Annotated in this window: 27 protein-coding genes (1 of these 27 only partly in view); 19 read left to right on the top strand and 8 right to left on the bottom strand. The window is 72.5% G+C overall.

What is annotated here, in order from left to right:
- The 7 genes in view from ACIQ6R_RS22470 to ACIQ6R_RS22500 are tightly spaced (at most 58 nt apart) and all read left to right on the top strand, a layout consistent with a single transcriptional unit that may run on beyond the window.
- A protein-coding gene (locus ACIQ6R_RS22470) for an amino acid adenylation domain-containing protein (protein WP_404222995.1) crosses the window boundary here: on the top strand, window positions 1-17,126 show its 3' portion. It extends 3,013 nt beyond the left edge of the window; only the last 17,126 of its 20,139 coding nucleotides appear in the window; its start codon lies beyond the left edge, outside the window; it ends in the stop codon at window positions 17,124-17,126.
- A gap of 58 nt (window positions 17,127-17,184) precedes the next feature.
- Window positions 17,185-18,138, top strand: coding sequence for an ornithine carbamoyltransferase (locus ACIQ6R_RS22475; protein WP_404173640.1), 954 nt, complete (start codon window positions 17,185-17,187; stop codon window positions 18,136-18,138).
- Window positions 18,135-19,418: an MFS transporter gene (locus tag ACIQ6R_RS22480; protein WP_404173643.1), complete on the top strand. Its 1,284-nt coding sequence runs from the start codon at window positions 18,135-18,137 to the stop codon at window positions 19,416-19,418. Before ACIQ6R_RS22475 ends, ACIQ6R_RS22480 begins: the two co-directional genes overlap by 4 nt.
- On the top strand, window positions 19,415-20,206 hold the full coding sequence (locus tag ACIQ6R_RS22485) for a thioesterase II family protein (protein ID WP_404222996.1): 792 nt from the start codon (window positions 19,415-19,417) through the stop codon (window positions 20,204-20,206). The genes ACIQ6R_RS22480 and ACIQ6R_RS22485 overlap by 4 nt, the downstream gene beginning before the upstream one ends.
- 30 nt (window positions 20,207-20,236) lie before the next feature.
- Window positions 20,237-21,172 (top strand): TauD/TfdA family dioxygenase, encoded by a 936-nt coding sequence (locus tag ACIQ6R_RS22490; RefSeq protein WP_404173649.1) that lies wholly within the window; start codon window positions 20,237-20,239, stop codon window positions 21,170-21,172.
- Window positions 21,173-21,179: 7 nt separating this feature from the next.
- A complete protein-coding gene (locus tag ACIQ6R_RS22495; protein ID WP_404222998.1) occupies window positions 21,180-22,064 on the top strand; it encodes a 4'-phosphopantetheinyl transferase family protein in 885 nt (294 codons plus the stop codon).
- Entirely contained in the window at window positions 22,061-22,993 is a 933-nt protein-coding gene (locus tag ACIQ6R_RS22500) for a TauD/TfdA family dioxygenase (RefSeq protein ID WP_404173655.1), read from the top strand. The genes ACIQ6R_RS22495 and ACIQ6R_RS22500 overlap by 4 nt, the downstream gene beginning before the upstream one ends.
- A 101-nt stretch (window positions 22,994-23,094) precedes the next feature.
- On the opposite strand, the gene ACIQ6R_RS22505 is transcribed toward ACIQ6R_RS22500, so the two are convergent.
- Together ACIQ6R_RS22505 and ACIQ6R_RS22510 are read right to left on the bottom strand one after the other, a co-directional pair.
- The gene (locus ACIQ6R_RS22505; RefSeq protein ID WP_404173658.1) at window positions 23,095-23,808 is read right to left on the bottom strand and encodes a DUF4097 family beta strand repeat-containing protein; all 714 of its coding nucleotides are present in this window, start codon (window positions 23,806-23,808) and stop codon (window positions 23,095-23,097) included.
- 65 nt (window positions 23,809-23,873) lie between these two features.
- The gene (locus ACIQ6R_RS22510; protein ID WP_404173661.1) at window positions 23,874-24,128 is read right to left on the bottom strand and encodes a hypothetical protein; all 255 of its coding nucleotides are present in this window, start codon (window positions 24,126-24,128) and stop codon (window positions 23,874-23,876) included.
- Window positions 24,129-24,309: 181 nt separating this feature from the next.
- On the opposite strand from ACIQ6R_RS22510, the gene ACIQ6R_RS22515 reads away from it, so the two are divergent.
- Window positions 24,310-24,948, top strand: a complete 639-nt coding sequence (locus tag ACIQ6R_RS22515; protein WP_404222999.1) for a sensor domain-containing protein — start codon at window positions 24,310-24,312, stop codon at window positions 24,946-24,948.
- Window positions 24,949-25,089: 141 nt separating this feature from the next.
- On the opposite strand, the gene ACIQ6R_RS22520 is transcribed toward ACIQ6R_RS22515, so the two are convergent.
- Both ACIQ6R_RS22520 and ACIQ6R_RS22525 read right to left on the bottom strand, forming a co-directional pair.
- On the bottom strand, window positions 25,090-26,961 hold the full coding sequence (locus tag ACIQ6R_RS22520) for a BTAD domain-containing putative transcriptional regulator (RefSeq protein ID WP_404223000.1): 1,872 nt from the start codon (window positions 26,959-26,961) through the stop codon (window positions 25,090-25,092).
- A gap of 157 nt (window positions 26,962-27,118) precedes the next feature.
- Window positions 27,119-27,634, bottom strand: coding sequence for a DedA family protein (locus tag ACIQ6R_RS22525; RefSeq protein ID WP_404173669.1), 516 nt, complete (start codon window positions 27,632-27,634; stop codon window positions 27,119-27,121).
- A 151-nt stretch (window positions 27,635-27,785) separates the two neighbouring features.
- On the opposite strand from ACIQ6R_RS22525, the gene ACIQ6R_RS22530 reads away from it, so the two are divergent.
- From ACIQ6R_RS22530 to ACIQ6R_RS22540, 3 genes are all read left to right on the top strand, one after another.
- Window positions 27,786-29,075 carry a sensor histidine kinase gene (locus tag ACIQ6R_RS22530; RefSeq protein ID WP_404223001.1) on the top strand — a complete coding sequence of 430 codons (1,290 nt, stop codon included), beginning with the start codon at window positions 27,786-27,788 and terminating at the stop codon, window positions 29,073-29,075.
- Entirely contained in the window at window positions 29,048-29,707 is a 660-nt protein-coding gene (locus tag ACIQ6R_RS22535; RefSeq protein ID WP_404173675.1) for a response regulator, read from the top strand. Before ACIQ6R_RS22530 ends, ACIQ6R_RS22535 begins: the two co-directional genes overlap by 28 nt.
- Before the next feature lie 105 nt (window positions 29,708-29,812).
- The gene (locus ACIQ6R_RS22540; RefSeq protein WP_404223002.1) at window positions 29,813-30,268 is read left to right on the top strand and encodes a phospholipase; all 456 of its coding nucleotides are present in this window, start codon (window positions 29,813-29,815) and stop codon (window positions 30,266-30,268) included.
- 189 nt (window positions 30,269-30,457) lie between these two features.
- On the opposite strand, the gene ACIQ6R_RS22545 is transcribed toward ACIQ6R_RS22540, so the two are convergent.
- Window positions 30,458-30,754 carry a hypothetical protein gene (locus tag ACIQ6R_RS22545; protein WP_404223003.1) on the bottom strand — a complete coding sequence of 99 codons (297 nt, stop codon included), beginning with the start codon at window positions 30,752-30,754 and terminating at the stop codon, window positions 30,458-30,460.
- 297 nt (window positions 30,755-31,051) lie between these two features.
- Here ACIQ6R_RS22545 and ACIQ6R_RS22550 point away from each other — a divergent pair, with 297 nt between their 5' ends.
- Entirely contained in the window at window positions 31,052-32,659 is a 1,608-nt protein-coding gene (locus tag ACIQ6R_RS22550) for an acyl-CoA carboxylase subunit beta (RefSeq protein ID WP_404223004.1), read from the top strand.
- 8 nt (window positions 32,660-32,667) lie between these two features.
- The gene (locus tag ACIQ6R_RS22555) at window positions 32,668-32,853 is read left to right on the top strand and encodes an acyl-CoA carboxylase subunit epsilon (protein WP_404223005.1); all 186 of its coding nucleotides are present in this window, start codon (window positions 32,668-32,670) and stop codon (window positions 32,851-32,853) included.
- A gap of 125 nt (window positions 32,854-32,978) precedes the next feature.
- Here the strand turns inward: ACIQ6R_RS22555 and ACIQ6R_RS22560 are convergent, their stop codons facing one another.
- On the bottom strand, window positions 32,979-33,866 hold the full coding sequence (locus ACIQ6R_RS22560) for a hypothetical protein (protein ID WP_404223006.1): 888 nt from the start codon (window positions 33,864-33,866) through the stop codon (window positions 32,979-32,981).
- A gap of 528 nt (window positions 33,867-34,394) precedes the next feature.
- On the opposite strand from ACIQ6R_RS22560, the gene ACIQ6R_RS22565 reads away from it, so the two are divergent.
- Together ACIQ6R_RS22565 and ACIQ6R_RS22570 are read left to right on the top strand one after the other, a co-directional pair.
- On the top strand, window positions 34,395-35,696 hold the full coding sequence (locus ACIQ6R_RS22565; protein ID WP_404223007.1) for a TrkH family potassium uptake protein: 1,302 nt from the start codon (window positions 34,395-34,397) through the stop codon (window positions 35,694-35,696).
- Window positions 35,689-36,378, top strand: coding sequence for a potassium channel family protein (locus ACIQ6R_RS22570; protein ID WP_404223008.1), 690 nt, complete (start codon window positions 35,689-35,691; stop codon window positions 36,376-36,378). The genes ACIQ6R_RS22565 and ACIQ6R_RS22570 overlap by 8 nt, the downstream gene beginning before the upstream one ends.
- A 207-nt stretch (window positions 36,379-36,585) precedes the next feature.
- Here the strand turns inward: ACIQ6R_RS22570 and ACIQ6R_RS22575 are convergent, their stop codons facing one another.
- Complete coding sequence (locus ACIQ6R_RS22575; protein ID WP_404223033.1) at window positions 36,586-37,599, bottom strand: PucR family transcriptional regulator; 1,014 nt, start codon at window positions 37,597-37,599, stop codon at window positions 36,586-36,588.
- A gap of 376 nt (window positions 37,600-37,975) precedes the next feature.
- On the opposite strand from ACIQ6R_RS22575, the gene ACIQ6R_RS22580 reads away from it, so the two are divergent.
- The 4 genes from ACIQ6R_RS22580 to ACIQ6R_RS22595 all read left to right on the top strand — a co-directional run bounded on the left by ACIQ6R_RS22580 (window position 37,976) and on the right by ACIQ6R_RS22595 (window position 46,700).
- Window positions 37,976-38,197 (top strand): hypothetical protein, encoded by a 222-nt coding sequence (locus ACIQ6R_RS22580; protein ID WP_404223009.1) that lies wholly within the window; start codon window positions 37,976-37,978, stop codon window positions 38,195-38,197.
- Window positions 38,198-38,282: 85 nt separating this feature from the next.
- On the top strand, window positions 38,283-40,322 hold the full coding sequence (locus ACIQ6R_RS22585; protein WP_404173702.1) for a flotillin family protein: 2,040 nt from the start codon (window positions 38,283-38,285) through the stop codon (window positions 40,320-40,322).
- A 78-nt stretch (window positions 40,323-40,400) separates the two neighbouring features.
- Complete coding sequence (locus ACIQ6R_RS22590; protein WP_404223010.1) at window positions 40,401-45,278, top strand: DNA repair ATPase; 4,878 nt, start codon at window positions 40,401-40,403, stop codon at window positions 45,276-45,278.
- Between the two features lie 174 nt (window positions 45,279-45,452).
- The gene (locus ACIQ6R_RS22595) at window positions 45,453-46,700 is read left to right on the top strand and encodes a cation:proton antiporter (protein WP_404223011.1); all 1,248 of its coding nucleotides are present in this window, start codon (window positions 45,453-45,455) and stop codon (window positions 46,698-46,700) included.
- Window positions 46,701-46,929: 229 nt separating this feature from the next.
- Here the strand turns inward: ACIQ6R_RS22595 and ACIQ6R_RS22600 are convergent.
- The coding region (locus ACIQ6R_RS22600; protein WP_404223012.1) for an alanine:cation symporter family protein at window positions 46,930-47,208 on the bottom strand (279 nt) is incomplete at its 5' end.

Genomic DNA, 47,208 nt, shown 5'->3' on the forward strand with positions numbered 1-47,208 from the left:
TCGGCGCCACGGCGTACGTCGCCCCGCGCACCGTCGTGGAGGAGCGGATCGCCGAGGTCTGGCAGGACGTGCTCGGCCTCGACCGGGTGAGCGTCGAGGACGGCTTCTTCGAACTCGGCGGACACTCCATCCGGGCGGTCACCCTCGTCGGACGGCTGCGCGCCGCCGGGTACGACCTGGCCGTGCGCGACGTCTTCGAGTACCGCACCGTCGCGCGCATCGCCGAACTCGTCACCGGCCGCCCGGCGCCGGCCGCCCGGCCCGCCACCGTCGCCCCGTTCTCCCTGGTGGCGGACGAGGACCGGGAGCGGCTCCCGGAGGGCCTCGCGGACGCCTACCCGCTGTCACAGGTCCAGCTCGGCATGGTCGTCGAGATGCTGACCGACGACGGGAAGCACCCGTACCACAACGTCACCTCGTTCCGAATACGCGACGAACAGCCCTTCTCCGAGGCGGCGTTGCGCGAGGCGGCGGCCCTCGTCACCGCCCGGCACGACGTCCTGCGCACCTCCGTGGACCTCTCCGCCTACTCCGTACCGCTGCAACTCGTCCACGCCCACGCCGAGATGACCCTCGGCGTGCGCGACCTGAGCGCCCTCGACGAGGAGGCCCTCCTCCGGTCCCTGCGGGAGTTCACGGCCGCCGAGCGCGCCGACCTCTTCGACCTGGCCACCGCGCCGCTGCTGCGGCTGCACGCGCACCTCGCGGGCGACGGCGGCTGGTGGCTCACCAACACCGAGTGCCACGCGATCCTGGACGGCTGGAGCCACCACTCCTTCCTGATGGAGGTCCTGGAGGAGTACCGGCGGATCCGGGACGGCGAGCCCGTCGCCGCCGCGCCGGACGGGCCCACGGCCCGCTTCGCGGACTTCGTCGCCGCCGAACTGTCGACGCTCGCCGCACCGGACTCGCGCGGCTACTGGCAGGACATCGTCACCGACCACGCCCGGCTGTCCGTCCCGGCCCTCTGGACCGGCGACGACCAGGACGCCGGGCAGCCCTGCCGCGTCCCCGTCCCCTTCCACGACCTGGAGGACCGGCTCCGGGCCCTGGCGACGAAGGCGGGCGCGTCGCTCAAGAGCGTGCTGCACGCGGCGTACCTGAAGACCATGAGCCTGATCACCGAGGAGGAGCGCTTCTTCACCGGCCTGGTCTGCAACGCCAGGCCGGAGGTGCTCGGCGCGGACCGGGTGTACGGCATGCACCTCAACACCCTGCCCTTCGCCCACGACCGCTCGGCCCGCACCTGGCGCGAGCTGGTCGCCCAGGTCTTCGCCCGCGAGATCGAACTCTGGCCGCACCGGGCCTTCCCCATGCCCGTCATCCAGCGGGAGCTCGCCGACGGCGAGCGCCTGATCGACATGCGCTTCAGCTACCACGACTTCGACCAGGTCGACCGCGACCGCGTCGACTACCTGGCGAGCATCGACGACAGCCCGACCGAGTTCCCGCTCGGCGTCTCCGCCCGCATCGGCCACCTGGTCCTCACCGCCTCGCCCCGCGCCCTGAGCAGGGAGGGCACCGACCGCCTGGCCGGGATGCTCCGCTCGGTGCTGGAGGCGATGGCGGCGGATCCGGAGGGTTCGGCGCGGGAGGCGCATCTGCCGGTGGAGGAGTACCGGCGGCAGGTGGTGGAGTGGAACGAGACGGGTCACGAGGCCGAGACGCGGTCGGTCCTGGAGCTGTTCGAGGCGCAGGCGGTCTTGACGCCGCGGGCGGTGGCGGTCCGCGCCGGCGATCTCGTGGTGTCGTACGCGGAGCTGGACGCGCAGGCCAATCGGATCGCGCACTTCCTGCGGGAGCGCGGGGTCGGTGACGAGTCGCGGGTGGCGGTGGTTCTGGACCGTGGTCCGGAGCTGATCGCGTCGCTGCTGGGGGTGTGGAAGGCGGGCGCGGCGTATGTGCCGGTCGATCCGGCGTCTCCGGCCGAGCGGGTCGCGGCGATCGTCGGGACGTCGGGTGCCCGGGTGGTTCTGGACGCGTCGCGGCCGTCGGTGGAGGGGCTGCCGGTGTCGGCGCCGGAGCGGGCCGACGATCTGGACCGGCTGGCGTACGTCATCTTCACGTCGGGTTCGACGGGGACGCCGAAGGGGGTCGAGCTGCCGCACCGCGGCCTGGTCAACCACGTCGCCTGGGCCGCGCGGGAGCTGGCGTCGCAGGGCACGGGCGGGGCGCCGCTGTTCTCCTCGGTCGCCTTCGACCTGGTCGTGCCGAACCTGTGGGCGCCGCTCGTCGTGGGGCAGGCCGTGCACACGGTGCCGGCGGCCGTCGACATGGCCGATCTCGGCGCGCACCTGGTGGCGCAGGGCCCGTACAGCTTCATCAAGCTCACGCCGGGACACCTGGAGGTCCTCGGCCACCAGCTGGACGCCGGGACGGTGGCGTCCCTGGCCGGGACGGTCGTGGTCGCCGGTGAGGCGCTGCCCGGCGAGGTCGCGGGCCGCTGGCTCGCCGCCCTCGGACCCGGCCGGCTCATCAACGAGTACGGGCCGACCGAGGCCTCCGTCGGCACCTGCATCCACCCGGTGGCCCGGGCAAGGTCCTCGGAGGTCGTGCCGATCGGCCGTCCGCTGCCCAACATGACGATGTACGTGCTGGACGCGCTGCTCCAGCCGGTCCCGGTGGGCGTGGCGGGGGAGCTGTACGTCGGCGGGACCGGGGTGGCGCGTGGGTACGCGGGACGTCCGGACCTGACGGCGGAGCGGTTCCTGCCCGACCCGTACGGCGTCCCGGGCACCCGCCTGTACCGCACCGGTGACCTGGTGCGGCAACGCGAGGACGGGAACGTGGAGTTCCTGGGCCGCCTCGACGACCAGGTCAAGATCCGCGGCTACCGCGTCGAGCTGGGCGAGGTCCAGGCGGTACTGGCCGAACACCCCGACATACGGGAGGTGTTCGTCACCGTCCACGAGACGGAGACCGGCGACCGCGGCCTCGCGGCCTACTACACGACCGACGACGGGCAGCCCGTCGACGACCCTGCCGCCTTCTGCGGCCTGCGCCTGCCCGACTACATGATCCCGGCCTCCTTCACCGCCCTGGCCGCCCTGCCCCTCAACGCCAACGGCAAGGTCGACCGCCGCGCCCTGCCCGCCCCCGACGCGGACGCGGGACAGGACGGGCAGGACGCTCACGTCGCCCCGCGCACCGACGCCGAGGGGCAGATCGCCGCCGTCTGGCGGCGAGTCCTGGAGCGCGAACAAGTGTCGGTGGACGACGACTTCTTCGACGTCGGCGGCCACTCCATCCGTGCCGTCGCCCTGGTCGGCGCGCTGCGCGCCACGGGCTTCGACATCGGGGTGCGCGACGTCTTCGAGTACCGCACCGTCGCCCGGCTCGCCGAACTCCTCACCGGCCGGCCGGCGCCCGAGAAGGCCGCGTCGGTCGGTGTGGCACCGTTCGCCCTCCTCCCGGAGGCGGACCGGGACGCGCTGCCCGACGGGGTCCAGGACGCGTACCCGCTCTCCCTCGTGCAGACCGGCATGGTCGTCGAGATGCTCGCCGAGGAGGGCGGCAACAAGTACCACAACGTCAGCCTCTTCCGGATCCAGGACCCGGACGGCGCCCCCTTCGACGTGGCGGCGCTGCGCGCGGCCGCCCGAACGGTCACCGGCCGTCACGACATCCTGCGCACGTCGATCGAGCTGGCCGCCTACTCGGTGCCCGTGCAGCTCGTGCACGCCCACGCCGAAGTGCCGGTGACCGTGCGGGACCTGCGGGGCCTCGCGACCGACGAGGAGCGCGCCGAGGCGCTGGCCGGCTTCCGGCGCGACGAGGGCGCCCGGCTCTTCGACCTGACGGCCGCCCCGCTGCTGCGGATCGCCGCGCTCGTCGACGCCGACGACTCCTGGTACCTGGGCCTGACCCAGCCGCACGTCGTCACCGAGGGCTGGAGCCACCACTCCCTCCTGATGGAGATCCTCGACTGCTACCGGCAGCTGAGGGACAACGGCGTCGCCGACGCGCACGAGCCGATCGCCGTCCGGTACGCCGACTTCATCGCCGGCGAGCTGGAGTCCCTGGACTCCGCCGACGACCGCGCCTACTGGCAGCACACCCTCGACACGTACGCGCCCTTCGAACTCCCCGCCTCCTGGGCCGACACGGACGGCCCGCGCCGCTCCTCCAGGGCCCGCGTCGACCTGCGCCGGCTGGAGCGTCCGCTGCGGGCGTTCGCGGCCGCGGCCCGGGTCTCGTACAAGAGCGTCCTGCACGCCGCCCACCTGAAGGTGATGAGCATGCTGACGGACGAGCCGGCGTTCTTCACCGGCATCGTCTCGCACGGCCGCCCCGAGGCCCTGGGCGCCGAGCGGGTGTACGGCATGCACCTCAACACGCTGCCGCACCCCTTCGACCGGAACTCCGCCACCACCTGGCGCGAACTGGCCCAGCAGGTCTTCGCCCGCGAGGCCGGCACCTGGCCGCACCGCCGCTACCCGCTGCCCGCGATCCAGCGGCTGGCCGGCGGCCACCGGCTGATCAACGTGGTCTTCAACTACCTCGACTTCCACCAGGTCGACACCGGCCAGGTGGACATGGCGGGCGCGGTGCACGACGCCGCCACCGAGTTCGCCCTGCACGTCTCCGTGCTCGGCGGACACCTCGGGCTCAGCAGCCACACCCACGCCCTCAGCACCCGGAACGTGGAGCGGCTCGCCGCCCTGTACCAGGCGGTCCTGGAGGCGATGGCCGCCGACCCGAACGGTGACGCGCGCGCCGACCGGCTGCCGCGGGGCGAGCACGAGCTGCTCGCCGCGCTCACCGGCCCCGCGACCGCGGCCGAACCCCGGACCGTCCCCGCGCAGTTCGCCGTGCACGTCGCCCGCACCCCGGACGCCGTCGCGCTCGCCCACGAGGGCACCACCCTCACGTACGCCGAACTCGACGCCCGCGCCAACCGGCTCGCCCACCACCTGACCGACCTCGGCGTCGGCCCCGAGACCGTCGTCGGCATCAGCGCCGAACGCGGCCCGGACCTGGTCGTCGGCCTGCTCGGCATCATGAAGGCGGGCGGCGCCTACGTGCCGCTCGACCCGGCCTACCCCGCCGACCGGCTGGCGTACATGCTGGCGGACTCCGCGCTGCCCGTCCTGGTCACCCAGGAACACCTCCTCGGCAAGCTGCCCGCCCACGACGCGGCCGTCGTCCTCCTCGACGGGGACGCCGACCGGATCGCCGCCCGGCCCGCCACCGCCCCCGACGTCGCACTGGACGTCGACCACGCCGCCTACGTCATCTACACCTCGGGCTCCACGGGCCGCCCCAAGGGCGTCGTCGTCACCCACCGCGGCACCCGCAACCTCGCCGACGCGCAGGCCGGCGCCTTCGGGATCGCTCCCGGCGACCGCGTCCTGCAGTTCGCCTCGATCAGCTTCGACGCGGCGTTCGCCGACCTCGCCCAGACGATCCTGTCCGGCGCCACGCTGGTCCTCGCCCCCGCCGACCGGCTGATGCCCGGCCCCGGACTGACCTCGCTCACCGCCGAGCACGGGGTCACCCACCTCACCCTGCCGCCCACCGCGCTCACCGTGCTCTCCCCGGACGGCGGGCTGCCGGCCGCCGCGACCCTGGTCGTCGCGGGCGAGGCCTGCACCCCCGACCTGGTGGCCGCCTGGTCGCCCGGGCGGCGCATGCTCAACGCGTACGGGCCCACCGAGACGACCGTCTGCGCCTCCGTCAGCGAACCGCTGGCCGGGGCGGTGACCCCGCCGATCGGCCGCCCCATGCCCGGCTTCGTGCTGCGGGTGCTCGACGCCGCGATGCGGCCGGTGCCCGCGGGCGTCCCCGGCGAGCTGTACATCGCCGGAGTGGGCCTCGCCCGCGGTTACCACCACCGCCCCGACCTGACCGCCGAGCGTTTCGTGCCCGACCCGTACGGGGACGAGCCCGGCGCCCGCCTGTACCGCACCGGCGACTCGGTGCGGCTGCTCGAAGACGGCGAGCTCGAGTTCATCGGCCGCATCGACAACCAGGTCAAGCTGCGCGGCTTCCGCATCGAACTCGGCGAGATCGAGACCGCCCTGGCCCGCCTCGACCAGGTCAGGGACGCCGTCGTCGTCGTACGCGAGGACGCCCCCGGCGACAAGCAGCTCACGGCCTACGTCAGCGCGGCGGACGGCCACACCCTGGCCCCCGCCGCCCTGCGCGACGCCCTCGCGGGTGCCCTGCCCGACTACATGCTGCCCGCCGCCTACGTCGTCCTCGACACCCTGCCGCTCACCGCCAACGGCAAGGTCGACAAGCGGGCGCTGCCCGCCCCCGACCGCGCGGCACGCGCCGCCGACGCGGCCTACGTCGCGCCCCGCACCCGCGCCGAGGAGCGCATCACCGAGGTCTGGCAGGACGTCCTCGGCGTCGACCGGATCGGCGTCCACGACAGCTTCTTCGACCTGGGCGGCGACTCGATCCGCGCGGTCTCGCTGATCGGCGCCCTGCGCGAGGCCGGCTTCGACCTCGGGGTCCGCGAGATCTTCGAGGGCCGCACCGTCGCGGCCGCCGCCGAACTCGCCACCGGCCGCCCGGCACCCGCCGAGCCCGAGCCGGGCATCGCCCCGTTCGCCCTCGTCACCGACGCGGACCGCGACCGGCTGCCGGCCGGTCTCGACGACGCCTACCCGCTGTCCCAGGTGCAGATCGGCATGGCCGTCGAGATGCTCACCGACACGGCGGCCGCCAAGTACCACAACGTCAGCGTCAACCGCATCCGTGACGGGGTGCCCTTCGACGCCGAGGCGCTGGCCGGCGCGGTCCGGCTGGTGACGGCGCGCCACGACGTGCTCCGCACGTCGTTCCGGCTCGACGGCTTCTCCGTACCGATGCAGCTGGTGCACACCGAGGCCGCCACCCCGGTCGCCGTCCACGACCTGCGCGGGCAGGACCCCGCCGCGCAGAACGCGGCGCTCGGCGCGTTCGTCGCCGCCGAGAAGGCCGACGTCTTCGACCTGTCGGCCGCCCCGCTGCTGCGGGTCGCCGCGCTGGTCGAGAGCGACCAGGCCTGGCACCTCGCCCTCACCGAGTCGCACGCCGTCACCGAGGGCTGGAGCTACCACGCCCTGATGATGGAACTCCTCGACACCTACGAGCAGTTGCGGTCCGGTACCGCGCCCGGCGAGGTCACCGCGCCCGCCGCGCCCGGCGTGCGCTTCGCCGACTTCATCGCCGCCGAACTGGCCTCCCTGGAGTCCGAGGAGGACCGCGCGTACTGGCAGCGGATCACCGACACCTACGAGAGGTTCGAACTGCCCGCCCCCACCGCCGATTCCGGCCCGGCGGAGAGCTACCGGGTCCGGGTGCCGCTGCACGACCTGGAGCCGCGGCTGCGCAGCTTCGCGTCGACGGCCCAGGTCTCCCTGAAGGCGGTCCTGCACGCCGCCCACCTGAAGGTGATGAGCCAGCTCACCGTCGAGGAGTCCTTCTTCACCGGGCTCGTCACCGACACCCGCCCCGAGGCGGCGGGCGCCGACCGCGTCTACGGCATGTACGTCAACACCGTGCCCTTCCCGGTCGACCGCACCGCCCGCACCTGGCACGAACTGGTGCGCCAGGTCTTCGACCGGGAAGTCGCGCTCTGGCCCCACCGCCAGTACCCGATGCCCGAGATGCAGCGGACCCACGGCACGGGAGCCGGCCGCCGGCTCGTCGACGTGGTCTTCAACTACCAGGACTTCCGGATGGTCGACACCGACCTCGTGGACGTCGAGTCGGGGGTCGGCTCCGGCGGCATCGAGTTCGGCCTCGCCGTCACCACCCTGGCCGGCCACCTGAACCTGAAGACCAGCACCGCCAGCCTCTCCCGCACCGACACCGAACGCCTCGCGGGCATGTACCGGGCCGTCCTGGAGTCCATGGCCGCCGACCCGCGGGGCGACGCGCGGGCCGCCTACCTGCCGCCGGGCGAGCGGGAGGTGCTGCTCGCCGACTGGACCACCCGGCCCACGGCGCCCGCGGACCCCCGTACCGTCCACGGCGTCTTCGAGGAGCAGGCGGCCCGCACCCCGGACGCGGTCGCCGTCTCCTTCGAGGACACCCGGCTCACCTACGCCGAACTCAACGCCCGCGCCAACCGCATCGCCCACCTGCTGCGCGCCCGCGGGGTCGGACCGCGGACCCTGGTCGGCGTCTGCCTGGAGCGCTCCGCCGCCCTGGTGCCCGCGCTCCTCGGCGTCCTCAAGGCGGGCGGCGCCTACGTGCCGCTCGACCCGGCCTACCCCGCCGACCGGCTCGCCTACATCGCGGCCGACGCGCAGGCCCCCGTCGTCCTCACCGAGCGGTCCGCGGCAGGCACCCTGGAGGGCCGCTACGACGGTGAGCTGATCGTCCTCGACGACGACGCGGCGGCGCTCGCGGCGCAACCCGCGGACGACCCGGCCCCGCTCGCCACCGCCGACGACCTGATCTACGTCATCCACACCTCGGGCTCCACCGGAAAGCCCAAGGGCGTCTGCCTCAGCCACGCCAACGTGCTGCGGCTGTTCACCGTCACCGAGGAGCGGTTCCACTTCGGACCGGCGGACGTGTGGACCCTCTTCCACTCCTACGCCTTCGACTTCTCGGTCTGGGAACTGTGGGGCGCGCTGCTGTACGGCGGCCGGCTCGTCGTCGTACCGCGGAGTGTGGCCCGCTCGCCCGAGGACTTCCTCGGCCTGCTCGCCGACGAGCGCGTCACCGTGCTCAACCAGACGCCGTCCGCGTTCCGCTCCCTGGTCGGCGCCGCCCGCGACGGCGACCCGCGCATCGGCCGGCTCGCCCTGCGCTCGGTGGTCTTCGGCGGCGAGAAGCTGGAGGTCGGCGAACTCGCCCCGTGGGCCGAGCGGCTGGGCCTGGACAGCCCGCAGCTCGTCAACATGTACGGGATCACCGAGACCACCGTCCACGTCACCCACCACCGGCTGACCCCGGCGGACCTGGCGGCGCCGCTCACCAGCCCGGTCGGCGGCCCCCTCGGCGACCTGCGCACCGTCCTCCTCGACCGCGAGGGCCACCTGGTCCCGCTCGGCGTGCCGGGCGAGATCCACGTCGGCGGCCCGGGCGTCGCCCGCGGCTACCTGAACCGGCCCGGACTCACCGCCGAACGCTTCGTGCCCGACCCGAACGGGAACGAGCCCGGCGCCCGCCTCTACCGGGCCGGCGACCTGGCCCGCAGGCTCCCCGACGGCAGCCTCGACTTCCTCGGCCGGATCGACGACCAGGTGAAGATCCGCGGCTTCCGCATCGAACTCGGCGAGATCTCCGCCGCGCTCGGCACCCACCCCGGGGTGCGCGACGCCGTCGTCGTGGTCCGCGAGGACACCCCCGGCGAGAAGCGCCTGGTCGGCTACTTCGTGCCGGCCGACGGCGAGGGCCCCGACCCGGCCGCACTGCGAGACCACCTCGCGCGGACCCTGCCCGACTACATGGTCCCTGCGGCCTACGTGCCCCTCGACGGCATCCCGCTGAACGCCAACGGCAAGCTCAACAGACGCGCGCTGCCCGCCCCGGCGCAGACCGGGACCGCCCCGGACGGCACCTACCTCGCTCCGCGCACCGACGCCGAACGGCACATCGCCGCCGTCTGGCAGGACGTACTCGGCATCGAACGGGTCGGCGTCCACGACAGCTTCTTCGACCTGGGCGGCGACTCCATCCGGGCCGTGCCGCTGGCCGGCGCCCTGCGCGCGGCCGGTTTCGACATCGGCGTGCGCGAGGTCTTCGAGCACCGCACGGTCGCTCGCCTCGCCGAGCTAGCCACCTGGCAGGACACGACTCAGGAGGAGGCAGCGGTGCCGCCGTTCGCACTCATCACGGACGAGGACCGGGCGAAGCTGCCCGCGGGCGCCTTCGACGCCTACCCCCTCTCGCAGATCCAGGCCGGCATGGTCGTGGAGCTGCTCGCCGACGACGGGCGCAGCAACTACCACAACGTGACGTCGTTCCGGATCAAGGACGAGACGCCGTTCTCGGCCGCCGCGCTGACCGAGGCGGTCCGGCTCGTGGTCGCCCGCCACGACGTCCTGCGCACGTCCGTGCACGCCACCGGCTACTCCGTACCGATGCAGGTCGTCCACGCGGACGTCCCGGTCACCGTCCCGGCGCACGACGTGACCGGGCTCGGCCGGGCGGACCTGGAGAGCGCCCTGCGCGGCTTCGTCACCGCGCAGCGCGAGGACCTGTTCGACCTGTCCGCCGCGCCGCTGCTGCGGGCCGCCGCCCACATCGAGGGCGACGGCGCCTGGTGGCTCACCCTCACCGAGTCGCACGTGATCCTGGAGGGCTGGAGCCACGCCTCGCTGGTCATGGAGATCCTGGAGACCTACCGGGCGGTGCGCGACGGCCGCCCCGTCGACCACGAGGAACTCCCGGTCCGCTACGCCGACTTCATCGCGGGCGAGCTGGCGGCCCTGGCCGACGACGACGACCGCGCCTACTGGTCCGGCATCGTCACCGAGCACGCCAAGTTCGAGCTCCCGGCCGGCTGGGCCGAGGCCAAGGACAAGCCGGCGGGCTCCCACCGCGTCAAGATCACTTTCGGGGACCTGGCCGACGACCTGCGCGCCCTGGCCACCACCGCCGGCGCCTCCTTCAAGAGCGTGCTGCACGCCGCCCACCTGAAGGTGATGAGCCAGCTCACCGGCGACGCCGCCTTCTTCACCGGTCTCGTCTGCCACGGCCGGCCCGAGATCGCGGGCGCCGAGCGGGTCTACGGCATGCACCTCAACTCACTGCCGTTCGCGCACGACCGGCGCGCCCGCACCTGGCGGGAGCTGGTGGGGCAGGTCTTCCAGCGGGAGCTGGAGGTCTGGGACCACCGCCACTACCCGATGCCCGCCATCCAGCGCGAGGCGCGCGCGGGCCGGCTGATCGACGTCCTGTTCAACTTCGTCGACTTCCACCAGGTGGACGACGAGCTGGTCGACTCCGACGTCCGCATCAGCGAGACGCCCACCGAGTTCGGGCTCTCCGCCCACGCCACCGCCGACAACATCGTCCTGTCCACCTCCACCCGGGTCCTCGGCCGGGCCCACGCCGAGCGCCTCGCCGGCATGTACCGGGCGGTCCTGGAGTCGATGGCCGCCGACGCCGACGGCGACGCCCGGGCGATGTGCCTGCCCGCGGGCGAACGGGAGCGGCTGCTCGGCGAACAGAGCACCGAGTCCGCGGAGCCCGTCACCCGCCGGGTGCACGAGCTGTTCGAGGAGCAGGTGGCACGGACACCGGACGCGGGAGCGGTCACGAGCGGGGAGGTGACGCTGTCGTACGCGGAGCTGAACGCGCGGGCGAACAGGATCGCGCGGGTGCTGCGGGCCAAGGGCGTGGGCCCGGAGACGCTCGTGGGGATCTGCCTGGAGCGCGGTCCGGACCTGCTGCCCGCGCTGCTCGGCGTGCTGAAGTCCGGCGCGGCGTACGCGCCGCTGGACCCGGCGAACCCGGTGGACCGTCTCGCGTACATCGTGCGGGACACGGCGGCCCCCGTGGTCGTGACGACCTCGGCGCTCGCCGGGATCCTCGACGGCCGCTTCGAGGGCGAGCTGCTGCTGCTCGACGGCGACGCCGAGCTGATCGCCGCGCAGGAGGCGGACGATCCGGGGGTCGCGGGCAGCCCGGACCACCTGATCTACACGATCTACACCTCCGGCTCGACGGGGCGCCCCAAGGGCGTGGCGCTGACCCACGCCAACGTGGTGCGGCTGATGTCGACGGCCCAGGAGCACTACGCGTTCGACGAGACGGACGTGTGGTCGCTGTTCCACAGCTACGCCTTCGACGTGTCGGTGTTCGAGATGTGGGGCGCGCTGCTGCACGGCGGCCGCCTGGTGGTCGTACCGGCGGACACGGCACGCGCCCCGGAGGACTTCCTCGACCTCCTCGTCGAGGAAGAGGTCACCGTCCTCAGCCAGACGCCGTCCGCCTTCCGCGGCCTGGTCGCCGCGGCCGGTGACGGGGACCGCCGGGTCAAGCAGCTGTCGGTACGCGCCGTGGTCTTCGCCGGGGAGAAGCTGGAGGTCGCCGACCTCAAGCCGTGGACCGACCGGCTCGGCCTGGCCCGCACCGCCCTGGTGAACATGTACGGGATCACCGAGACCACCGTGCACACCACCTACCACCGGCTCACCAAGCGCGACCTCGACCCGCAGGCCGGCAACCCGATCGGCCGCCCGCTCAGCGACCTGCGCGTCCATCTCCTCGACGGCAACGGGGATCTGGTGCCGATCGGGGTGACGGGCGAGATCCACGTCGCGGGCCCGGGTGTGGCGCGCGGCTATCTGAACCGGCCGGGGCTGACGGCCGAGCGGTTCGTGCCCGACCCGTTCGGTCCCGCGGGCTCGCGGCTGTACCGGAGCGGGGACCTGGCGCGGCGGATGCCCGACGGGAGCCTGGAGTTCGTCGGACGCGCCGACGACCAGGTGAAGATCCGCGGGTTCCGGATCGAGCCGGGTGAGATCGAGAGCGTGCTGGGCGCGCATCCGGGGCTGCGCGAGGCGGTCGTGGTGGTGCGTGAGGACGCCCCGGGCGACAAGCGGCTGGTCGGCTACGTCGTGGCCGCGAAGGCCGGGGAGCTGCCGGGCCTGGGCGAGCTGCGGGCGCACCTGGCGGCGTCGCTGCCGGAGTACATGGTGCCGGCCGCGTTCGTGCCGCTGGCCGCGCTGCCGCTGACCACGAACGGCAAGCTCGACAAGCGGGCCCTGCCCGCCCCGGAGGGCGCCGCGCTGGGCAGCGACCGCGCCTACGTCGCTCCCCGCACCGCGACCGAGGAGCAGATCGCCGGTATCTGGCGCGATGCCCTCGGTGTCGAGCGGGTCGGTGTCGAGGACGGCTTCTTCGACCTCGGCGGCGACTCCATCCGGGCCCTCGTCGTGGTCGGCGCCCTGCGCGCCGCGGGCCACGACCTCGCGGTACGCGACGTGCTCGCCGCCCGCACGGTGGCCGCGCTCGCCGAACTGGCCACCGGCCGGCCCGCCCCGGCCGCCGACGCCACCGCGCCGACGGCGCCGTTCGCCCTGGTGGCGGACGAGGACCGGGACCGGCTCCCGGCCGGGCTCGCCGACGCCTACCCGCTGTCGCAGGTCCAGCTCGGCATGGTCGTCGAGATGCAGAGCGGCGACAGCCGGCACAAGTACCACAACGTGGTCTCCGTCCGGATCCGGGACGAGCAGTCCTTCTCCCCGGAGGCGCTGCGCACGGCGGCGGCGGTGCTCACCGCCCGCCACGAGGTGCTGCGCACGTCCCTCGACCTCACCTCGTACTCCGTACCCATGCAGCTGGTGCACCCGCAGGCCGCACCCGTCGTCGCCTTCCGGGACCTGCGGGGACTGACCGAGGCCGAGCTGGCCGAATCCCTGCGGCGGTTCACCGCCGACGAGCGCGCCGAGCTGTTCGACCTGGCGGAGGCCCCGCTGCTGCGGCTCGGCGCACACGTCGAGGGCGACGGAGCCTGGTGGCTGTCGGTGACCCAGTGCCACGTCATCCTGGACGGCTGGAGCCACAGCAACCTCCTGATGGAGGTGCTCGGCGAGTACCGGCGCGCCCGGAACGGCGAGGGGCCCGGCGACGACCCGACGGCCGCCGTCAGGTTCGCCGACTTCATCGCCGCCGAACGCGAGGCGCTCGGCTGCGCCGAGGACCGCGCCTACTGGCGGGAGATCATCGAGGGCCACGACCGCTTCGCCCTGCCGGCCGGCTGGGCCGAGCGCGCGGACACGGCGCCGGTCGCCTGCCGCAGCAGGATCCCGTACGCGGACCTGGAGGAGCCGCTGCGCGCCCTGGCCTCGGCCGCCGGCGCGTCGCTCAAGAGCGTGCTGCACGCGGCGCACCTGAAGACCATGAGCCTGCTCACCGACCAGGAGCGCTTCTTCACCGGCCTGGTCTGCAACGCCAGGCCCGAGGTCCTCGGCGCCGACGCCGTCTACGGCATGCACCTCAACACCCTGCCCTTCGCCCACGACCGCTCGGCCCGCACCTGGCGCGAACTGGTGGCGCGGGTCTACGGCAGGGAGACGGAACTCTGGGGGCACCGCGCCTTCCCGATGCCGGTCATCCAGCACGAACTGGCCGCCGGTGACCGGATCATCGAGGCGCCCTTCACCTACCAGGACTTCCGGCAGATCGACCACGGCCTGATCGACACGCAGGCCACCGTCGGCGAGGGCGCCCTGGAGTTCGGGCTGCGGGTCTCGGCCCTCGGCGGATCGATCAACCTGCACGCCAACAACCACGTCGTGGACCAGCGGCACCTCGACGGCGTCGCGGCCATGTTCCGCTCGGTGCTGGAGGCGATGGCGGCGGATCCGGAGGGTTCGGCGCGGGAGGCGCATCTGCCGGTGGAGGAGTACCGGCGGCAGGTGGTGGAGTGGAACGAGACGGGTCACGAGGCCGAGACGCGGTCGGTCCTGGAGCTGTTCGAGGCGCAGGCGGTCTTGACGCCGCGGGCGGTGGCGGTCCGCGCCGGCGATCTCGTGGTGTCGTACGCGGAGCTGGACGCGCAGGCCAATCGGATCGCGCACTTCCTGCGGGAGCGCGGGGTCGGTGACGAGTCGCGGGTGGCGGTGGTCCTGGACCGTGGTCCGGAGCTGATCGCGTCGCTGCTGGGGGTGTGGAAGGCGGGCGCGGCGTATGTGCCGGTCGATCCGGCGTCTCCGGCCGAGCGGGTCGCGGCGATCGTCGAGACGTCGGGTGCCCGGGTGGTTCTGGACGCGTCGCGGCCGTCGGTGGAGGGGCTGCCGGTGTCGGCGCCGGAGCGGACCGACGATCTCGACCGGCTGGCGTACGTCATCTTCACGTCGGGTTCGACGGGGACGCCGAAGGGTGTCGAGCTGCCGCACCGCGGTCTGGTCAACCACGTCGCCTGGGCCGCGCGGGAGTGGCTGTCCCGGGGAGCCGCGGGCACCGCCCTCTTCTCCTCCGTCGCCTTCGACCTGGTCGTGCCGAACATCTGGGCGCCGCTCGTCGCCGGCCAGGCCGTGCACACCTTCTCCCAGGACATCGACCTGGACCGGCTGGGCGAACACCTGGCCGCCGGCGCCCCGTACAGCTTCCTGAAGCTGACTCCGGGACACCTGGAGATCCTCGCCCACCAGCTGGACAAGGAGACCCTCGCCGGGCTGACCGGGACGGTCGTGGCCGGCGGGGAGGCCTTCCCCGGCGAGGTCGCCAACCGGTGGCTCGACCTGCTCGGCCCCGGCGGAATGATCAACGAGTACGGGCCGACCGAGGCGTCCGTCGGCACCTGCGTCTACCCGGTGACCGAGGAACAGCCCTCGGAGGTCGTGCCGATCGGCCGCCCCGTCCCGAACATGACGATGTACGTGCTGGACGCGCTGCTCCAGCCGGTCCCGGTGGGCGTGGCGGGGGAGCTGTACGTCGGCGGGACCGGGGTGGCGCGTGGGTACGCGGGACGTCCGGACCTGACGGCGGAGCGGTTCCTGCCCGATCCGTACGGCGTCCCGGGCACCCGCCTGTACCGCACCGGTGACCTGGTGCGGCAGCGCGAGGACGGGAACGTGGAGTTCCTGGGCCGCCTCGACGACCAGGTCAAGATCCGCGGCTACCGCGTCGAGCTGGGCGAGGTCCAGGCGGTGCTGGCCGAACACCCCGACATACGGGAGGTGTTCGTCACCGTCCACGAGACGGAGACCGGCGATCGCGGCCTCGCGGCCTACTACACGACCGACGACGGGCAGCCCGTCGACGACCCTGCCGCCTTCTGCGGCCTGCGCCTGCCCGACTACATGATCCCGGCCTCCTTCACCGCCCTGGCCGCCCTGCCCCTCAACGCCAACGGCAAGGTCGACCGCCGCGCCCTGCCCGCCCCCGGCCACACCGGCGAGGACGACGCACAGCGCCCGTACACGGCCCCCGTCACCGAGATGGAGAAGGTCATGGCGGGCGTCTGGGAGCAGACCCTCGGCCTGGACCGGGTCGGCACCGGCGACAACTTCTTCGAGCTGGGCGGCCACTCGATGCTCATCATCAAGGTGATGGCGGCGGCCCGGAAACTGAACCTGCCCATCACCCTCCAGATGCTCTACCAGACGCACACCCTGGCCGAACTGGCCGCCGGACTGGACGCCGCGGCCGGCCCCGGCACCACCGAGAAGGCCACCGACACCACCCCGGCGGCGCCCTCCGCCGACCGGCTGCCCGTCATGGAGGAGCACCACATCCCCGGCGTCGCGGTCGCGGTCCTGCGCGACGGCGAGGTCGCCTCGCTGCACGGTTACGGCGTCCTGGAGGCGGGCTCGACGCGGCCCGTCACCCCGACGACCCTCTTCCAGGCCGGCTCGATCAGCAAGCACATCACCGCGCTGGCCGTGCTGCGCCTGGTCGACGAGGGCACCCTCGACCTCGACACGGACGTCAACGCCCGGCTGACCGGCGGCTGGCGGATCACCGACCCGGCCGGCACCCCGGTGGCCGTCACCCTGCGCCAGCTGCTCTCGCACTGGTCCGGCCTGGTCTCCGTGCCGTACGAGGGGGTCGCCCCCGGCGCCGTGATCCCGCCGCTGTCCGAGCTGCTCGACCAGGTGCACAGCGAGGTGGCGCCCGGCACCAGGTTCCGGGTGTCCAACACCAACTACTGGGTGATCCAGCGGCTGCTGGAGGACGTCACCGGCACGCCGTTCGCCGAGCTGATGCGCCGTACGGTCTTCGAACCGCTGCGCATGGCACACAGCGGCTTCGACCAGGACCACCCGGAGACGTCGGGCAGGCCGGCGGCCGTCGGACACGGACCGCTCGGCGACCCGGTCGAGGGCGGCTGGCGCGTCGGACCCCACCTCGCCTCCTCCGGCCTCTGGTCCACCGCCGCCGACCTCGCCAAGGTCGCCGTCGAACTGCGCCGTGCCTACCTGGGCGAGCCCTTCGCCTTCCTGTCCAAGCCGCTCGCCGGGCAACTGCTCACGCCCGTCGGCGAAGGCACCTTCTACGGCCTGGGCACGGTGGTCGACGGAGCGGCCCCCGCCCTGGAGGCCGGGCACGGCGGCGAGCCCCACGGCTACCGCAACATGATGATCGTCCGGATCTCCGACGGCACCGGCTTCGTGGTCCTGACCAACGCCGTGTCGGGCCGCGCCGCCATCAAGGCCGTCTCGGCGGGCCTGCGCGAGCAGTCCGGAATCGGCGGCGGCGAACGTGCCGGGCAGTGGGCCCGGTGACCCCCGCACGTCCGGCTCCCGAAGCCGCCCCCACCCCTCTTCCGAAAGGACGCCCGCCGTGCGGCATCTGATATCCATCGACGACCTCACCGACGAGGACCTGCGGGCCATCGTCGACCGCGGTGCCCGGTTCAGCGCCGAGGGCCCCGCCGGGGCCCGCCCGCTGGAGGGCGACATCGCCGGCATCTACTTCCGCCGGACCTCCACCCGGACCCGCACCGCCTTCTCGGCCGGCGCCCTCAGGCTCGGCGCGCAGATCGTCTCGTACGGCGACGGCGACCTCCAGCTCAACACCGGCGAGACCAGCGAGGACACCGGCCGGGTCATGTCCCGGATGCTCGACGTGCTCGTCGCCCGCACCGCGGACGACCCCGCCGAGATGCGCGCCTGGGCCACCCAGAACCGGATGTCCGTCATCAACGCGATGAGCGCCGACGAGCACCCCACCCAGGCGCTCACCGACCTGACCACGCTCCTCGGCCGGTTCGGCCGGCTGGAGGGGCTGCGCGTCCTGTACGTGGGGGAGGGCAACAACACCGCCTCCGCCCTCGCGCTGGCCCTCACCCGCTTCCCCGGGGTCGAGCTGGAGCTGCGCACCCCGCCCGGCTACGGGCTCGCCGAGCGGTTCCTGGCCCGGGCGGCGGAGCAGGCCGAGCGCCATGGCGGCCGGTTCACCGAGCGCCACGACATGGCCGCGCTGCCCGCCGACCAGGACGCCGTCTACACGACGCGCTGGCAGACCACCGGTACCGACAAGCCCGACCCCGACTGGCGGGACGTCTTCGCGCCGTTCCAGGTCCGCGAGGCGCTGTGGGAGGACAGCCCCAAGGCCGTCTTCCTGCACGACCTGCCCGCACACCGGGGCGAGGAGGTCACCGCCGACGTCCTCGACGGCCCCGCGAGCATCGCCTTCCAGCAGGCGGAGAACAAGATGCACAGCGCCATGGCCGTCCTGGAATGGTGCCGCCGCGGGCCCACCGGCGCCGCGGACGGCGCGGGGCGGTCCCGGTGACCGTCGCCCCCCAGGCGCCGGCCGAGGCCCGCCCCGAGCTGCCGCCGCTGCGCAGGAACCGGGACTTCGTCCTGCTCTGGTCCGGGGCGGGCATGTCGTTCCTCGGCACCCGGGTCACCGCGGTCGCCTATCCGCTGCTCGTGCTCTGGCACACCAGCTCGCCGATCGCCATGTCCCTGGTGACCTTCGCGGCCCTGCTGCCCGCCCTGCTGGTGCAGCTGCCGGCCGGGGCGCTCGTGGACCGGTGGGACCGGCGGCGCGTGATGGTGGTGTGCGAGGCGGGCCGGGCGCTGGCGCTCGGCACGGCCGCGGTCGCGGTGCTCACCGGCCAGGTCCAGGTGGCGCACATCGCCGCCGTGGCGTTCGTCGAGTCCTGCCTCACCGTCTTCTACCGGCTGGCCGAACGCGGCGCCGTACGCAATGTGGTGCACGAGGAGCAACTGCCGCAGGCGCTCGCGCAGAACGAGGCGCGCGGCCGGGCGGCGGGTCTGCTCGGCCAGCCCGCCGGCATCCTCTTCTACACGGCGGTGCGCTGGGTGCCGTTCCTGTTCGGCGCGGTCGCCTACCTCGTCTCGCTGGTGACCCTGCTGTTCATCAGGAAGGAGTTCCAGGGCGAGCGGGCCGCCCCGCGCAAGGCGCTGCACCGCGAAGTCGCCGAGGGCATGGCGTGGCTGTGGCGCCGGCGTTTCCTGCGCACGGCGCTCGCCTTCGTCGCCGGTACCAACGCGCTGTTCCAGGTCCTCAGCCTCGCCGTGATCCTGATGATCACGGAGGAGGGCCGCTCGGAGGCCGTCCTCGCCGTCGTCGTGACGGGTGGCGGCATCGGCGGCATGCTCGGCGCGCTCACCGGCGGCTGGTGGATGCGCCGGTGCAGCCAGCGCGCCATCCTCGTCGGCGGGCTCGCCGTCTGGGCCTGTCTGATGACGGCCATCTCCTTCACCCGGGCCGAACCGCTGCTGCTCGGCCTGCTGTTCGCCGGTACGAGTCTGGTCGGCGCCGTCTTCAACGTCGCCGCCGCGGTCTACCAGGTGCGCACCACCCCGGACGAGTTCCAGGGCCGCGTCGCGGGCACCGCGAACCTCATCTCCTCCGGCACCAACTCGCTCGGCGCGCTCCTCGCCGGCGTCGCCCTCGAACTGTGGGGCGCCGCCGACTCGATCCTGCTGACCGGCGCCGCGATGGCGCTGCTGGCCCTGGGCGCCGTACTCAGCCCCGCGCTGCGCACCGAGGACGCGCCGGCCGACACCGAAACCCGAGGGCGAAAGGAAGACGAGACGTGACCGGACCCGACAGCCCGGCCGACTGGTTCCGGGTGCACCGCCGGACCGCGGACCCGCGGCTGCGACTGGTGTGCTTCCCGCACGCCGGCGGCACCGCCCAGCTCTACCACGGCTGGCCGCCGAGACTGCCCGAGGACATCGAGGTGCTCGCCGTCCGCTATCCCGGCCGGCAGGACCGGCTGGCCGAGCCGTGCGTCGAGGACATGGCGGCCCTCGCCGACCGGATCACCCGGGCGCTCGTCCCCTACCTCGACCGGCCGGTGGCGCTGTTCGGCCACAGCATGGGCTCCGCCGTCGCCTACGAAGTGGCGCTGCGCCTGGAGGCCCGGCACGGCACCACGGCCGCCCGCCTGATGGTCTCCGGCCGGGCCGCCCCGCACCGGGCCCGGCACAGCGGGCTGTACGAGGAGGACGACGACACGCTGATCGCGGGCGTCCGCAGCCTCGGCAGCCTGGGCTCCGAGGTCTTCGACATCCCCGAGCTGCGGGAGCTGCTGCTGCCCGCGCTGCGCGCCGACTACCGGCTCATCGAGACGTACCGGCCGAGCGGTCCGGCACCCGTGGGCGCCCCCGTCAGCGCGTACATCGGCGACCGCGACCCCGGCTCCGGCCGCGACCGCGCGTCGGTGGCGGCCTGGGCGGAACTGACCACCGCGGACGACTTCACCCTGCGGTCCTTCCCCGGTGACCACTTCTATCTCGACCCGTGCGAGGCGGAGCTGACGGCCGACATCGCGCGACAACTGGAGGGCGTGGGACGAAATAGAAAATCTATAGCTTTCCCCTAGACAGTCGGAGAAAAGTGAAGGGATCGTCCCATGACTGAACAGCAGACCTGGTCACCGCTCGAGATCGAGACCGAGCTCGCCGGCGGCACGGAAGAACTCGTCGACCGGCTCAAGGCGATGGGGGACGAACTGGGAGAACTCCTCGTGCAGGAGAAGGCCCTGGTCTTCCGTGGCTTCGGGGTGACCCCCGCCGCCCTGGACGACGTCCTCGACCTGCTGCTGCCCAACCGGCTCGCCTACGTGCACGGCAACTCGCCGCGCACCAAGGTCGGCAGCAACGTCTACACCTCGACCGAGTACCCGCAGGAATTCACCATCTCCATGCACAACGAGATGAGTTACGCCCACGCCTGGCCGGCCCGCCTCGCCTTCTACTGCCAGATCCAGCCCGGCGGCGGCGGCGCGACCCCGGTACTGGACTCCGCGGTGTGGCTCAACTCCCTCGACGACGAGGTGCGGCAGGCCTTCGCCGGCGGCGTCCGCTACACCCAGAACCTGCACGACGGCTACGGCCTCGGCAAGAGCTGGCAGGACACCTTCGAGACCGAGAGCCGGGAGGAGGTCGAGGCGTTCCTCGACGGCACCGGGGCCGGCTGGGAGTGGAAGGCCGACGGCGGCATCCACGTCGAGTCGGTACGCCCGGCCACCGCCCGGCACCCGGTCACCGGTGTCGAGGGCTGGTTCAACCAGGCCGACCAGTGGCACCCGGCCGGCCTCGGCGACGACACCGCGGCGGCCCTCGCCCAGATCCTCCCCGAGGACGAACTCCCGCAGAACGTCACCTTCGCCGACGGCAGCCCGATCCCCGCCGAGTACGTGGCCCAGATCCGCGACCGGGGCCTGGCCAACGCCGTCGACGTCGACTGGCGCACCGGGGACGTGCTCCTCATCGACAACGTGTCGCTCGCCCACGGCCGCCGGCCCTTCACCGGCGCCCGTCGCGTGCTGGTGGCGATGTCGGACTGATGACGCCATGACTGCCGAGACCGCCGAGTTCGAGCGGCTGCGGAACCAGGACGCCGTCCACATCTGGCGGGGCCGCGCACCGGACGCGCTGCTCCCCGAGGACACCGCCCTGCTCTCCGCCGCCGAACTCGGGATCGTACGACGCAGGTCGCAGCAGGCGGCCGTCCGGTACGCGGGAGCGCACGCGGCCCTGCGCCGGGTACTGGCCCGCTACCTGGGCGAGCCGCCCGAGCGGATCAGGCTCGGGCGGCAGCCCTGCCCCCGCTGCCGGCACCCCGAACACGGGCGCCCGCGCATCGACTGGCCGCCCAGCGGACTCGACTTCAACCTGTCCCGCTCCGGCGGGCACTGGCTGCTCGCCGTCGTCGCCGGCCACCAGGTCGGTGCCGACGTCGAGGACGGCCGGACCGTCGACGTCCAGGGCTCCTCCGCGATCGTGCTCACGGACGACGAGCTGGCCCACATGCGGGCCCAGCCCACCGAGGAACTGCGCCTGGCGGCCTTCTTCCGCTGCTGGACGCGCAAGGAGGCCGTGGTGAAGGCCTCCGGCGTGGGCATCGTCGCCGACCTGCGCACCATCGAGGTACGCCCCGGCGACGACGGCCCGGTCCGCGTCACCCACGTCGAGCCGAGCGGCCCGGACACCTGGACGGTGCAGAACCTGCCGGTGGGCCCCGGACTGTTCGCCGCGCTCGCCAGGGAGGCCGGCAGCACGGGCCCCGTACTGCTGCGCGACTACCGGCGGGAGATCCAGAACCTGCCGTACGGCAGCGACGGCGACCCGCACGACGGCGGCCCGCACGACAGCGACCGCCCCCACGTCGACGCGTACGACGACGCGTACGCCCCCGTGCCCCGCGACACCGAGAAGGAAGGAGCCCACGCCGCATGACCGCCGCCGAGTTCTTCGCCCCGCCGGGCACCCCCGGCACCTCTGTCCACACGTTCCTCAACGAGAACCACGACAAGCTGCGCCGCGTCCTCGCCGAGCGCGGAGCGATCCTGCTGCGCGGCTTCGAGGTGGGCGGGGTGGACGGCTTCGACGGCGTGGTCCGCGAGTTCTCCCGCTCCGCGCCGCTCACCTACGCGGAGCGCTCCTCACCCCGCTCCACCATCAAGGGGCAGGTCTACACCTCGACCGACTACCCCCAGGGCGAGGAGATCTTCCTGCACAACGAGAACTCCTACCAGGCGGCCTGGCCGCGCACCCTGTACTTCTTCTGCATCGAGCCGGCCCTCACCCAGGGCGCCACCCCGCTCGCCGACATCCGCGAGGTCTACCGGCACATCGACCCCGAGATCCGCGAGGAGTTCGCGCGGCGCGGCTGGCGGGTCGTGCGCAACTTCCACGCCGAGTTCGGCGTGCAGTGGCAGGAGGCCTTCGGCACCACGGACCGGGACGCGGTCGAGGAGTACTGCCGCGGCAAGGGCCTGGACCCGCACTGGCGGCCGGACGGCGGGCTGCGCACCACTGCGGTGCGCCGCGCCGTGCACACCCACCCGGACAGCGGCGACCCCGTCTGGTTCAACCACGCGACGTTCTTCCACGTCACCTCGCTGGCCCCGGAGGTCCAGGAAGGGCTGCGGGAGATCTTCGCCGACGAGGACCTGCCCACCAACACGTACTACGGGGACGGCGGCCGCATCCCCGACGAGGTGATGGACCACCTGCGCGCGGCCTACCGCGCGGCGTCCACCCGCTTCGACTGGGAGCGCGACGACGTCCTCATCGTCGACAATATGCTCGCCGCCCACGGCCGCGAGCCCTTCACGGGCCCGCGCAAGATAGCCGTCGCCATGGCAGAACCGTGGGCGGGCTGACCGGAGCGGCTCGCCGGCGGTGTCGTTCCGCACGGCGCGACGGGCCGGGCACTCCCTTTCGGGGAGCGCCCGGCCCGTCGTCGTCGCCGTGCCGCGCGGGCTCAGCCCGCGGCGCTGAGCTTCACGTCGCCGCCGTCCGTGTGCAGCGTGATCTTGCGGGTGGCCGCGGGGTCGGTCTTGACGTCGACCTTCGACGAGCCGCCGTTGCTGGTGGCCTTCACCGCGTACGCCTCGGCGGCCGGCACCCGCACCGACACGTCGCCGGCCCGGGTGTCGACGGCCACGGTGTCCGGCGCGGTGGCGAACCCGGCGTCGACCGCGCCGCCGTTGCCGTCCACGGTGAACCGCTTGGAGGTGATCCGGTCCGCGGTGACCTTGCCCCCGCCGGACTTCACCTCCAGGGTGCCGGCGAGCCCGGACACCGAGACGTCCCCGCCCTTGCTGTCCAGGACGGCCGCGAGGGCCCTCGGCACCTCCAGGGTGTAGTCCACGGTGCACCGGGAGGCCCCGCCGTCCTCGGCGCAGCCGTCCCCGGGTGACAGCACCAGCGTGCCGCCCCGCGTGGTGTGCTCCGTGTCCGGCTTGTCACCGCTGTACGTCACCTTCTCGGTGACCCTGACCGTGCTGCCGTCACCGGCGACGACCTTGATGTCGCCGCCCGGCGTCCGCACCTCGAGTGCCGACACCTTCTCGGTCACGTCGTACGAGGTGCTCTTGCTCTTGGATCCCTCCTGGCCGACCTCGCAGCCGGTGGCGAGCACGCCGGCGGCGAGCGCGAGGACGGTGACGGACAGGTGACGGGCGCGGAGCTTCATGATGGCCTCTTCTTCTTTCGGTGCTCGGGATGACTTCAGGTCTGCGCAGGTGCGGGGCGGGGGCCCTACGAGAGGGGGCGGCGGTTCACGGACCGGCCGCCCTCGCGGTAGGACGCGTGGGAGAAGGAGCCCGGGGTCTGGGCGACCCACACGCCGCCGACGGCCTGGGCCCGCACCACGGAACGCGTGGTCCCGGTGCCGGGGAGCGGGCCGGTGAACACCACGGTCGGTGCGGCACCGCCGGCCGGCAGCCGACCGGCCACCAGCGAACGCTGCGGGCACGTCTCGACATAGCTCTGGGTGTTCGCGACCGTCGACATGTGGACTCCCAAGTGACTTGGCCCCGCTGCTGCGGCGCTCCGACTGCTGACTCAACAAAACCGTGAGTCGGGGGTCCGGCACATTGCGGCGGAACAGAGTCTTCGGGGTAGGGCCAGGCATACCCCGGAAGTAGAACTGGGCTGCTGGGCGCGGCAGGCCCCCGGTTTCTACGGTGGAGCCATGGCAATCCTGGAAGCGACATCGGTGTGGGTGGCGGTCCGCCGCCCCGGTTTCCTGTTCTCCTCGTGGCCGTGGCGGGCGACCGCCTACCTGCTGAGCAGTACTCCGGTGGGCCTGATCGGGCTGATCGCGATACTCACCGCCTTCGCGGTGGGCGGCGCGCTCACCGTCGTGCTCGTCGGGGTGCCCGTCCTGCTGGCGGCCCTGCTGTCCGGCGTCCCGATGGGTGTGGTCGAGCGGCGCCGCCTGCGGATGATCGGCCACCGCGCCCTGCGCGACCCGCACGAGGAGCCGGAGGAGCCGGGGCTCGGCCCCTGGTGCAGGAAGCGGTTCTGCGAGGCCTCCAGCTGGCGCGAACTGGCGTACACGCTGCTGTTCGTGACGGTGCTGTGGCCACTGGACCTGCTGGCCGTGGTCTTCGCGCTCGCCGTCCCCGTGGGCCTGATGGCCACCCCGTACATGCTGGCCGCGTACGGCGGCGGCGAGTCCACCATGGCGCTGAAGCAGTGGGCGGTCACCTCCTACCCGCAGGCCTGGGCGCTCGCCGCCCTCGGGGTGCTGCTGCTGCCGGTGGCGGCCTACGCGCTGACCGTGGTGGCCGGCGCCCGGGCCGGCTGGGCGCGGATGCTGCTCACCTGACCGGGCACGGGACCTCATCCGCCGACCTCCCTCCACGCCGCTCACGTTGATCCATTCAACGGGGTGGCGCGGCGGCATGTCCGGCGTGTCAGCTGGCAGCACCCTGCCCCGGCAGGACGTTGCGAAAGGCCCGGCCGGGCTTCAGCAGCGCGCCCCCGCCAGTGAGCGGGCGAACACCAGGACCACCTCGTGGAAGAGGTACTGCGGCAGCCCCGTCGCGTCCACGCCCACCGTCTCCAGCAGGGACACGTCGGTCAGCCGCTCCAGGAAGTCCTCCGCCTCCTGCTCCGGGACCCCGAGCAGCATCCCCGCCGTGACCGCGGGGAACGGGCCGCGTCCGAGCGCCGCCAGCTCCCCGAGGAGCTCGTGCTCCCGCGCGCTGAAGCCGCGCATCGAGGACAGCACGGACTGCCGTACGTCGAGGTCCCCGAAGCGCAGTTCGTGCAGGCGCGTGTCCTCCTTCGCGAGCCGGTCCGCGAGCCGCGTCGCCGACCAGTGCGGCCGGGACGCGAGGCGGGCACCGGCGACCCGCAGGGCGAGCGGCAGCCCGCCGCAGGCGGCCGCGACGGCGGCGGCCGCGTCGGGTTCGACCGCGATCCGCCGCAGGCCGGCGACCGCCGCGAGCAGGGCGAGGGACTCGCCCTGGTCCATCGGCGCGCACGTCGTCGTGTGCGACCCGGACACGGCGCACAGCCGGGCCCGCCCGGTGACCAGCACCGTGGCCGAGGCACTGCCGGGCAGCAGGGGATCGAGCTGGAGGTCGCCGGCCGCGTTGTCGAGGAGGATCAGCAGCCGCTTGCCCGTCGTGCGGGTGCGGTAGAGCCGCACCAGCTCGTCCAGGTCGGCGGGCGGCCCGTCGGGCGCCGCCACGGGCTCACCGAGGGCGCGCAGCAGCCGTACCAGGACCTCGGCCGGGTCCTTGGGCGTGCCGTCCGCGTGGCACAGGTTCGCGTACAGCTGCCCGTCGGGGAAGTGCTGGACGCTGGCGTGCGCGGCGTGCACGGCGAGTGCCGTCTTGCCCACCCCGGCCATACCGGTGATCAGCAGGCGCTGCGGCCGGAAGACGGGCTGCCGCCCGGCGCGCGGTGGCGCCAACTGCTTCAACAGGTACGCGAGTTCGTCCTCCCGGCCGGTGAAGTCGGCGATGTCGGCGGGCAGCATCGCGGGCGGCGCCACCTGGGGCGCGAGCGGCGGTGCGAACGTCAACGGCCGCCCGCCCGGGTTCTGCGGGGTGTTCGCGTGCGGTGCGGTCGCCGCCGCCGAGGCGGGCGGCCGGGGCAGGTCGAGGGTGCTGTTGAGCACCGCCTGGTGGGCGGCGTTCAGGTCGGCGCCCGGGTCGACGCCCAGTTCGTCGGCGAGCGTCCGGCGGCCCTGCCGGTAGACGTGCAGCGCGTCGGCCTGCCGGCCGCACCGGTAGAGCGCGGTCATCAGCTGGGCGCGCAGCCGCTCACGCAGCGGGAACTCCGACACCAGGCCCACCAGTTCGGGGACCAGCTGCTGGTGCCGGGAGAGCGCGAGATCCGCCTCGATGCGGTGTTCCAGCATCGTGGTGCGCGCCTCCTCCAGCTGTGGCAGTTCCGCGTCCGCGAGGAAGGTCGTCACGTTGGCGAGCGCGGGGCCGCGCCACAGGTCCAGGGCCCCGCTCAGCAGTTCGTGCGCGTCCTCGTGGCGCCGCTCGGCGAGTGCGGCCCGGCCCAGCCTGCCCAGCCGCTCGAACTCCGAGGTGTCGAGGCGGGCGTCGTTGATGTGGATGAGGTAGCCGGGCTGGCGGCGGACCAACTCCACCTCGGGGCCGAGGAGTTTCCGCAGCCGGGAGATGTACGTGTAGATCTGGGCGCTCATGGTGGCGGGCGGGTCCCAGCCCCACAGCAGCGCGCTCAGCCGGTCGTCGGTGACGATCTTGCCCCGGGCGAGCAGCAGGGCGGCGAGCACGGTGTGCACCTTCGCCCCCGACATCGAGACACGCCGTTCGCCCTGTCTGGCTTCCACCGGACCGAGAAGCTGGAAATCCATGAGTCCCCCACTCACTTGCGTTCACTGCTGCCGAGACGGCCGGCTGGATTGCCGAAGTCTTCTGTTGAACCATTCTTCGAGGCCGTGACCTGGTAAGTCGTCAGTGGCGGAGGGCAGGAGGCTGCGGTGGCAAGACGTTGCACGCTCATTCGGGCGTTCACAGTCCCGGGCTGAAACCCATGCCGTAGCCGACGAGGACGAAGGCCGGCGCCCACACCGCACTGCTCACGAAGGACCAGGTCAGGTAGGACCGCACGGGCATTCCGGAGACCCCGCAGAGGGTCGGTACGAGGGTGCGCAGCCCCGCGGTGAACCGCCCCACGAACACCGCCCGGCCGCCGTGCCGCTGGATGGCGGACAGGGCGCGGGCGGTGGAGCGGGGCCGCAGCAGCCGGCGCGGGACGCGGTCCAGGAGCCGGGTGTTCCAGCGCCGGCCGGCCGCGTAGCCGAGGCCGTTGCCGAGCACCGCGCCGAGCAGCGCGGTGACCACGATCAGGCCGAGCGGGACCCGGCCGTGGTGCGCCAGCATGCCGCCCATCACCACGGCGGTCTGCCCCGGGAGCAGCACGCCGATCAGCGGCAGCGCCGCCTCGAGGGCGGGCAGCAGCAGCACCGCCGCCAGGATCCCCCAGATCCCGAACATCAGGGTGTGGTCGGTCAGCCAGGCCAGCATCTCCGGCCTCCTTTCGCTGCCTCCAAGACAACCGCGCGGGCCCGCGCGGAACACGACCACTGGGCTGAGTCCTGGGGTAGGGCAGGCCCTACCCCAGGCCCTCGGTCTGGAGGGATGGCTCCGGCAGAGAAGCGCCTTCTACCGTGAGGCCATGCGCTCACTCAACGTGTGGCAGGCCCTGTCCCGCTCCGGCTACCTGCTCTCCGGCTGGCCCTGGCGGGCCGCCGGCTACCTCCTCAGCAGTGCCCCCGTCGGCATCGTGGTGCTGCTGGCGATCGTCCTCGCGGCGGCGATCGGCAGTGCGCTGGCGGTCGTGCTGATCGGCCTGCCGCTGCTCGCGCTGCTCGCCCTGTCCGGGCTGCCGGTGGCGGCCGTGGAGCGGCGCCGGCTGCGGCTCGTCGACCGGCGGCCGGCCCCCACACCGCACCGGGTGCCGGACGAGCCGGGGCTGCTGGCCTGGGGACGTACCCGGTTCCGGGAACAGGCGACCTGGCGGGAGCTCGGTTACACGCTGGCCTTCGCGACGGTGCTGTGGCCGCTCGACCTGCTGGTGTTCGCCATGGCGCTCGTCGTGCCGGCGGGGCTGGTGGCGACGCCGGTCCTGATGGCGACGGTCGGGGACGGCGAGGAGACGCCCGTACTGAAGATGTGGACGGCGACCAGCTGGCCCGAGGCGTACGCCGTCGCCGTCGCCGGCCTGCTGCTCTTCGCCCTCAGCGGGTACGTGATCGGCGGCGTGGCGGTGGCCCGCGCCGAACTCACCCGGCTTCTCATCGCGCCGGTGGAGACCGACCTGGGGGAGAAGGTCACCGAACTCGTGCGCTCCCGCGTCCGGTTGGTCGACGCGTTCGAGGCGGAGCGCCGGCGGATCGAGCGCGATCTGCACGACGGTGCCCAGCAGCGCATCGTCGCCCTGACCATGGCGCTCGGCCTGGCCCGTCTCGACGCCCCGCCCGGCCCGCTGGCCGACCAGCTCGCCAAGGCGCACGACGAGGCAGGCAAGGCGCTGGCCGAGCTGCGGGAGCTGATCCAGGGCATCCATCCCAAGGTCCTCGCCGACTTCGGGGTGGGCGCGGCCGTCGCCGACGCCGCCGACCGGTCGGTGGTACCGGTGGACGTCTCGGTGGACTTGCCGCGGCGGCTGCCCGAGGCGGTCGAGGCCGCCGCCTACTTCGTGGTCTGCGAGGCGCTGGCGAACGTCGCCAAGCACAGCGGGGCGCGGCGTGCCGAGGTGGTCGGCCGGTACGCGGACGGATGGCTCGTCTTCGAGGTGGGGGACGACGGGTGCGGTGGCGCGGACGCCCAACGGGGCAGCGGCCTCACCGGACTTGCCGACCGGGTGTCCGTGCTGGATGGCAGACTGACCCTGTCCAGCCCCGCCGGCGGCCCGACCCTACTGCGTGTGGAGATCCCTTGCGAGCCGACAGAGCACTCCGTGTAGTCCTGGCCGAGGACAGTGTGCTGCTCCGGGAGGGACTGATCGGCCTGCTCGGCCGCTTCGGCCACGAGGTGGTCGCGGCGGTCGGCGACGCGGAGGCGCTGATGACGGCCGCCGCCGCGCACACCCCCGACATCGTGGTCACCGACGTGCGGATGCCGCCGGGCTTCACGGACGAGGGGCTGCACGCGGCCGTGCGGCTGCGGGAGGCCCGGCCCTCGCTGCCGGTCCTGGTGCTGAGCCAGTACGTCCAGCGCAGTTACGCGTCCGAGCTCCTCGACTCCGGGGACGGCTCCGGCGTCGGCTATCTGCTCAAGGACCGGGTCGGCCAGGTCGAGGAGTTCCAGTCGGCCCTCCTGGAGGTCGCCGGGGGCGGCACGGTCGTCGACCCGGAGGTCGTCCGGCAGCTGCTGCGCCGCCGGCGTGACCCGCTGGAGCGCCTCACGGCCCGCGAGCGCGAGGTCCTGGCCCTGGTGGCGGAGGGCAAGTCCAACACGGCGGTCGCCCGCGAACTCGTCGTCTCCGAGGCGGCGGTGGGCAAGCACATCGGCAACATCCTCGCGAAGCTGGACCTCCCGCAGGCGGACGAGACCCACCGCCGGGTCCTCGCGGTCCTCGCCTTCCTGCGCGGCTGACGGGCTGACCCGTATATGGCTGCGCCATAGCCCTTGCGGCCAGGCTGTGCCCGCCCCGCGCATCAGCGCCGGGCCCACACCCACAGCCCCGCCGGAGGACTCCCGATGCGCCGTCGTCTCGCCACGCCCCTCGCCGCCGCCGCCCTCGCCGTGCCGCTCGCCCTCGGCGTCGCGGCCGCACCCGCCCATGCCGCCCCCGCCGACAAGCCGAAGGTGCTCAGCGGCTGGACCCAGACCGGCGCGAGCAGCTACAACTCCTGGGTGGCGGCGCGCAACAACCAGGCTTCCTACAGTGCGTACGGATTCGACTGGTCCACCGACTACTGCACCACATCGCCCGACAACCCCTTCGGTTTCCCCTTCCAGATGTCATGCGCACGCCACGACTTCGGCTATCGCAACTACAAGGCCGCGGGTTCCTTCGACGCCAACAAGGCCCGCCTGGACGACGCCTTCCACGCGGACCTGAAGCGGGTGTGCACCGCCTACTCGGGCATCAAGCGCGCCTCCTGCGACGCCTCCGCCTGGACCTACTACCAGGCCGTCGACAAGCTCGGCTAGGACTGCCCGCGTGGTGCCCCCGCGCAGGTGAAGGTTCAGAATTCAAGGACACCGGAGAATTGCCGACCGGAAACCGGTCGGCAATTCCCGTGCGGAGGCGAATCGCTTACCGGGCAAGGCGAAAGGCCCGCCCCCGAGGAATTCCGGAGCGGGCCTTTCGCTGATGCGACGGTTACGTCCGTGGCCGGGTCAGTCCCAGCTGGGGTCCTCCGACGGCGCCGACGGGGCACTGTCCCAGCTCGGGTCCTCCTGCACGCTGTCCCAGCTCGGGTCCTTCTGCGCACTGTCCCAGCTCGGGTCTTCCTGCACGCTGTCCCAGCTGGGGTCCTTCTGCGCACCGTCCCAGCTCGGGTCCTCCTGCGTCACCGCCACGCGTACCGCCGAGTCCCCCGCCACCTGCGCGACCGCCCCCGCGGCCGGCGCGCCGAGCGCCACGGTGACGGCGGCTATGGCGACAAGACCTGTACGCAGAACGCTGACCTTCATGTGATCCCCCTGGATGGTTTTCCGGAATCCGGAAAAAGACACTGAGTGAGCGGCATATCCCATCGGAATTTCCGACGACCGCCTCCCGATGAATGAGATTCTTGTCCCTCGGTCACCTCTGCCACCAGGGCAATCCCATGTCAGGGTGCTGCGCTGGCAGTAGCTTGACAGCGGATCACTCCCTTCCGAATCAGCGGCCGGAAGTATTCCGTTTTCTCCTGTGTAGAAGAAGTAAAGGTGAAGGGCCTAAAGCTGGTTCCGACGTGCCCCCTTGAACCCTTTCCGAGGAGTACTCAGATGACCCTCGCCGCCGAGCCGGCCACCGGCCCACCGCTGCCGCAGCTCGCCGAAAGGCCGGATCTTGCCACGCGCACCGCCGAGCTGCGCGACTACCACGAGCAGGCACGGCGCGGTCCGGACCAGCAGGCCACGGCCCGTCAGCACGCACGCGGCAAGCTCACGGCCCACGAGCGGATCGCCCTGCTCTTCGACGCGGAGTCGTTCACCGAGGTCGAGCCCCTGCGCCGGCACCGGGCCGTCGGCTTCGGCATGGAGTACAGGCGCCCGTACGCCGACGGCGTCGTCACCGGCTGGGGCACGGTCCACGGCCGCACCGTCTTCGTGTACGCCCATGACTTCCGCGTCTTCGGCGGCGCGCTCGGCGAGGCCCACGCCGAGAAGATCCACAAGGTGATGGACCTCGCGGAGGCGGCCGGCGCCCCGCTGGTGGCCCTGTGCGACGGAGCGGGCGCCCGCATCCAGGAAGGGGTCACCGCACTCGCCGGCTACGGCGGCATCTTCCGCCGCAACGCCCGCTGCTCCGGGGTGATCCCACAGATCAGCGTGATGCTGGGCCCGTGCGCGGGAGGCGCCGCCTACTCTCCCGCGCTGACGGACTTCGTCTTCATGGTGCGCGGCACCTCACAGATGTTCATCACCGGCCCCGACGTGGTGCAGGCCGTGACCGGCGAGCGGATCGACCACGACGGCCTCGGCGGCTCCGACGTCCACGCCACCACGACGGGCGTGGCAGCTTTCGTCCACGACGACGAGGAGTCCTGCCTGGAGGAGGTACGGCACCTCCTGTCGCTGCTGCCCTCCAACAACCGCGAACTCCCCCCTCACCAGCCGTCCGACGATCCGGCCGACCGCCGCAACGACGCACTCCTCGACCTGGTCCCGGCCGACCCGTCGCGCGCGTACGACATCCGGGACGTCATCGCGGAGATAGTCGACGACGGCGACTACACGGAGGTGCACGCCCGCTGGGCGGGCAACGTGGTGTGCGCCCTGACCCGGCTCGACGGCCACGTCGTGGGCATCGTCGCCAACCAGCCGTCGTCGTTCGCCGGGGTGCTCGACATCGCGGCGAGCGAGAAGGCCGCCCGCTTCGTGCAGACCTGCGACGCCTTCTCCATCCCGCTGCTCACCCTGCTCGACGTACCCGGCTTCCTGCCGGGCCGCGAGCAGGAGCACGGCGGCATCATCCGGCACGGCGCGAAGCTCCTGTACGCCTACTGCAACGCGACGGTGCCCCGGATCCAGCTGATCCTGCGCAAGGCGTACGGCGGCGCCTACATCGTCATGGACTCCCGCTCGATCGGCTCCGACCTCTCCTTCGCATGGCCGTCGAACGAGATCGCCGTCATGGGCGCGGAAGGCGCGGCGAACGTCGTCTTCCGGCGCGAGATCGCCGCCTCGCCCACCCCGGAGGCCACCCGCGCCCAGCTGATCGAGGAGTACCGCTCCGAGCTGATGCACCCCTACTACGCGGCGGAACGCGGCCTCGTCGACGACGTCGTCGACCCCGCGCAGACCCGCGCGCTGCTCATCCGCTCACTCGCCATGCTGCGCACGAAACACGCCCCGATCCCGGAACGAAAGCACGGCAACCCACCTGTATAGGAGGCAACTTGCCCACCACGCCGACCCCCTTGTTCACCGTGGAACGCGGCACCCCCGACGCCACCGAACTGGCCGCCCTCACGGCGGTCCTCCTCACCCGAGCCAGACTGCTGCCCCGCCCACCGACCCCGACCCCGCCCCGCCCGACCTGGCCCCACCCGTCCTACCGGGGCCCCGGCGCCTGGCGCCGCTGACAGAAACCACTCAGGGGCCTGACCCGTACCGCGGGTCAGGCCCCAGGTCAGGCCCTGACCTGGTACCGCCAGCCACCGGTCAGCGCGGCCAGGTGCGCCCGCTACAGCACACCCGCCCCCCCGGCTCAGCCCGCCGCGCGCAGGCGCTCCCCGGCGAGGTGGTCCCGGCAGCTCCGGCAGTGTCCAGGTTCCTGGGCGCGGAAGGCACGCTCGCAGCCGTCGCAGGTCTGGAACGGCAGCACGGCCGGGCGCTCGACGGCCAGTGGGAGAGGTGCCGGGGGTGGCACGGGCAGAGGTGTCTCCCGCAGGCGGAACGCGAGGAAGCTCGCCGGGCGGGCCCGGAAGCGGTCGGGAAGCCGTACGGTCAGCAGCTCGGTGATCTCGTGCGCTCCCACTCCGGCCGCCAGCCACTCGGCCACGGCCGGCGCCAGGCGGGCGGCCTCCCGCGCGGACAGGACGAGACGGGGGTCGACCCGACGCAGGGCGGTCAGCACGGCGACCGCCTTGGGATCGGCGTCGGCGAGCGCGGTCGCCGGGCTCTCGGTCTCCTCGGTACCGCGCGTGGGCGCCACCTCACGCAGTGACGAGGCGGTCTCTCGGGTGGCGGGCCGTTCCCGCGGCCGGGGCGGCTTCGGGGGCTCGGGCCGGCCGTCCGGACCGTCGCCGCCGGGGACGTCGTAGAAGTACGTCCGGGTGCGGATCTGCCCGGAGGCCAGACGCTCCCGGCGACGATCCAGGTAACCGGCGGCTTCCAGCTCCCGGAGAGCACGCGAGATCAGAATCTCGCCCTCGCTGAAGTGCTCGCACAGGGCGGCGATGGTCACGGGGGCGCCGGTGGGCAGGGAGAGGATGTACACGGCCACGCCGACCGTGACCGCGCTGCCGCGCCGCTGGGCGAGAGCGTTGGAGATCACCGTGAAGTCGGCCGTCAGCCGGGTGCGTACGTGGATCACGCCGGAAGTCGGAGCTCCGGCGTCGGCGCGCAGGCGCGCGTTAGACTGCGAGTCAGCCATCGGGAAGGTGTCGCTTCCTGATCGGTCAGGCCCTCGTTCGGGATTGCAGTCCCGGCGGGGGCCGAAGTCTGTGTGCTGTTGTCGCGGCGAACGTAACCGCCCGTATCCCACCCCCGCAAGCCGGTCACTCGGACGGGTGACGCCCGCCGTCCGGCGCGGGGAGGGTGGGTGGGCGGGTAGTTCTTTCCCCGGTTCTTTGGGGAGGCCCGTGGCCCACCGTCCCCTCGCGAACGAGGCATCGGCGGGCCCGGAGGGCGATCGGTGACCGGTGCCCCGTCGACTCACGTTTGTTGGCCGTGGCGGGGTCGTCGGTTTCAGTCGGACGGCGTACTGGCCGCTGCCGTAGGAATGACCTCCGATACTGTTCGGCCGCGTTGTCCCGGTGAGACACAGCGCAGAGCCTGCTGCCGAGAGCAGTGTGGGTGTTGTCTATCGTCTCTCCGTGCGAACAATCGTGATGCCTCTCCGCGCAGCGGACGGCCTGGTGTGGTGACTCGGCGGTGGCCGCGTCTGCGGCATCCCGCGCAGATGGTCGTGGCCGGCTTCGCCACGGCCGTCGCGGTGGGGACAGGGCTGCTGATGCTGCCGGGGGCCAAGGCCGGCCCGGGCGGTGCGAGTGCGGTGGAGGCGTTGTTCACCTCCACCTCCGCGGTGTGTGTGACCGGGCTGATCGTGGTCGACACACCCGAGTACTGGAGCGGGTTCGGGCAGGCGGTGATCCTGGCGCTCATCCAGGTCGGTGGCTTCGGCATCATGACCTTCGCCTCCTTGCTGGTTCTGCTGGTATCCCACCGCATCGGCCTGAAGGCGCGGCTGACGGCCGCTGCGGAGACCAAGACCCTGGGGTTGGGTGATGTCCGTTCTGTCGTGACGGGTGTGGTCAAGGTCAGCCTGTTGCTGGAGGCGGTCACCGCCCTGGTGCTGACTCTGCGGTTCGGCACCGCGTACGGGGAGCCTTGGCCGAGGGCGGCGTGGCTGGGCGTCTTCCATGCCGTCTCGGCGTTCAACAACGCGGGATTCGCGCTGTACTCCGACAGCCTGATGGGCTTCGTCACCGACCCATGGATCTGCCTGCCCATCGCGCTGGCGGTCATCGCCGGCGGGCTGGGGTTTCCCGTTCTGTTCGAGCTGCGACGCCGTTGGCACCGGCCGTGGTCCTGGTCCCTGCACACCAAGATCGTGCTGTGGGCTTCAGGGATCTTCCTGTTCGGCGGCAGCGTCTTCATCACCGTGATCGAATGGTCCAACCCGGCCACTCTGGGCCCCTTCGACGCTCCCGGGAAGGTGCTGGCCGGCTTCTTCCAGGGCGTCATGCCGCGTACCGCCGGGTTCAACAGCCTCGACACCTCCCAGATGAATCCCGCGAGCTGGCTGGGCACCGATGTGTTGATGTTCGTCGGCGGAGCCAGTGCCGGCACGGCGGGCGGTATCAAGGTCACCACCTTCGCCGTGCTGTTCTTCGTCATGTACGCCGAGATCCGGGGCGAGGCCGCGGTCAACATCTTCCACCGTCGCCTGCACGGTGACCTGCAGCGTCAGGCTCTGACTGTGGTGCTGCTGTCCGTGGCCGCGGTCGCCGTATCCACTTTGGCCTTCGTGGTCTTCACCGACACCGGCTTGGACCAGTCGCTCTTCGAGGTCACCTCCGCCTTCGCCACCGTGGGGCTGTCGACCGGCATCACCGCGAGCCTGCCCACCGGTTTGCAGCTCCTGTTGGTCGCACTGATGTTCATCGGGCGGCTCGGCCCCATTACCGTCGCCTCCGCGCTTGCTCTGCGCAGTCGCGTCCGTTTGTACGACCTTCCCGAGGAGCGACCCGTCATTGGCTAGGAAACCCATCCCGAAGAAGCGGCGCAGCGGCCCGGAGAGCTCCGTGGTCGTGATCGGCCTGGGCCGCTTCGGTCGTGCTCTGGCTCTGGAGCTGGTCGACGAGGACACCGAGGTCCTCGGTATCGACGAGCGTGCCGAAGTCGTCCAGGCCCTTTCCGGGTCCCTCACCCACGTCGTACGGGCCGACTCCACCAAGGAGGACGCCCTGCGCCAACTGGGCGTCCACGAGTTCGAGCGCGCCGTCGTTGCCATCGGCACCGACCTGGAAGCCAGCATCCTCACCGCCTCGCTGCTGATCTCCTTCGGCATCGAGAACGTCTGGGCCAAGGCCACCAGCGAGGCCCACGGCCGCATCCTCACCCAGCTCGGTGTCCACCACGTCGTCTACCCCGAGCACGACATGGGGCAGCGCGTCGCCCATCTCGTACGGGGCCGGATGCTCGACTACATCGAGTTCGAGGACGGCTTCGCCATGGTCAAGACCAACCCGCCGACCGACATCATCGGCCTCCCCCTGTCGAACAGCGCTGTCCGCACCCGCTACGGCATCACTGTCGTCGCCATCAAGCGACCCGGTGAGGGCTTCACCTATGCCACGGCCGAAACCGTCGTCGAGGCGGACGACACCATCATCGTCGCCGGTCGCACGCGGGCGACGGAGCGGTTCAGCGAACTCCAGTGAGCCCGCGCCCGATGGCCGACGTCCGCAGCCGCGTCCGTCGTCACTGTCGACACCGCAGGGCCGCCGGGCGTGCATGCTGGTGTCCGTAGTCTGTCGGGGTCCGTGAGCCTGTACATGGCTGTTGTGCTCCGGCTCGCCGGGCAGTGATCGGGCGACACCGCGGGCCCTGCCCGAGCGCGCGCCGTCCATTGCGGCCCTGTCAGCCCTTCACACGTCGGCGTCCGGCCACCCGAGGAGTCGGGCGCCGATCACCGCTGTCTGCAGGGTGTACCGGTGGACGGAGTCGGCGGGGTCGGCCCCGGTCAGTTTGTGGATGCGTTCCAGTCGGTAGGTGAAGGCCCGCACGCTCAGGCCGAGACGCCGTGCCGCCTCCGCGGCGACGCAGCCCGCGTCGAAGTACGCCGTCAGCGTCTCGACCAGCGGCCGAGCGCCACCGCGTGCGTTCTGCAGCGGCCCGAGGGCGCTTTCCACGAGGTCTGCCATCGCCTGGCGGTCCCGGGTCAGGACCGGGTAGACGAGAAGATCGGCCGCACGCAGTACCGGCTCCGTGATGTCGAGCCGCTCCGCGAGGTCGAGGGCGTTGAGGGCCTCTTCGTAGGAGTGGACGACCCCGCCGGCGCCCGGGTGAGGACGCCCGATGGCGACCTGTCCCCCGTCGGTGGCCGCGTACGCCTGTTTGGCGAAGAACGACAGCACGTCGTCCTGTTCCCCGGGCGTGACGCAGACCAGCCGGCCGTCCTTGGTCGTGAGCAGGATGCGTCGTTCGCCGAAGCGGGCGACCACGGCGCTCTCCACCTGCCGGGCGGCGGGGTGGGTGTCCTCGACCGGCGTTGTGCCCTGAGCGACGGCGACGGCGTGGGCCCGGGAGAGCAGCAGGCCGAAACGCTCGGCCCGCTCGGAGAGGCGGCCGAGGTCGCTGCGGCCGTAGAGCAGGTCGTCGATGAACTCGCGGCGTACCGCCTCCTCCTGACGTACGGCGAGCAGTTGGGCCCGCTCGTGTCCCTCGGCGAAGGCGTCGATCGCCTGCTCGACGGCGGCGAGTACATGGCTTCCCGACGCGGGTGACAGCGTGGGCCAGGCGTCGCGGGCCACGGACACGTGCCGGCGCACGAGAGCCCGCAGTCCGAAGCCGGCCTCCGCGGCGCGCTCGCCACGAGCCCGCAGGGACTCCAACTCCTCACGGGTGAGGCGGCGCCCGGTCGCGCACACCTCGGCCAGCATCTGGGCATACCCCTCCAGATACTCGTCGGGTATTTCCCGCCCTGCCACCCGTCCTCCTGTGGTGTACGCCTTGCGTACGTCCTCCTGACGTACGCCGGACAAGAGTGTCAGACCGCGGGTGTGTGAGGGCGTGCGCGGACGCGCCGCCCCGGTGCCGGCTCTGTCGAGGTGAGCGGTACCGCCATCGAGGAAGAGCGCTGCGTGCGCGTCGCCGCCCGGCATCAACAAGCCGTAAAGATTGCCGTATTACGGCAATGCGGTGCGAGGCATGCCCGGGCCAAGATGGGTGCGGCAGCAACAGGGGGTGGCCTCGATGCCAGGGCCCGGCAACGGGCGTGGGCATGGGGGCTCAGCGGTCCGGTTCGGGGGTGAGGGCATGGCACGGGTTGGCGTCGCCGCCGTACAGCTCCTCACCTTCGCCGGCCTCACGCCCCTGGTGGCCGGGCTCCGCGTACCGTCGGCGCTTGTGCCGGGCCGGGGCGAGGCACGGGCGCGTGCCGTTCCCGCCGAGCCGGGCCACGCATACCGCGGGCGACGACATCCGGGCACGGCGAGCGGTTCCCCGTACGACCCCGGCAGTCGCCGCATCCACGGCTGAGCCGCAGCCGTCGCGCGCCACATCGGACGTCCCCGCCCCAAGCCGAGCGGGCCGCCCGCCTCTTCGCAGACCTCAAGGACTTCCTATGGATTACCGCACCCTGGGCATCGGCGTGCTCGTTTGCCTCCTGCTCGCCGCCGCCGTGCTGTTTCTCGTGGCCCGACTGTTCCGCAAGGTGGAGCAGGGCAAGGCCCTGATCGTCTCCAAGATGCGCAAGGTCGACGTGACCTTCACCGGGCAAGTCGTCCTGCCGGTGCTGCACAAGGCCGAGGTGATGGACATCTCGGTGAAGACCATCGAGATCACCCGGGCCGGCAAGGAAGGGCTGATCTGCCGGGACAACATCCGCGCGGACATCCGGATCTCGTTCTTCGTCAAGGTGAACAAGACGGTCGAGGACGTGGTCAAGGTCGCCCAGGCGGTCGGCACCGCACGGGCGAGCGACCGGAACACCCTCCAGGAGCTGTTCCACGCGAAGTTCTCCGAGGCGCTGAAGACCGTCGGCAAGCAGATGGACTTCACCGACCTCTACACCAAGCGCGAGGAACTGCGGTACCGGATCATCGAGGTCATCGGCGTCGACCTCAGCGGGTACCACCTGGAGGACGCGGCGATCGACTACCTGGAGCAGACGCCGCTGACCCAGCTCGACCCCGCCAACGTCCTCGACGCGCAGGGCATCCGCAAGATCACCGAGCTGACGGCCGTGGAGCACGTGCGCACCAACGAGGCGCAGCGCACCGAGGAGAAGGAGATCACCCGCCAGAACGTCGACGCCCGGGAGGCGATCCTGGAGCTGGAGCGCCGGCAGGTCGACGCCGAGACCAAGCAGCGGCGGGAGATCGAGACCGTCCGTGCGAGGGAGGAGGCCGAGACCGCGAGGGTGGTGGAGGAGGAGCGGCTGCGGGCGCAGTCGGCCTTCCTCAAGACCGAGGAGCAGCTCGGTATCCAGCGCGAGAACCAGGGCCGCGAGGTCGCGGTCGCGCAGAAGAACCGCGAGCGGGTCATCGCCATCGAGAACGAGCGCATCGAGAAGGACCGCCTGCTGGAGGTCATCGCCCGGGACCGGGAGACGCAGCTGACGCGGATCGCCGCCGAGAAGGAGGTCGAGGCGGAGAAGCGGGAGATCGCCGACGTCATCCGTGAGCGGGTCGCCGTGGACCGTACGGTCGCCGAGCAGGAGGAGGCCATCAAGAAGCTGCGTACCGTGGAGGAGGCGGAGCGGCAGCGGCAGTCCGTGATCATCGCCGCCGAAGCCGAGGCGCAGGAGAAGCTGGTCAAGGACATCAAGGCCGCCGAGGCCGCCGAACAGGCCGCCACCCACCGCGCGGCCGAGGAACTGACCATGGCCGAGGCCCGGCTGAAGAGCGCCGACCTCGACGCGCGGGCCAAGCTGCGGCTCGCCGAGGGCATCCAGGCCGAGAGCGCGGCCGAAGGGCTGGCCGCCGTGCAGGTCCGCGACAAGGAGGCCGAGGTCACCGAGAAGGCCGGCCGCGCGGAGGCCCAGGCCACCGAGGCCCGGCTGCGGGCGGAGGCCGAGGGCGCCAAGGCCAAGGCACTCGCGGAGGCCGCGGCCGTCGGCGAGAAGCTGAAGGCGGAGGCCGCCGGCCTCACCGAGAAGGCCGCGGCGATGGCCGCCCTGGACGAGGCGTCCCGTGGCCACGAGGAGTACCGGCTGCGGCTGGAGGCCGAGAAGGACATCCGGCTCGCCGGACTGGACGCGCAGCGCCAGGTGGCCGAGGCCCAGGCGACGGTGCTGGCCACCGGGCTGGAGAACGCCGACATCAACATCGTCGGGGGCGAGTCGGTCTTCTTCGACCGCCTGATGTCCTCCATCGCGCTCGGCAAGAGCGTCGACGGCTTCGTCCAGCACTCCGAGACCGCCCAGGCGCTGGCGAAGCCCTGGCTGGACGGCACGTCGAGCTTCACCGACGACCTCAGCCGGGTCCTCGGCTCGGTCTCCACGGCCGACGTGCAGAACCTGACCGTGTCCACGCTGCTGATGAAGCTCATGAAGACGGGCGGCGCCGACTCCGGTGCCCTGGAGCAGCTGCTGAGCAAGGCCGGCGAGCTGGGCCTCGCCGACACCCGGCTGATGGCCGTGAACGGCAGCGCCAAGGGCTGACGGACCGCGGACGTGGAGCTGCCGCGCGGGGGGCGGCAGCTCCACGACCGCTCTTTTCGACTTCCTGAGAGGGACCTCATGACCACCGCCCTGGACACGGGTACGTACGAGGTGCTGCGCGACCGCCTCACCGCGCAGGCGTCCGAGCTGGCCGGCCGCGCCGAGGCGCTGAACGCTCGCCGCGTCGAGGAGTTCGGTTCTCTGCGCCTGGAACTGGCCGGCACCGAACAACTGCGCACCGAGTCGGCGTGCGTGCCGCGTGACCTCGTGTCCGTCGGCGACGCTCTGCTCTTCGGGTACAACACCGTCCCCGGCCGCGGGGCCGAGACCGCCGTGGGCGACGTGTTCGCGCTGCACGACCGCGCCCTGGACAGGCTGCCCGACGACGCCGTGCCCGGCCTGCTCGACGACCCCGCGTTCGTCCGGGAGTTCGCCGCCCTCCACCGGTACTTCCACCAGGCCAGGCTGCTCCAGCTCCGGCGGGTCGAGGACAAGGTGCTCGCCGTCTTCCGAACGGGCGAGAAGGCGGAGGACATCCGGGTCCTGCGCTGGGCGCTGTCCGACGACGGCCGGGCGTCCTTCCTGGACGCGCGCGGTGACCGGGACCACGTCCTGCCGCCCGCGCACGACTTCGCGTGGACGGTGACGACCCGCGAGGACCACGTCCTGGGCCGGCACCCGCACGTCTCCATCGAGGGCGAGGTGTTCGTCGAGACGCTGGGCGGGACGCTCACCGTCAAGACCGAGGACGACACCGAGACGGACGAGGGGGTGTACGCCGAGCCGGTCGCCGAGCCGCTGCAGTCACTCGCCGACGCGCACATCGCGTACGCGCGGGTGGGTGCCCTGATCCTGGTGGACGTCCTTCCGTACAAGGAGGACACCCACCGCTACCTGGTGTTCAACACCCTCACCAGGACCGTCGTCCGCCTCGACGGCATCGGGCAGGCGTGCCGCCGGCTGCCCGAGGACCAGGGCATCGTCTTCCCCGGCGGCTACTGCCTGGCCACCGGCACCCACCGGACGTTCGACGGCGTCGACACCGAGGGCCTGGAGTTCGAGCGGGCGGTCCGCTCCCCGAACGGCGAGGACGTCCTCTTCGCCTTCCACGCCCGCGTGGCGGGACGCGGTCTCCTCCTGCACTACAACGTCATCCGCAAGGAGGTCGCCGCCCCGCTGTCCTGCCACGGCTGGGCCCTGTTCGACGACGGAGCCGTCCTCGCCCTGCGGGCAGCCGGCACCGAGCCGCAGCGCGTGCACCCGGTGCAGCGGTGGACCTCCCCGTACGTCTCCGACACCCACGCCGCCGCCCAGCCGGCCGGCACCGGTCCGCTCGCCCGCGTCGGCAACGCCGACCTCGTGCGCGGCATCTCCGACTGCCTGTCCGTCGCGCGCGCGGTCACCGAGACCACCCCGACCGGAGAGGTCTACGAGGCGCTCGTGGCCGCCTGTGCCCGAGCCGCCGACTCGCACCACTGGCTGGCCGAGGCGGACCTCGGTGCCCTGCACGAGCCGCTCACCCGGGTGAGGGACACCGCGGAACAGGTGCTGGCCGAGTTCGAGACGGTGCGGACGCTCACCCGCCAGGCGGCCGACGCGCTCACCGAGGCGACGGCACGCGTCGCCACCGTCGTACGGCGCCTGCGCGGCGAGGCACCGCGCGGCGCCGAGGCGTGGGTGGCAGGGCTCACTGAGCTCCGGCAGGCCCAGGGGCACCTGCTCACCCTCAAGGACATGCGGTACGCCGACACCGACCGCATCGACGAGCTGGCCGCGGACGTCGAGCACGACCTCGTCTCGTTCGGGCAGCGGGCCGTGACCCACCTGGCGCACGAGGACGCCTTCGCCGACCACCGCGCCGACATCGAGCGGCTCGTCGCCGACGCCGAGGCGATCACCACCGTGGCCGAGGCGGAGCCCGTCGCGGCCCGCCTCGACGAGCACGCCGACAACCTGCGCACGGTGACCGACGTCGTCTCCGGCCTGGACATCGGCGACGCCACCGTCCGCACGTCCGTCCTGGAGCGGATCGCCGAGGTCCTCGGGGGTGTCAACCGCGCCCGCGCCACGCTGGACGGCCGCCGCCGTGCCCTGCGGGACCGCGAGGGCCGGGCCGAGTTCACCGCGGAGTTCGCGCTGCTCGGCCAGGCGGTCACCGGTGCCCTCGCGGCGGCCGGCACCCCCGAGGACTGCGACGAACAACTCGCCCGCCTGCTCGTGCGGGTGGAGGACCTGGAGTCCCGGTTCGCCGAGTCCGACGACTTCCTCGCCGAGCTGGCGGACAAGCGCGACGAGATCCACGAGGCGCTTTCCGCCCGTAAGCAGACCCTCGCCGACGCCCGTGCCCGCAGGGCCGAGCGCCTGGCCGAGTCGGCCGACCGGGTCCTGGCCACGATCGTCCGCCGGGCGTCCTCGCTCGCCGACGCGGACGCCGTCACCACGTACTTCACCTCCGATCCGATGCCCGCCAAGGTGCGCCGCACGGCCGACGAGCTGCGCTCACTCGGCGACCAGGTCAGAGCGGAAGAACTCGACGGCCGCCTGAAGACCGCCCGGCAGCAGGCCCTGCGCGCGCTGCGCGACCGCACCGACCTGTACGCCGACGGCGGCCGCACCGTCCGCCTGGGCGGCCACCGCTTCGCGGTCAACACCCAGCCGCTGGACCTCACCCTCGTCCCCCAGGGCGAGAACCTGGCCTTCGCGTTGACGGGCACGGACTACCGCGCCCCGGTCACCGACCCCGACTTCGCCGCCACCCGCCCGTACTGGGACCGCCCGCTGTCCTCGGAGTCGCCCGAGATCTACCGCGCCGAACACCTCGCCGCCCGCCTGCTCGACGAGTGCGGTCCGGCAGCCCTCGCAGCGGCCGACGACCTGCCCGCCCTGGTCCGCCAGGCAGCGGAGGCGGCCTACGACGAGGGCTACGAGCGCGGTGTCCACGACCATGACGCGGCCCTGATCCTCGCCGCCCTCCTGCGCCTGCACGAGGGCGCGGGCCTCCTGCGCCACGAGCCGACTGCCCGCGCCGCCGCCCAGTTCTTCTGGGCGCATGGCACGACGGCCGAGGAACGCGACGCCTGGACCCGCCGCGCCGTCTCCCTGGCCCGGGCCCGCGACACCTTCGGGCTCGCGCCCGCGATCGCCGACCTGGAAGCCGAACTCGCCGACGTGATCGGCACGCGAGCGGCGGCCGCCTACCTCTTCGAGGAGCTGACGACCGGCCCCGACGGCTTCGTCCTCAGCGCGGGCACCCGGACCCTGCTCGACAAGTTCCGCCGCACCGTCGGCGGCTCCGCCTACGACGACGACCTCACCGCCCTCACCGCCCCGGCCGCCCGCAGGCAACTCGTCGAGGCGTGGCTGACGTCGTACACCACCGCGACCGGCACCGACCTCGCCCCGGGCGATCTGGCCGAGGCCGTGACCGCGGAACTGTGCCCCGGTCTGCCCCGCTACGAGGCCGACGCTCCGCTGACCGAGACCGTCGAGAGCCTGCTCGGCACCCACCCGCGCGTCCACGACCGGACCCTGACCGTCCGCGTCGACGAGCTCATCGCCCGCGCACGGGAGTTCCGCGCCCGCGAGCTCCCCGCCCACCGCGCCTACCAGCGCCGCCGCGCGGCACTGGTCGCCGCCGAGCGCGGCCGCCTGCGCCTCGACGAGTTCCGGCCGCGCGTGATGTCCGCGTTCGTGCGCAGCAGGCTCATCGACGAGGTCTACCTCCCCCTGATCGGCGACAGCCTCGCCAAGCAGCTCGGCACCACGGGCGACGCCAAGCGCACCGACACCGGCGGCCTGCTGCTGCTCATCTCCCCGCCGGGCTACGGCAAGACGACCCTCGTGGAGTACGTCGCCGACCGGCTCGGCCTGCTGCTGGTGAAGGTCAACGGCCCGGCACTGGGCCACACGGTGACCTCGCTCGACCCGGCCGAGGCCCCCAACGCCACCGCCCGGCAGGAGATCGAGAAGATCAACTTCGCGCTGGAGGCGGGCAACAACACCCTGCTCTACCTCGACGACATCCAGCACACCTCGCCCGAGCTGCTCCAGCAGTTCATCCCGCTGTGCGACGCCACCCGCCGCATCGAGGGCGTACGCGACGGCGAGCCCCGCACCTACGACCTGCGCGGCAAGCGCTTCGCGGTGTGCATGGCGGGCAACCCGTACACCGAGTCCGGCAGCCGCTTCCAGGTCCCCGACATGCTCGCCAACCGCGCCGACGTGTGGAACCTCGGCGAGGTCCTCACCGGCAAGCAGGACGCCTTCGCCCTCAGCTTCGTCGAGAACGCCCTGACCGCCAATCCGGTCCTCGCCCCGCTCGCCGGCCGCGACCGCGCCGACCTGGAACTGCTGCTCCGGCTGGCCGGGGGCGACCCGGCCGCGCGCGCCGACCGGCTGACCCACCCGTACGCGCCCGCCGAGCTGGACCGGATCACCGCGGTCCTGCGCCATCTGCTCAGCGCCCGCGAGACCGTCCTCGCGGTCAACGCCGCGTACATCGCCTCGGCCGCCCAGTCGGACACCACCCGGTTCGAGCCGCCCTTCCGGCTCCAGGGCTCCTACCGCAACATGAACAAGATCGTCCAGCGCATCCAGCCGGTCATGAACGACGCCGAGGTGTCCGCCCTGATCGACGACCACTACACGGCGGAGGCCCAGACGCTGACCACCGGCGCCGAGGCCGGCCTGCTGAAGCTGGCCGAGCTGCGGGGCACCCTCACCGCCGCCCAGGCCGGTCGCTGGGCGGAGCTGAAGGCGGCGTACGTCCGCACCCAGACCCTCGGCGGGCCCGAGAGTGACCCCCTCACCCGAGCCGTCGCCGCCCTCGGACTGCTGGCCGACCGGGTCGCGGCGGTCGAGTCGGCCATCAACCGCGCCGCCGACCCGCGCCACCTCGTCGCCAACCCGACAGCCCGGCACGCCGCCCGCCCGGCGCCCGGGTCCGGGGAAGAATGAGGGGGCCACCCAGCGCATGGCGTCCCGCCGGGGCGCGGCAGTGTCCGGTGGGCGGCGCTGCCCGCCAGGCACCTGTCAGGGACGCGTAAGGGGCGTGTAAAGTCCGTCACGGAGTGCCGGGAAGTCTGGTCGGCGACTGGGAACAGCTGTCTTCGTCGATCGGAGTTGGTCTTCGTGGTACTCGTCGCGGTCTTCGGTGCCGCTCTGCTCATCGCGGTTCTGCTCTCCGGACTCGCGGCCCGGACCGTGCTGTCCACCTCCTTCCTCTTCCTGGTCGGCGGCGCTCTCGTCAGCGAAGGCTTCCTCGGGCTGGTCCACATCACCCCGGACAGCGAGATCGTCGCGGTCACCGCCGATCTCGCCCTGTTCGCGGTGCTGTTCACCGACGGCATGCACGTGTCCTTCCCGAAACTCAGGGAGAACTGGAAGAACCCGGCCCGCGCCCTCGGCCTCGGCATGCCCCTCGCCTTCGTCGGCATGGCGCTGATCACCCACTACCTGGTCGGGCTGGACTGGACGACCTCCTTCCTCGTGGGTGCCGTCCTGGCCCCCACCGACCCGGTCTTCGCCTCGGCGATCGTGGGACGCAAGGAAGTGCCGCCCAAACTGCGGCAGTTGCTGAACGTGGAGAGCGGCATCAATGACGGGCTCGCCCTGCCGGTGGTGCTCGTTCTCATCGCCGCCGCCGGGCCGACCAGCGGCCACGCGCAGTCGTCCTTGGGGATGATCGCCCTGGAGCTCGGCCTGGGACTTGCCTTCGGCGTGGTGCTGCCGCTCCTGGTCAACGGCCTCGCCCGGTTCCCGCTGCTGGGAGCAGAGCCCAAGCTGCAGCCGCTGCTGCCCCTGGCCACCGGGATCATTCTGTACGCCGCGTGCCACCTGACTCATGCGAATCCGTACCTGGCCGCCTTCTCCGCGGGTGCCGTTCTCACCTCCGTGTCGCCCGAGGCGAAGACGGCCTTCGAACCGCTCGGTGAGGCGCTCGCGGAACTGGCGAAGTTCGCCGCGCTGCTGGTCTTCGGTGCCCTGCTGACGCCCCAGCTCTTCGCCGATCTGTCCTGGACCGGCTACGTGGCCGTCGTCCTGGCGATCATGCTGGTGCGCCCGGCATCGATGCTGATCTCCCTCGTCGGTACGCAGTTCGACCGACGGGAGAAACTGGTGGCCGCGTGGTTCGGCCCCAAGGGCTTCGCGTCGGTGGTCTACGGGCTCCTCGTGCTGCAGGCCGGTATTCCGCAGGGGGAGCAGGCGTACACGCTCATCGCTGTCTGCATCGCCTTCTCGATCGTCGCCCACAGCAGCACCGACGTGCCTATCGCGAGGATCTTCGACGTCGAGGACCTGGCCGGCATTCCAGAGCCGGCGAGCAGTGCGCGGACGCCGGACGCGCGCGAGAAGGACGGACACGTCCACCGGCCGTGAGCACGGCGTGCGCCGCCCAAGGCATCCGCGGCCTCGCGCACGGGACGCGCATGACATGGGTCGGTCGCTCGATCACCTACGATCCCCCGGACGTGGGCCAGCCCCCCCCCACGAACAGGTCGGGGGATGGCGAACGGGCCCGTGCTCACCAGGGTTGTGAGGTGAGTACGGGCCCTTGCTCGGTCTTCGGCCGGGGGTGTCTCCGGGGGGTGGGTCCGGATGCGGTGGGTCAGACGGTGCTCTTCGCCGACTCCTGGTCTTCGTTGCCGTTTCCGGTGGTCTGTCCGGCGTTGCGGGCGCGGACGTACTCCAGGAAGGTGTTGAGTTCGCGCTTGACGACGGGGGCGAGGAGGTAGAGGCCGATGATGTTGATGACGGCGAGGGAGAAGAGGACCGCGTCGGCCAGGTCGATGAGGGTCTGCAGGGTCAGCAGGGATCCGGCGATGGCGAAGACGGTGTAGAGGACCTTGTACGTCACTTCGCTGGTGCGGCTGCGGCCGAAGAGGTA

The organism is Streptomyces sp. NPDC096048 (assembly GCF_044763415.1).
In the GTDB taxonomy this organism is placed as follows: domain Bacteria; phylum Actinomycetota; class Actinomycetes; order Streptomycetales; family Streptomycetaceae; genus Streptomyces.

What these genes read in the sequence shown, in the direction of transcription:
- ACIQ6R_RS22490 (WP_404173649.1), top strand. Translation starts at nt 20,237, where the DNA reads ATGACTGAACAGCAGACCTGGTCACCGCTCGAGATCGAGACCGAGCTC.
- ACIQ6R_RS22495 (WP_404222998.1), top strand. Translation starts at nt 21,180, where the DNA reads ATGACTGCCGAGACCGCCGAGTTCGAGCGGCTGCGGAACCAGGACGCC.
- ACIQ6R_RS22500 (WP_404173655.1), top strand. Translation starts at nt 22,061, where the DNA reads ATGACCGCCGCCGAGTTCTTCGCCCCGCCGGGCACCCCCGGCACCTCT.
- ACIQ6R_RS22505 (WP_404173658.1), bottom strand. Translation starts at nt 23,808, where the DNA reads ATGAAGCTCCGCGCCCGTCACCTGTCCGTCACCGTCCTCGCGCTCGCC.
- ACIQ6R_RS22510 (WP_404173661.1), bottom strand. Translation starts at nt 24,128, where the DNA reads ATGTCGACGGTCGCGAACACCCAGAGCTATGTCGAGACGTGCCCGCAG.
- ACIQ6R_RS22515 (WP_404222999.1), top strand. Translation starts at nt 24,310, where the DNA reads ATGGCAATCCTGGAAGCGACATCGGTGTGGGTGGCGGTCCGCCGCCCC.
- ACIQ6R_RS22520 (WP_404223000.1), bottom strand. Translation starts at nt 26,961, where the DNA reads ATGGATTTCCAGCTTCTCGGTCCGGTGGAAGCCAGACAGGGCGAACGG.
- ACIQ6R_RS22525 (WP_404173669.1), bottom strand. Translation starts at nt 27,634, where the DNA reads ATGCTGGCCTGGCTGACCGACCACACCCTGATGTTCGGGATCTGGGGG.
- ACIQ6R_RS22530 (WP_404223001.1), top strand. Translation starts at nt 27,786, where the DNA reads ATGCGCTCACTCAACGTGTGGCAGGCCCTGTCCCGCTCCGGCTACCTG.
- ACIQ6R_RS22540 (WP_404223002.1), top strand. Translation starts at nt 29,813, where the DNA reads ATGCGCCGTCGTCTCGCCACGCCCCTCGCCGCCGCCGCCCTCGCCGTG.
- ACIQ6R_RS22545 (WP_404223003.1), bottom strand. Translation starts at nt 30,754, where the DNA reads ATGAAGGTCAGCGTTCTGCGTACAGGTCTTGTCGCCATAGCCGCCGTC.
- ACIQ6R_RS22550 (WP_404223004.1), top strand. Translation starts at nt 31,052, where the DNA reads ATGACCCTCGCCGCCGAGCCGGCCACCGGCCCACCGCTGCCGCAGCTC.
- ACIQ6R_RS22560 (WP_404223006.1), bottom strand. Translation starts at nt 33,866, where the DNA reads ATGGCTGACTCGCAGTCTAACGCGCGCCTGCGCGCCGACGCCGGAGCT.
- ACIQ6R_RS22565 (WP_404223007.1), top strand. Translation starts at nt 34,395, where the DNA reads ATGGTCGTGGCCGGCTTCGCCACGGCCGTCGCGGTGGGGACAGGGCTG.
- ACIQ6R_RS22575 (WP_404223033.1), bottom strand. Translation starts at nt 37,599, where the DNA reads ATGCTGGCCGAGGTGTGCGCGACCGGGCGCCGCCTCACCCGTGAGGAG.
- ACIQ6R_RS22580 (WP_404223009.1), top strand. Translation starts at nt 37,976, where the DNA reads ATGGCACGGGTTGGCGTCGCCGCCGTACAGCTCCTCACCTTCGCCGGC.
- ACIQ6R_RS22585 (WP_404173702.1), top strand. Translation starts at nt 38,283, where the DNA reads ATGGATTACCGCACCCTGGGCATCGGCGTGCTCGTTTGCCTCCTGCTC.
- ACIQ6R_RS22590 (WP_404223010.1), top strand. Translation starts at nt 40,401, where the DNA reads ATGACCACCGCCCTGGACACGGGTACGTACGAGGTGCTGCGCGACCGC.